This is a genomic window from Bradyrhizobium sp. CCBAU 25360, assembly GCF_028128695.1.
Classification (GTDB): Bacteria; Pseudomonadota; Alphaproteobacteria; order Rhizobiales; family Xanthobacteraceae; genus Bradyrhizobium; species Bradyrhizobium ottawaense.
Window position 1 is genome coordinate 425,882 of the sequence record NZ_LBJA01000041.1, and the last position, 55,367, is coordinate 481,248.

The 55,367-nt window shown below is 65.1% G+C and carries 54 protein-coding genes (1 of these 54 cut by a window edge); 33 read left to right on the forward strand and 21 right to left on the reverse strand.

Going from position 1 to position 55,367, the window contains the following annotated elements; genetic code table 11:
* Positions 1–64, reverse strand: partial view of a cytochrome c-550 CycA gene (gene cycA, locus XH81_RS23620; RefSeq protein WP_028140083.1) — the 5' end (the start) only. The gene continues 332 nt to the left of window position 1, outside the view; the window shows 64 of its 396 coding nt (coding positions 1–64); its start codon is at positions 62–64; its stop codon lies off the left edge, out of view.
* Positions 65–344: 280 nt separating this feature from the next.
* Here cycA and XH81_RS23625 point away from each other — a divergent pair, with 280 nt between their 5' ends.
* The 5 genes from XH81_RS23625 (at position 345) to XH81_RS23645 (ending at position 6,349) form a co-directional block, all read left to right on the forward strand.
* Positions 345–1,838, forward strand: a complete 1,494-nt coding sequence (locus XH81_RS23625; RefSeq protein WP_152103588.1) for an FAD-linked oxidase C-terminal domain-containing protein — start codon at positions 345–347, stop codon at positions 1,836–1,838.
* Positions 1,839–1,909: 71 nt separating this feature from the next.
* Complete coding sequence (locus XH81_RS23630) at positions 1,910–3,148, forward strand: FAD-binding protein (RefSeq protein WP_028140085.1); 1,239 nt, start codon at positions 1,910–1,912, stop codon at positions 3,146–3,148.
* Positions 3,145–4,467, forward strand: coding sequence for a glycolate oxidase subunit GlcF (gene glcF / locus XH81_RS23635; protein ID WP_028140086.1), 1,323 nt, complete (start codon positions 3,145–3,147; stop codon positions 4,465–4,467). Before XH81_RS23630 ends, glcF begins: the two co-directional genes overlap by 4 nt.
* A gap of 84 nt (positions 4,468–4,551) precedes the next feature.
* The gene (locus tag XH81_RS23640; protein WP_028140087.1) at positions 4,552–4,938 is read left to right on the forward strand and encodes a hypothetical protein; all 387 of its coding nucleotides are present in this window, start codon (positions 4,552–4,554) and stop codon (positions 4,936–4,938) included.
* 394 nt (positions 4,939–5,332) lie between these two features.
* Complete coding sequence (locus XH81_RS23645; RefSeq protein ID WP_028140088.1) at positions 5,333–6,349, forward strand: TorF family putative porin; 1,017 nt, start codon at positions 5,333–5,335, stop codon at positions 6,347–6,349.
* 106 nt (positions 6,350–6,455) lie between these two features.
* Here XH81_RS23645 and XH81_RS23650 read toward each other — a convergent pair whose 3' ends face one another.
* The gene (locus XH81_RS23650) at positions 6,456–8,216 is read right to left on the reverse strand and encodes an ABC transporter ATP-binding protein/permease (RefSeq protein ID WP_097669090.1); all 1,761 of its coding nucleotides are present in this window, start codon (positions 8,214–8,216) and stop codon (positions 6,456–6,458) included.
* A 315-nt stretch (positions 8,217–8,531) separates the two neighbouring features.
* Between XH81_RS23650 and XH81_RS23655 the strand changes: the two genes are divergently transcribed.
* Both XH81_RS23655 and XH81_RS23660 read left to right on the forward strand, forming a co-directional pair.
* Positions 8,532–10,196, forward strand: coding sequence for an L-lactate permease (locus XH81_RS23655; RefSeq protein ID WP_028140090.1), 1,665 nt, complete (start codon positions 8,532–8,534; stop codon positions 10,194–10,196).
* 159 nt (positions 10,197–10,355) lie between these two features.
* Positions 10,356–10,754, forward strand: coding sequence for an META domain-containing protein (locus tag XH81_RS23660; RefSeq protein WP_028140091.1), 399 nt, complete (start codon positions 10,356–10,358; stop codon positions 10,752–10,754).
* 154 nt (positions 10,755–10,908) lie between these two features.
* On the opposite strand, the gene XH81_RS23665 is transcribed toward XH81_RS23660, so the two are convergent.
* The 3 genes from XH81_RS23665 to XH81_RS23675 all read right to left on the reverse strand — a co-directional run bounded on the left by XH81_RS23665 (position 10,909) and on the right by XH81_RS23675 (position 14,392).
* Positions 10,909–12,117, reverse strand: a complete 1,209-nt coding sequence (locus XH81_RS23665; RefSeq protein ID WP_028140092.1) for a hypothetical protein — start codon at positions 12,115–12,117, stop codon at positions 10,909–10,911.
* Positions 12,118–12,316: 199 nt separating this feature from the next.
* Positions 12,317–13,948: a chaperonin GroEL gene (groL, locus tag XH81_RS23670; protein ID WP_038974643.1), complete on the reverse strand. Its 1,632-nt coding sequence runs from the start codon at positions 13,946–13,948 to the stop codon at positions 12,317–12,319.
* A gap of 147 nt (positions 13,949–14,095) precedes the next feature.
* On the reverse strand, positions 14,096–14,392 hold the full coding sequence (locus tag XH81_RS23675; protein ID WP_018321905.1) for a co-chaperone GroES: 297 nt from the start codon (positions 14,390–14,392) through the stop codon (positions 14,096–14,098).
* Between the two features lie 317 nt (positions 14,393–14,709).
* Between XH81_RS23675 and XH81_RS23680 the strand changes: the two genes are divergently transcribed.
* Positions 14,710–15,231 (forward strand): hypothetical protein, encoded by a 522-nt coding sequence (locus XH81_RS23680; RefSeq protein ID WP_028140096.1) that lies wholly within the window; start codon positions 14,710–14,712, stop codon positions 15,229–15,231.
* A gap of 207 nt (positions 15,232–15,438) precedes the next feature.
* On the opposite strand, the gene XH81_RS23685 is transcribed toward XH81_RS23680, so the two are convergent.
* On the reverse strand, positions 15,439–16,224 hold the full coding sequence (locus tag XH81_RS23685; protein WP_028140097.1) for a protein phosphatase CheZ: 786 nt from the start codon (positions 16,222–16,224) through the stop codon (positions 15,439–15,441).
* Between the two features lie 315 nt (positions 16,225–16,539).
* Here XH81_RS23685 and XH81_RS23690 point away from each other — a divergent pair, with 315 nt between their 5' ends.
* Entirely contained in the window at positions 16,540–17,352 is an 813-nt protein-coding gene (locus XH81_RS23690; protein WP_028140098.1) for a L,D-transpeptidase, read from the forward strand.
* A gap of 734 nt (positions 17,353–18,086) precedes the next feature.
* Here the strand turns inward: XH81_RS23690 and XH81_RS23695 are convergent.
* The 6 genes from XH81_RS23695 to XH81_RS23720 form a co-directional block, all read right to left on the reverse strand.
* Positions 18,087–18,905, reverse strand: coding sequence for a DUF2076 domain-containing protein (locus tag XH81_RS23695; protein WP_028140099.1), 819 nt, complete (start codon positions 18,903–18,905; stop codon positions 18,087–18,089).
* Between the two features lie 125 nt (positions 18,906–19,030).
* Positions 19,031–19,876: a ChbG/HpnK family deacetylase gene (locus XH81_RS23700; protein WP_028140100.1), complete on the reverse strand. Its 846-nt coding sequence runs from the start codon at positions 19,874–19,876 to the stop codon at positions 19,031–19,033.
* Positions 19,873–20,925, reverse strand: coding sequence for a glycosyltransferase family 2 protein (locus XH81_RS23705; RefSeq protein ID WP_028140101.1), 1,053 nt, complete (start codon positions 20,923–20,925; stop codon positions 19,873–19,875). Before XH81_RS23705 ends, XH81_RS23700 begins: the two co-directional genes overlap by 4 nt.
* A 98-nt stretch (positions 20,926–21,023) precedes the next feature.
* On the reverse strand, positions 21,024–22,001 hold the full coding sequence (hisG, locus tag XH81_RS23710; protein WP_028140102.1) for an ATP phosphoribosyltransferase: 978 nt from the start codon (positions 21,999–22,001) through the stop codon (positions 21,024–21,026).
* Positions 22,002–22,004: 3 nt separating this feature from the next.
* Positions 22,005–23,156, reverse strand: coding sequence for an ATP phosphoribosyltransferase regulatory subunit (locus tag XH81_RS23715; protein ID WP_028140103.1), 1,152 nt, complete (start codon positions 23,154–23,156; stop codon positions 22,005–22,007).
* A gap of 132 nt (positions 23,157–23,288) precedes the next feature.
* Positions 23,289–24,041 (reverse strand): 16S rRNA (uracil(1498)-N(3))-methyltransferase, encoded by a 753-nt coding sequence (locus XH81_RS23720; RefSeq protein ID WP_271596385.1) that lies wholly within the window; start codon positions 24,039–24,041, stop codon positions 23,289–23,291.
* 210 nt (positions 24,042–24,251) lie between these two features.
* Here XH81_RS23720 and XH81_RS23725 point away from each other — a divergent pair, with 210 nt between their 5' ends.
* Together XH81_RS23725 and ubiA are read left to right on the forward strand one after the other, a co-directional pair.
* The gene (locus XH81_RS23725; RefSeq protein WP_028140105.1) at positions 24,252–24,914 is read left to right on the forward strand and encodes a hypothetical protein; all 663 of its coding nucleotides are present in this window, start codon (positions 24,252–24,254) and stop codon (positions 24,912–24,914) included.
* A 141-nt stretch (positions 24,915–25,055) separates the two neighbouring features.
* Positions 25,056–26,012 (forward strand): 4-hydroxybenzoate octaprenyltransferase, encoded by a 957-nt coding sequence (gene ubiA, locus XH81_RS23730; RefSeq protein ID WP_028140106.1) that lies wholly within the window; start codon positions 25,056–25,058, stop codon positions 26,010–26,012.
* Positions 26,013–26,121: 109 nt separating this feature from the next.
* Here ubiA and XH81_RS23735 read toward each other — a convergent pair whose 3' ends face one another.
* Positions 26,122–26,640 (reverse strand): DUF6101 family protein, encoded by a 519-nt coding sequence (locus XH81_RS23735; protein WP_038947504.1) that lies wholly within the window; start codon positions 26,638–26,640, stop codon positions 26,122–26,124.
* A gap of 265 nt (positions 26,641–26,905) precedes the next feature.
* Between XH81_RS23735 and XH81_RS23740 the strand changes: the two genes are divergently transcribed.
* The 7 genes from XH81_RS23740 (at position 26,906) to XH81_RS23770 (ending at position 33,118) form a co-directional block, all read left to right on the forward strand.
* The gene (locus tag XH81_RS23740; RefSeq protein WP_028140108.1) at positions 26,906–28,324 is read left to right on the forward strand and encodes a TldD/PmbA family protein; all 1,419 of its coding nucleotides are present in this window, start codon (positions 26,906–26,908) and stop codon (positions 28,322–28,324) included.
* Positions 28,311–29,129: a 3'(2'),5'-bisphosphate nucleotidase CysQ gene (locus XH81_RS23745; RefSeq protein WP_028140109.1), complete on the forward strand. Its 819-nt coding sequence runs from the start codon at positions 28,311–28,313 to the stop codon at positions 29,127–29,129. Before XH81_RS23740 ends, XH81_RS23745 begins: the two co-directional genes overlap by 14 nt.
* 63 nt (positions 29,130–29,192) lie before the next feature.
* Positions 29,193–29,435, forward strand: coding sequence for a DUF4170 domain-containing protein (locus XH81_RS23750; protein ID WP_028134338.1), 243 nt, complete (start codon positions 29,193–29,195; stop codon positions 29,433–29,435).
* Positions 29,432–30,151, forward strand: a complete 720-nt coding sequence (locus tag XH81_RS23755) for a lysophospholipid acyltransferase family protein (protein ID WP_028140110.1) — start codon at positions 29,432–29,434, stop codon at positions 30,149–30,151. Before XH81_RS23750 ends, XH81_RS23755 begins: the two co-directional genes overlap by 4 nt.
* The gene (locus XH81_RS23760; protein WP_085967873.1) at positions 30,114–31,460 is read left to right on the forward strand and encodes a 3-deoxy-D-manno-octulosonic acid transferase; all 1,347 of its coding nucleotides are present in this window, start codon (positions 30,114–30,116) and stop codon (positions 31,458–31,460) included. The genes XH81_RS23755 and XH81_RS23760 overlap by 38 nt, the downstream gene beginning before the upstream one ends.
* The gene (gene lpxK, locus XH81_RS23765) at positions 31,453–32,469 is read left to right on the forward strand and encodes a tetraacyldisaccharide 4'-kinase (protein WP_028140112.1); all 1,017 of its coding nucleotides are present in this window, start codon (positions 31,453–31,455) and stop codon (positions 32,467–32,469) included. The genes XH81_RS23760 and lpxK overlap by 8 nt, the downstream gene beginning before the upstream one ends.
* A 313-nt stretch (positions 32,470–32,782) precedes the next feature.
* The gene (locus XH81_RS23770) at positions 32,783–33,118 is read left to right on the forward strand and encodes a GYD domain-containing protein (protein ID WP_018321923.1); all 336 of its coding nucleotides are present in this window, start codon (positions 32,783–32,785) and stop codon (positions 33,116–33,118) included.
* 362 nt (positions 33,119–33,480) lie between these two features.
* On the opposite strand, the gene XH81_RS23775 is transcribed toward XH81_RS23770, so the two are convergent.
* Positions 33,481–33,678, reverse strand: coding sequence for a hypothetical protein (locus XH81_RS23775; RefSeq protein ID WP_162832262.1), 198 nt, complete (start codon positions 33,676–33,678; stop codon positions 33,481–33,483).
* A 506-nt stretch (positions 33,679–34,184) separates the two neighbouring features.
* On the opposite strand from XH81_RS23775, the gene XH81_RS23780 reads away from it, so the two are divergent.
* A complete protein-coding gene (locus tag XH81_RS23780) occupies positions 34,185–34,499 on the forward strand; it encodes a hypothetical protein (protein WP_028140114.1) in 315 nt (104 codons plus the stop codon).
* A gap of 130 nt (positions 34,500–34,629) precedes the next feature.
* Here the strand turns inward: XH81_RS23780 and XH81_RS23785 are convergent, their stop codons facing one another.
* Positions 34,630–34,857 carry a DUF2093 domain-containing protein gene (locus XH81_RS23785; protein ID WP_018321926.1) on the reverse strand — a complete coding sequence of 76 codons (228 nt, stop codon included), beginning with the start codon at positions 34,855–34,857 and terminating at the stop codon, positions 34,630–34,632.
* A gap of 190 nt (positions 34,858–35,047) precedes the next feature.
* On the opposite strand from XH81_RS23785, the gene XH81_RS23790 reads away from it, so the two are divergent.
* Together XH81_RS23790 and XH81_RS23795 are read left to right on the forward strand one after the other, a co-directional pair.
* Positions 35,048–35,872, forward strand: a complete 825-nt coding sequence (locus XH81_RS23790; protein WP_028140115.1) for a dienelactone hydrolase family protein — start codon at positions 35,048–35,050, stop codon at positions 35,870–35,872.
* A 212-nt stretch (positions 35,873–36,084) separates the two neighbouring features.
* Complete coding sequence (locus XH81_RS23795; protein WP_162832261.1) at positions 36,085–36,228, forward strand: hypothetical protein; 144 nt, start codon at positions 36,085–36,087, stop codon at positions 36,226–36,228.
* Positions 36,229–36,474: 246 nt separating this feature from the next.
* Here XH81_RS23795 and xseA read toward each other — a convergent pair whose 3' ends face one another.
* Positions 36,475–38,097: an exodeoxyribonuclease VII large subunit gene (xseA, locus tag XH81_RS23800; RefSeq protein ID WP_028140116.1), complete on the reverse strand. Its 1,623-nt coding sequence runs from the start codon at positions 38,095–38,097 to the stop codon at positions 36,475–36,477.
* A 137-nt stretch (positions 38,098–38,234) separates the two neighbouring features.
* Here xseA and XH81_RS23805 point away from each other — a divergent pair, with 137 nt between their 5' ends.
* The 7 genes from XH81_RS23805 to XH81_RS23835 all read left to right on the forward strand — a co-directional run bounded on the left by XH81_RS23805 (position 38,235) and on the right by XH81_RS23835 (position 43,901).
* The gene (locus XH81_RS23805) at positions 38,235–39,341 is read left to right on the forward strand and encodes an alpha/beta hydrolase (protein WP_028140117.1); all 1,107 of its coding nucleotides are present in this window, start codon (positions 38,235–38,237) and stop codon (positions 39,339–39,341) included.
* Positions 39,338–39,892, forward strand: a complete 555-nt coding sequence (locus tag XH81_RS23810) for a hypothetical protein (protein ID WP_028140118.1) — start codon at positions 39,338–39,340, stop codon at positions 39,890–39,892. The genes XH81_RS23805 and XH81_RS23810 overlap by 4 nt, the downstream gene beginning before the upstream one ends.
* 65 nt (positions 39,893–39,957) lie before the next feature.
* Positions 39,958–40,548, forward strand: a complete 591-nt coding sequence (locus XH81_RS23815) for a hypothetical protein (RefSeq protein ID WP_028140119.1) — start codon at positions 39,958–39,960, stop codon at positions 40,546–40,548.
* A 2-nt stretch (positions 40,549–40,550) separates the two neighbouring features.
* Positions 40,551–40,850, forward strand: a complete 300-nt coding sequence (locus tag XH81_RS23820; RefSeq protein ID WP_028140120.1) for a winged helix-turn-helix domain-containing protein — start codon at positions 40,551–40,553, stop codon at positions 40,848–40,850.
* 163 nt (positions 40,851–41,013) lie between these two features.
* Entirely contained in the window at positions 41,014–41,820 is an 807-nt protein-coding gene (locus XH81_RS23825; protein ID WP_197742267.1) for an acetoacetate decarboxylase family protein, read from the forward strand.
* A 150-nt stretch (positions 41,821–41,970) separates the two neighbouring features.
* Positions 41,971–43,146, forward strand: coding sequence for an ABC transporter substrate-binding protein (locus tag XH81_RS23830; RefSeq protein ID WP_085967869.1), 1,176 nt, complete (start codon positions 41,971–41,973; stop codon positions 43,144–43,146).
* Positions 43,143–43,901, forward strand: a complete 759-nt coding sequence (locus XH81_RS23835; RefSeq protein ID WP_028140123.1) for an SDR family NAD(P)-dependent oxidoreductase — start codon at positions 43,143–43,145, stop codon at positions 43,899–43,901. The genes XH81_RS23830 and XH81_RS23835 overlap by 4 nt, the downstream gene beginning before the upstream one ends.
* Here the strand turns inward: XH81_RS23835 and XH81_RS23840 are convergent.
* Positions 43,898–44,665 carry an IclR family transcriptional regulator gene (locus tag XH81_RS23840; protein ID WP_049801865.1) on the reverse strand — a complete coding sequence of 256 codons (768 nt, stop codon included), beginning with the start codon at positions 44,663–44,665 and terminating at the stop codon, positions 43,898–43,900. The two genes, XH81_RS23835 and XH81_RS23840, sit on opposite strands and share 4 nt — an antisense overlap.
* Before the next feature lie 212 nt (positions 44,666–44,877).
* Between XH81_RS23840 and purD the strand changes: the two genes are divergently transcribed.
* Positions 44,878–46,161 (forward strand): phosphoribosylamine--glycine ligase, encoded by a 1,284-nt coding sequence (purD, locus tag XH81_RS23845; protein ID WP_152103575.1) that lies wholly within the window; start codon positions 44,878–44,880, stop codon positions 46,159–46,161.
* A 189-nt stretch (positions 46,162–46,350) separates the two neighbouring features.
* Entirely contained in the window at positions 46,351–47,256 is a 906-nt protein-coding gene (locus tag XH81_RS23850) for an alpha/beta fold hydrolase (RefSeq protein ID WP_097669100.1), read from the forward strand.
* Here the strand turns inward: XH81_RS23850 and XH81_RS23855 are convergent.
* A complete protein-coding gene (locus tag XH81_RS23855; protein WP_038947486.1) occupies positions 47,253–47,711 on the reverse strand; it encodes a nucleoside deaminase in 459 nt (152 codons plus the stop codon). The genes XH81_RS23850 and XH81_RS23855 overlap by 4 nt on opposite strands.
* 120 nt (positions 47,712–47,831) lie before the next feature.
* Between XH81_RS23855 and XH81_RS23860 the strand changes: the two genes are divergently transcribed.
* Positions 47,832–49,916, forward strand: a complete 2,085-nt coding sequence (locus tag XH81_RS23860) for a pseudouridine synthase (protein ID WP_173015921.1) — start codon at positions 47,832–47,834, stop codon at positions 49,914–49,916.
* A 1-nt stretch (position 49,917) separates the two neighbouring features.
* Positions 49,918–50,472 (forward strand): 16S rRNA (guanine(966)-N(2))-methyltransferase RsmD, encoded by a 555-nt coding sequence (gene rsmD / locus XH81_RS23865; RefSeq protein ID WP_097669102.1) that lies wholly within the window; start codon positions 49,918–49,920, stop codon positions 50,470–50,472.
* 120 nt (positions 50,473–50,592) lie between these two features.
* Here the strand turns inward: rsmD and mutL are convergent, their stop codons facing one another.
* Positions 50,593–52,407: a DNA mismatch repair endonuclease MutL gene (gene mutL, locus XH81_RS23870; protein WP_097669103.1), complete on the reverse strand. Its 1,815-nt coding sequence runs from the start codon at positions 52,405–52,407 to the stop codon at positions 50,593–50,595.
* A 254-nt stretch (positions 52,408–52,661) separates the two neighbouring features.
* Between mutL and XH81_RS23875 the strand changes: the two genes are divergently transcribed.
* On the forward strand, positions 52,662–52,979 hold the full coding sequence (locus XH81_RS23875; protein ID WP_097669104.1) for a ribbon-helix-helix domain-containing protein: 318 nt from the start codon (positions 52,662–52,664) through the stop codon (positions 52,977–52,979).
* Positions 52,980–53,199: 220 nt separating this feature from the next.
* Here the strand turns inward: XH81_RS23875 and XH81_RS23880 are convergent, their stop codons facing one another.
* Entirely contained in the window at positions 53,200–54,768 is a 1,569-nt protein-coding gene (locus XH81_RS23880; RefSeq protein WP_038971149.1) for a GMC family oxidoreductase, read from the reverse strand.
* Between the two features lie 30 nt (positions 54,769–54,798).
* Complete coding sequence (locus tag XH81_RS23885) at positions 54,799–55,347, reverse strand: Twin-arginine translocation pathway signal (RefSeq protein ID WP_097669105.1); 549 nt, start codon at positions 55,345–55,347, stop codon at positions 54,799–54,801.
* Positions 55,348–55,367: the final 20 nt, after the last annotated feature.

Here is a 55,367-nt window from a genome sequence, read left to right on the forward strand (position 1 = left end):
TCGCGGCGGGTGCGGTGGCAATCATGGTGAGGATCGTCAGTGCGCCAAAAGTCAGTTTTGTCATCGGATGCTCTTCGTCTCTTCCCTGGTGGGTCTGGCCTGGTCAGTCTCTCGCCGGATCGGCAATCGCCCGACCTGCCGGTTTTGGCAGGCCTGCTCGGCTTGGACAAGCCACCAAACCATGACAGGTTTCATGATTTCCGACTTGTCCCAGAGCGAACTGGCGAAAGATGGCCGATCCGACTTTCGGATGGCCTACCCAAACACCCGCGGACGTGATTGATTTGCCGAGACAAATTGATCGTGCGGCGTGAGCCGGAAAGATATGCCATGAAGGATTTGATATGGCCATCATGATGCCTGCGAGCGACCAGGCGGTGCTCGCGCGCCGCGCCGAGATCGTTGCTGCATTGCGCGCGATCGTGCCCGGCGAGGGCGTGATCGATACGCCTGCCGAGATGCGGGCCTATGAATCCGACGGGCTGACGGCCTATCGGCAGCCGCCGATGGTCGTGGTGCTGCCCGATACGACCGAGCAGGTCTCGGTGATCCTGAAATATTGTGCAGGGCAAGGTATCAAGGTGGTGCCGCGCGGCTCCGGCACATCGCTATCAGGCGGGGCGCTGCCGCTCGAAGACGGCGTGCTGCTGGGGCTCGGCAAGTTCAAGCGCATCCGCGAGATCGATTTCGACAATCGCGTCGTCGTCACCGAGCCCGGCGTCACCAACCTCGCCATCAGCCAGGCGGTCGCCCATGCCGGCTTCTATTACGCGCCCGACCCGTCCTCGCAGATCGCCTGCTCGATCGGCGGCAATGTCGCGGAGAATTCCGGCGGCGTGCACTGCCTCAAATACGGCATGACCACCAACAACGTGCTCGGTTGCGAGATCGTGCTGATGAGCGGCGAGATCCTGCGCATCGGCGGCAAGGGGTGCGAGAACCCGGGCTACGATTTGATGGGCGTCATCACCGGCTCGGAAGGGCTGCTCGGCGTCATCACCGAGGTCACGGTGCGCATCCTGCAGAAGCCGGAGACGGCGCGCGCCTTGATGGTCGGCTTCGCCGAGGTCGAGGCCGCCGGCGAATGCGTGGCGCGGATCATCGGCGCCGGCATCATCCCCGGCGGCATGGAGATGATGGACAAGCCGGCGATCCACGCCGCCGAGGCCTTCGTCCATGCCGGCTATCCGCTCGATGTCGAAGCGCTGCTCATCATCGAGCTCGACGGCCCCAAGATCGAGGTCGACGAGCTGATCACGCGGGTCGAGACCATTGCACGAGGCTGCGGCTCGGTAACGCTGCAGATCTCCAATTCGGAAGCCGAGCGCAATCTGTTCTGGGCCGGCCGCAAGGCCGCGTTCCCGGCGGTGGGGCGCATCTCGCCCGACTATCTCTGCATGGACGGCACCATCCCGCGCGGGGCGCTGCCGAAGGCGCTCGCGCGCATCCGCGAGCTCGGCGAAAAATACCAGCTCGGCTGCGCCAACGTGTTTCACGCCGGCGACGGCAATCTGCACCCCTTGATCCTCTACGATGCCAACAAGCCCGGCGAGATCGAGCGCGCCGAAGCCTTCGGCGCCGATATCCTGCGCGCCTGCGTCGAGTTCGGCGGCGTGCTCACCGGCGAGCACGGCGTCGGCATCGAGAAGCGCGACCTGATGCCCGACATGTTCAGCGAGATCGACCTCAACCAGCAGCAACGGCTGAAATGCGCCTTCGATTCGCAAGGCCTGCTCAATCCCGGAAAGGTATTTCCGACCCTGCACCGCTGCGCCGAGCTCGGCCGCATGCATGTGCATGCCGGCAAGCTGGCGTTTCCTGATTTGCCGCGGTTCTAGCGTCGGTCGCTGCGCCTCGCTGCAACGCGCCAAATTTGCTTTCCGTTCTAAACTTGGATACCGGCTGAGTCGTGGATACGCTTAAGGTCAGAGACGCCAAAGACGTCGAAGAAGTGGTGCGCGCGGCGATTGCCAATGAGCAGCCGCTCGAGATCATCGGTCATGGCTCTAAGCGCGGCATCGGCCATGCCATGGCGACCAACGCCGTGCTCGACCTCTCCGCGCTGAACGCCGTCACTTCCTACGAGCCGAACGAGCTTATCATCACGCTCCAGGCCGGTGCGCCGCTGGGCGACGTGCTGTCGCTGATCGACGCCAAGAACCAGCAATTCGCGTTCGAGCCGATGAATACCGCGCCGCTGCTCGGCACGCCCGTATCGGGGACCATCGGCGGCATGATCGCGGCCGGGCTCGCCGGTCCGCGGCGGATCAGGGCGGGCGGGGCGCGCGACCATTTGCTCGGGGCGCACGCCGTCTCGGGCTTCGGGGACAGCTTCAAGACCGGCGGCAAAGTGGTGAAGAACGTCACCGGCTACGACCTCTGCAAGTTGCTCGCGGGGTCATGGGGCACGCTGTCTGTCATGACTGAGGTTACGCTGAAGGTGATGCCCAAGCCCGAGGCCGAGCGGACGCTGCTGCTAAGCGGCCTCGACGATGCCGCCGCCAACAAGGCAATGACCGCGGCGCTCGGCTCGCCCTTCGACGTCTCCGGTGCGGCGCACCTGCCGAAATCGGCGTTCCGGGCCAAGACCGACGGGCTTGGCGATCTCGCAGGCCAAGGCGAGGCCCTGACCGTGCTGCGGCTCGAGGGTATCACGGCCTCGGCCGCCCATCGCGCTGGCTCGTTGCGCGAATTGCTGGCGCCGTTCGGAACCGCGACTCTGGTCGAGGACGCGGCGTCGGCCGCGCTGTGGGCCACCATCCGCGACGTGCTGCCGTTCGCGGCCAGCGGCGCGCTCGGCGCCTGGCCGGTCTGGCGGATCGTCTGCCCGCCGGCCTCAGGCGCTGCGCTCGGCACGCAATTGGCGCGGGAGACGGGCGGCGACGTGATCTATGATTGGGGCGGCGGGCTGATCTGGGCGGCATTGCCGCCGAAGGGCGACGCGCATGCTCCGGCGGTGCGGATGCGTGCCAACGCCGTCGGCGGTCACGCAACGCTGATCCGGGCGGCCGAGGATGTCAGGCGCGATGTCGACGTCTTTCATCCGCAGGCGCCGGGCATTACCGCCCTGAGCGAGCGGGTGCGCGCCAGTTTCGATCCAAAGGCCGTTCTCAACCGGGGCCGCTTGAGCCGAGGCGCTGTGGCATGAAGACCGAATTCTCACTCGCCCAGCTTGCCGATCCCGACATCGCGGAAGCCGACAAGATCCTGCGTGCCTGCGTCCATTGCGGCTTCTGCACCGCAACCTGTCCGACCTATGTGCTGCTCGGCGACGAGCTCGATAGCCCGCGTGGCCGCATCTATCTGATCAAGGAGATGCTGGAGAAGGACCAGGCGCCGACGGCGGAAGTGGTCAAGCATGTCGACCGCTGCCTGTCGTGCCTGGCCTGCATGACGACCTGCCCCTCGGGGGTGAACTACATGCATCTCGTCGACCAGGCCCGGGTCAGGATCGAGCAGCGTTATGAGCGGCCTCTGGCTGAGCGGCTGCTGCGCCAGGTGCTGGCCTTCGTCCTGCCGGACCCGCAGCGCTTTCGCATGAGCATGGTGCTGGCGCGGGTGGCCCGTCCGCTTGCCGTTTTCCTGCCGACGCCGCGGCCCTCGGCGACGCCCGGCCTGATCCAGCGCATCAAGGCGATGCTGGCGCTGGCCCCGCACCGGCTGCCGCCGCCGGGCCCCGCCGCCGGCAGTGTGTTCGCGGCGCTCGGCAAGAAGCGCGGCCGGGTCGGGCTGCTCCAGGGCTGCGCCCAGCAGGTCCTGGCGCCGCGCATCAACCAGGCGGCCATCAGTCTTCTCACCCGCCATGGCGTCGAGGTTGTCCTGGTCCGGGACGAACAGTGCTGCGGCGCGCTGACCCATCACCTCGGCAACGATCAGGATGCATTGGCGCGGGCGCGAGCCAACGTCGCGGCGTGGCGGAAGGAAGCGGCCGGTGAGGGGCTCGACGCCATCCTGGTGACGGCGTCCGGCTGCGGCACAGTGATCAAGGACTACGGCTATCTGCTGCGCGAGGATGCTGCGTTCGCCGCCGATGCGGCGAAGGTGTCCGCGCTCGCCAAGGACATCACCGAATACATCGCCGGCCTCGCACTCGAGCCGACTGCGCGACAGGACAACATCGTCGTCGCCTATCACTCGGCGTGTTCGTTGCAGCATGGGCAGAAAATCACGGGCCTTCCGAAAGAATTGCTTTCCAAGAATGGATTCGTGGTGAAAGATGTACCGGAGAGCCATTTGTGTTGCGGTTCGGCGGGGACCTACAACATTCTCCAGCCCGAGCTTGCGGGCCGGTTGCGCGATCGCAAGGTCGCCAACATCGCGAGCGTCAAGCCGGACATGATTGCCGCGGGCAATATCGGCTGCATGGTGCAGATTGCCAGTGGCACGTCAGTTCCGGTCGTACACACGATTGAGCTTCTCGATTGGGCTACGGGCGGGTCGCGGCCGGCATTGAACGCGCAAGTTTGAGCTTTCAAGCCTGAGCTTTCCTCCGGAGGCGACGGTAGAACGACGCCCGATCGACCATTGTTCGTCGACAACAGGAGGACCACGATGGCGAAAGCGAAGAAGAAAAAAAGCAAGAAGGCCAAAAAGGCGAAGAAGGCTGTAGCGGCGAAGAAATCCGCGAAGAAGGCAGCCAAGAAGTCCGCGAAGAAATCTGCCAAAAAATCCACGAAGAAAGCTGGCAAGAAAGCTTCGAAGAAGGCCGCTCCAAAGAAGGCCGCCAAGAAGGCTGTGAAGAAGGCAGCCAGGAAAGCAGCCAAGCCGGCTGCACCGAAGAAGGCCGCGAAGAAAGCGGCACCGAAGAAGGCGAAGGCAGCTCCCGCGCCGAAGCCGTCAGCGCCGTCGCCAGCTCCGGCTCCCGAGCCGGCCGCCGAGACGAGCTGGGCGATGCCTTCGTCTTCTGCGGAAGCGGCACCGGCCGAGGGACAAGGCTAGGTCCCATCCAGCGACCGCGATCGCCAACAACAGGGAAGGCCGCTGCGGTGACGCTGCGGCCTTTTTGCATCGCCGCAGGGCCTCCGGAAGTCTTCCGTTCACGGCGCCTGTTTGATTCGTCGCCCGGATGCCACGCTAGCCGCCTTCCCCGTACTTGCACGGGTCCTGCCGTGCCCTTTGGAATGCAAATAATGTGATCGAGAAGACACACAGGCTGACAACCTTTCGCGGAATCGTCAAAACGCCCAAAAAGTCGGCAGATGCCCGTGATTTTTGCTTCACGGTCCCCATCCCTCAATCCAGATTGTCGCAGTAACGCAATTTTGCAGACAGGTCGTTTGCCCCGGGGGGCCTCCGGGATCCGACTGGGTAAGAACTGGCGATGGGGATCGAAATGAAAAAAGTGGCTTTGTTGGCAACGGCGCTGGCAATGGTGACGACGGGTTCGGCTTTCGCGGCAGACTTGCGCGTGAAGGCATTGAAGGCCCCGCCGCCGCCCGCCTTCGATCCCTGGGATATCGCCTTCGGCGGTGCGGTCATGAGCGACTACATCTTCCGCGGTATCACCCAGTCGAACCACAAGCCGTCGGTCTCGGCCTATTTCGAGCCGCGCTACAACGTCACCAAGGACCTCCAGCTCTATGTCGGCGTGGCCGGTGAGAGCATCTCCTTCCCGAACCGCGCCGCAGCCGAGATCGACGTCTACGGTGGTATCCGCCCGACCTTCGGTGCGTTCGCCTTCGACATCGGCGTCTGGGGTTACCTATATCCGGGTGGGACCTGCTATTACGGCGCGCCGGTCGACACCGCCGGCAACGCGCTCAGCGCGCAGTGCGCCGCGAACGCCCTGCTCAACGGCAACGTGATGAAGAAGGACGTCAGCTTCTTCGAAGTCTACGGCAAGGTGAACTACACCATCAACGACAACTGGAGCGTCGGCCTGAACGAGTACTACACGCCGAGCTTCCTGAACTCCGGTGCGTGGGGCGACTACGTGTCGATCACCGCCAAGTACACCGCTCCGAGCACCATTTTCGGCTCCAGTGGCGTCGGCATGTATGTGTCGGGTGAGTTCGGCCGCCAGTTCCTCGGCACGTCCGACTCGTTCTACGGCACGGGCTTCGCCGCGCCGGGCTTCGCCGGTCCGTTCCCGAACGGCATCAAGTACGCCGACTACAACACCTGGAATATCGGCGTCGGCTTCACCTACAAGGTCTTCACGCTCGACCTGCGTTACTCCGACACCGACCTGTCGAAGGCGAACTGCAACGCGTTCACCAGCGACTATACGGCGACCGCCAACGGCAGCTTCAGCAACATCAATCCCACCGGCGTCGGCTCCAACTGGTGCGGCGCGGCCGGCATCGCCAAGCTCTCGTTCGACCTGACGGCGATGACCAACCTGAAGTAAGTTTCTTCCCGAGACCATTTGCGAGGGCGGCAGAGCAATCTGCCGCCCTTTTGCTTTATGGGGTGCGGGTGCCCAGCCTTGGTCGTCCGAGACGCCGGCCGGCCTCTCAGCGCGCCGCGGTCGGCTCCGCCCGGGCCGGCTCGACGGCTTTACCGAGGACGTGGATCTCGCCGTCCTCCACCAATGCCACCTTCCGGGTGTGGAAGGCGTCGAGCGTCGAGCGATGGCCGATCGAGACGATGGTGGCCTGCGGCAGCTTCTCCGTCAGCAGCCGATAGAGCCGGTCCTCGGACGGCTCGTCCAGCGAGGCGGTCGCTTCGTCGAGGAAGAGATAGTCCGGCATGTGCAGCAGCGCACGAGCAAGCCCAAGGCGTTGCTGTTCGCCGAGCGACAATGTCCGGTTCCAGTGGCCGTGCTCGTCGAGCCGGTCCGCCAGTCGCGGCAGGCCGACGGCTATCAAGGCATCGCGGATCTTCTCGGGCGGGACCGAGCCGTGCTCGGTCGGGTAGATGACGGCGTCGCCAAGCGCGCCGATCGGGAAATACGGCCGCTGCGGCAGCATCATCAGCTTCGCCGTCTCGGGAATGGCGATCGTGCCGGTGCCGAACGGCCAGACGCCGGCAATGGCCCGGAACAGTGTCGACTTGCCGGAGCCCGACGGGCCGGTCACCAGCACCCGCTCCGAGGGCTGGATCGTGAAGGCATCAGCTGCGACCAGAGGCGCGCCGTTCGGCAGTTTGACGAGCAATTGCTCGAGCGCGATTGCCTTGCCGTTCGATGGTGCGATGTCGATGGTCGGTTCGAGCGCCGCGCCGCGGGCGGCGGAGCTGACCGACATCTCGAAGCCATCGAGGCGGGCGATCACCGCGCGCCACTCTGCGAGCGAGCGATAGGCGGTGACGAAGAACGACAGCGCATCCTGCACGCTGCCGAACGCCGAGCCGGTCTGCATCATGTCGCCGAGCTGGATGCGCTTGGCGAAGTAGGCAGGCGCCACCACCACATAGGGAAAGAGCGTCGCCGCCTGACCGTAGCTTGCCGTGAAGGCGGTCAGGCGCTTGGTCCGTCCCATGATCTCGTACCAATTGCCGATGACGAAGCCGAAGCGCCGCAGGAGATGCCCTCGCTCCGCGTTCTCGCCTTTCAGAAGGGCGATCTGCTCGGAATTTTCGCGCACGCGGATCAGGTTGAAGCGGAAGTCGGCCTCAAAGCGCTGCTGCTCGAAATTGAGATTGATGAGCGGGGCGCCGATCCAGTGGGTCAGCGCGGTACCGACGATCGCGTAGGCCAGTGCGCACCAGACCAGAAAACCGGGCACGAGGATATCAGTGCCGTAAATGTACAAGGGTGCCTTGTAGGACAGGCCCCAGAGGATGACGACGAACGAGGCGAGCGTCACGATCGACGACAAAAGGCCTAGGCCGATGGTCAGCGTTTGCTCGACGAAATTCTTGACGTCCTCAGTGATACGCTGGTCCGGATTGTCGGCGGCATCGCCCCTGAGCTGCATGCGGTAATGGGTGGCGCCCTCGAGCCATTCGCCGAGATAGTGTTGCGTCAGCCATTGCCGCCAGCGGATCTGGAGCCACTGGTTCAGGTAGAGCTTGTAGACGGCCAAAGCGACGAAGGTGAAGGCAAGCCCAAGGAAGATCCAGACCTCCTTGACGAATTCGGGCAGATCGTAGGCCTGCAGGGCGCTGTAGAACCGGTTCTGCCACTGATTGAGCAGCACGTTGATCGCGACCAGCACCAGCTCCATCGCGACGACGACGGCGAGCAGGCCGCGGCCGGCCCACTTGTCCTCCGACCGGAAATAGGGGACGGCGATTCGCCAGACGATCGCGAGCGTGGCGCTGAGGTTCTTCACAGAGCAGAATCTCCTAGGGGGATGTGCACAACGGCCCGGAGCCAGAGGCTTGAGGTAATGGCGGAAATGGGCGCGCTTAGACTAAAGTCGCAAGTGCTGCAATTTGCGTTGGCTTGTCGCAGCTTGCAACCCTAGCATGGGGCTCGACGGCGCGGGGTGGGGTGCTCTGGGATTTCGCGAGCTTGTGAGCGGGACGGGAACCGCCGCATTCGCGAGGAATTCGCGTCCAGCTCGGGGGTTATCGCTTCCAGCGTCAAGCAGGATCGGCTCTCCACGCGGGCCGTCTGCCGCAAACATGCGTGGGGGAGGAAGACCATGTGGAATCAAGTCTATGATCCGCTGCACAGTCCGGTGCTGTCGACGATTGCGGCGGCGGTGCCCGTCGTCACGCTGCTGGTCCTGATCGCGAGCGGTCGCGTCCAGGCGCATATCGCGGCGGTCATCGCCGTGATCGTGGCCAATTTGATCACGATCTTCGTCTTCACCATGCCGGCGAACATGTCGATCCGTGCCTCGGTGCTGGGCATCGTGACCGGCTTTTTCCCGATCGGCTGGATCGTGCTCAATGTCATCTTCCTCTACCAGGTGACGGTGAGTACGGGACGCTTCGAATTGCTCAAGCGCGCCATCGGCGGCGTCACCGAGGACCGGCGGCTGCAATTGCTGCTGATCGCCTTCTCCTTCGGCGCGTTCTTCGAGGGCGCCTCGGGCTTCGGCACGCCGGTCGCCATCACCGGCGCCGTGCTGATCGGCCTCGGCTTCTCGCCACTCGCGGCGTCCGGCCTGTCGCTGATCGCCAACACCGCGCCGGTCGCCTATGGCGCGCTGGGCACGCCGATCCAGGGCCTTGCCTCGGTCACCGGGCTCGATCCCTACATCCTCGGCGCGATGGTCGGCCGGCAATTGCCGGTCTTCTCGCTGATCGTGCCGTTCTGGGTGGTGTGGGCGTTCGCGGGCTGGAAGGGCATGAAGGATGTCTGGCCGGCAATCCTGGTCACCGGCGTGTCGTTCGCGATTCCGCAATTCGTGATCTCGAACTTCATCAACCCCTGGATCGTCGACATCGGCGCGTCGCTGATCTCGATGGGCGCGCTGATCCTGTTCCTCAAAGTCTGGCAGCCCAGGCAGCTCTGGCTGTCGCCGGCGCTGCGCGGCCGCGATGAATCGGCAGCCACCATGGCGGCGGCCAAACCGCTCGACAAGACGCCGCTGACGCAGAGCGAACTGTTCGGCGCGCTGCTGCCGTGGATCATCGTCTGCATCGTGATGCTGATCTGGGGTAACGGGGCGTTCAAGGCCTGGGCGAATTCGATCTTCGTCTGGAACTATCCCGTGCCCGAGCTGCACCAGATGATCAACAAGATGCCGCCGGTCGCGCCAGGGCCGACGAAAGAGAGCGCCGTGTTCGGCTTCACCTACCTGTCCTTCACCGGCACGGGCATGCTGATCGCGGCGATCATCTCCGGTGTCCTGATGGGCGTCGGTCCCGGCAAGCTCGTGACCGAGTACGGCCGTACCATCCGGCTCTGTGCGATCTCGCTGATTACGATCTCGGCGATGCTGGCGATCGGCACCTTGACGCGGCTCTCCGGCGTCGACGCGACGCTCGGCCTCGCCTTCGCCGCAACCGGCGTGCTCTATCCCTTCTTCGGCACGCTGCTCGGCTGGTTGGGCGTGGCGCTGACGGGATCGGACACCGCCTCCAACGTGCTGTTCGGAAACCTGCAGAAGATCACCTCCGAGCAGCTCGGCCTGTCGCCGGTCCTGATGGCTGCGGCGAACTCGTCCGGCGGCGTGATGGGCAAGATGATCGACGCGCAGTCGATCGTGGTCGCCTCCACTGCCACCAACTGGTACGGGCACGAGGGCACGATCCTGCGCTTCGTGTTCTGGCACTCGATCGTGCTGGCCTGTCTCGTCGGCGTGCTCGTGACGTTGCAGGCCTATGTCTGGCCGTTCACGGCAATGGTCCTGAAGTAGCAGGCCAACTCCGGCTCGAACGCAAATCCCCGCGAGGTTCCGCCCCGCGGGGATTTTTGCGCCCAATCAAATCTCATCGCGCTCCAGGTTGAGCGAACCTTCTCATTGGCGCCGCCGTCTTATAGAAGGTGCGGCAAATCAGGTCGGACGAGAGGTCTCATGGTTTCGCTCAGGCGATTGGTGTGTGCTGCGGTTGCAATGCTAGCGATGTCCATTGTCGCGCGTGCCGAGGACGGTTTCCCGTTCGGCACCGAGATGACGCTGGAAGCGCTGCCGCAAGCAGGCTCGAAGCGAATTCCGAACATCGAAATCGGCGACCATGGCGAGGTCGTGCTCGAGCTCTGGTGCAAGGGCGGCAAGGGCCAGTTCTCGGTCGCCGGCAACACCGTGATCTTCGTCCCCGGTCAGATCCAGGATCGCTCCTGCCCGCCGGCAAGGGCGCAGGCCGACGACGATCTGGTCGCGGCACTGAGCAGCGTCGAGACCTGGAAGCGTCAGGGCGACGTGCTGACGCTGATCGGCCCCAAGCCACTGCGCTTCAGGACGACGGGGAATTAGCTCCGCTCTCGTGTCCCGGACAAGGCGCGTCGCGCAAGCGATGCGCCGCAGAGCCGGGACCCAGATTTTCTATCGGCAAATTCGTGTGTGGCCTCTGGGCCCCGGCTCTGCTGCGCATCACTGACGTGCTGCGCAGCGTCCGGGGCACGAAAGCCTACTTCCACACCGACTTGTCGGCATCCCAGCGCTGGCCCTTGAGCTCCTTGGCAAGCGCCTCGATCGAACCGTTGTCGTCGGGCTGCTCGCCTTCCTCGTCGACCGACGTGTCGTCGGAGAGATTGAGCTTGGCGCCGCTGCTCTCGTCGGCGGTCGTCGTCGCGGGGCTGCCGATCCACAGCATGAGCTTGTCGGTCGCGCCCGGTTTGTCGGGCGAGACGAGCCCTGCGACCTCGATCGTGTCGGTGAGATCGAGCGCGGGGAAATCCGGGTTCGGCCGCTTGAAGACCAGCTTGAGCTTGCCCGTGGCGGGGTTGAAGCTTTGCGAGACCGGCTTTGCCGCGAGCGTCCGGCTCAAAACGTTCGAGACGGCGGCCGCGAGCTTGTCCTTGCTGATCTTGTCGCCCTCGCGCCAGTCGGCTGCGGCGAAGCGGATGGTGCGGTCCATCTCGGTCATGCCCGCGGTCCAGCCCGCGGAGGTGACGCCCGGCGTCGCCTTGAATTTCGCCAGCAGCGCGCCGGCGCGCTCGGGATCGACCGACATGTTGATGGTCTGCTCGCCTGCGCGCAGCGCATCGCAGCCGACCGTGAGGCTCGCCAGCGTCACCTCGACCGCCTGGCCCTTCAGGCTCTTCAGGAAGTCGGTTGCAGCGTCGAGCTTGACCTTGACCGCGATCGCCTCCGGCGAGACGTCGGTGAAATCCTTCGGCTGCGGCGTGATGCCGTCGTCGGAGGTCTGGTTGTCCTGAAATTCCTTCTCGCTGAGATCGGAATTGTCGGGCGAGGTCACCTCGGTCACGACCTGGCCAATGCTGATCTGGCCGCGGAATTCGAAGGTGTCGCCGCTCTGCTTGCGCAGCAGCTTGACGCTGACGGGCGACTTCTCGCTGATGCTCTGCGTGGTGCCGGTCAGGGTCTGGCCCGCGACCTGGAGATTGACGACGAAGCGGTCCTTGCGGTCGGAATTCTTTGCGACGGGATAGCAGACGTCGAGCACGGCCGCCGTCACCGTCTTGCCCTGGCGCGTCTCCTTCAGGATCACGTCGGCATTGCCGTCCATCAGCCCGTCGATCGAGGTGAAATAGCGTGTCTCCGGCCCACCGGGCGTCGTGGCCTTCGGCGACAGCTTCATCTGGGCGGATGCGGAATGCGGAGAAGCTGCAAGCAGAGCCAAAAGGGCTGTCGAACAAACCAGAAGCGCACGCATCGATGAAATCCTCGCGCAACGGGCATGATCCGGAAAGTGTGAAGCGGTTTTCCGAGAGGATCATGCCCAAACAATTCGAATCGGCGCGTCACCGTAGTGGGTTTTGGCCGTCGGTTGAATCGGAAAGCGGAGGGGCAGGGTCGGCAAAAAAGAAGGCCGCCCGGAGGCGGCCTTCGCAACATTGTAACGGAACGGAGGCTTAGAAGCCGCCCATGCCGCCGCCGCCGGGCATCGCGGGCGAGGCTTCCTTCTTCGGCGTTTCGGCGACCATGGCCTCGGTGGTGACCAGCAGGCCGGCCACGGAGGAGGCGTCCTGGAGCGCGGTGCGCACCACCTTGGCGGGATCGATGATGCCCTTCTCGATCATGTCGACATAGTCCTCGGTCTGGGCGTCGAAGCCGAAGGTCTCGGACTTGTTCTCCAGGATCTTGCCGACCACGATCGAGCCTTCCACGCCGGCGTTTTCCGAGATCTGGCGGATCGGAGCCTCGAGCGCCTTCAGCACGATGTTGATGCCGGCCTGGACGTCGGCATTGGCGTTGGTGAGACGGCCGACCGCCTTCTTGGCGCGCAGCAGCGTGACGCCGCCGCCGGGGACGATGCCTTCCTGCACCGCGGCGCGGGTGGCGTTGAGAGCGTCCTCGACGCGGTCCTTCTTCTCCTTGACCTCGATCTCGGTGGCGCCGCCGACGCGGATCACCGCGACGCCGCCGGCCAGCTTGGCGAGACGCTCCTGGAGCTTCTCACGGTCGTAGTCCGAGGTGGTCTCCTCGATCTGCGCCTTGATCTGGCCGACACGGGCCTCGATGTCCGGCTTCTTGCCGGCACCCTTGACGATCGTGGTGTTCTCCTTGTCGATCACGACCTTGCCGGCGCGGCCGAGCATCTTCACAGTGACGTTCTCGAGCTTCATGCCGAGGTCTTCGGAAATGAGCTGGCCACCGGTGAGGATGGCGAGGTCCTCGAGCATGGCCTTGCGGCGATCGCCGAAGCCCGGCGCCTTGACGGCGGCGACCTTGAGGCCGCCGCGGAGGCGGTTGACGACCAGGGTGGCCAGCGCCTCGCCCTCGACGTCTTCGGCGATGATGACGAGCGGCTTGCCCGACTGCACCACGGCTTCCAGCACCGGAAGCATGGCCTGGAGGCCCGAAAGCTTCTTCTCGTGCAGGAGGATGTAGGCATCCTCGAGCTCGGCGGTCATCTTCTCGGGGTTGGTGACGAAGTAGGGGCTGAGATAGCCGCGGTCGAACTTCATGCCCTCGACGATGTCGACTTCGGTGTCGAGCGACTTGTTCTCTTCGACGGTGATGACGCCTTCGTTGCCGACCTTCTGCATCGCCTGGGCGATCATCTTGCCGATGGCGGCATCGCCGTTGGCCGAGATGGTGCCGACCTGGGCGACCTCGGAGGAGGCGGCGACGGGCTTGGCCCGCTTCTCGATGTCCTTGATGACGGAAGCGACCGCGATGTCGATGCCGCGCTTGAGGTCCATGGGGTTCATGCCGGCGGCAACCGCCTTGGCGCCTTCGCGCACGATGGCCTGGGCCAGCACGGTGGCGGTGGTGGTGCCGTCGCCGGCGAGGTCGTTGGTCTTGGAGGCGACCTCACGCACCATCTGGGCGCCCATGTTCTCGAACTTGTCCTCGAGCTCGATCTCCTTGGCGACGGTGACGCCGTCCTTGGTGATGCGGGGTGCGCCGAAGCTCTTCTCGATGACGACGTTGCGGCCCTTCGGGCCGAGCGTCACCTTGACGGCGTTGGCGAGAACGTCGACGCCGCGCAACATGCGATCGCGCGCGTCTCCGGAAAACTTGACGTCTTTGGCAGCCATTTTAGCAATCCCTCGTGTTTGGTGATGTGTCTGCCGCACGCCCGTCGCATCAATTCCGGGATTCGTGGACCGAACCCGGCGGAATGATGGATGCCCGGACCGCCTGGATCCGGGCATGACATTCAGCGGCTGTTCAGGCGGATGGCCTTAGGCCAGTACGCCCATGATGTCCGACTCCTTCATGATCAGGAGCTCTTCGTTGTCGATCTTGACCTCGGTGCCCGACCATTTGCCGAACAGCACGCGGTCGCCGACCTTGAGGTCGATCGGGGTCAGCTTGCCGGTCTCGTCACGGCCGCCGGGGCCGACGGCGACGACCTCTCCCTGGGAGGGCTTTTCCTTGGCGCTGTCCGGAATGATGATGCCGCCCTTGGTCTTTTCCTCGGCGTCGATACGTTTGACCACGACACGGTCATGCAGCGGACGAAATTTGGATTTAGCCATGACGTTTCCCTTTGGAGGCTCGCTTCGGAAGTAGTGGAAGTGGGTGGGGCGGCGCTTCCGTCCATCCCCCTATCCCGAGGATCGAACGGCGTGCTTAGCAATCGGGCTTTCCGAGTGCTAATAGTGGGCCCGGAAATATGGCTTGGCCGCGATCCTGTCAAGCAAAGGTGGTTAAGCGATTGGTGAGGCGGATATAGGATGGTGGCACTGGAAACTTGTTCGGGGCGCCGACGTATTAAAGGACGTCATTGCTCCGGCAGCGGTTTTGCGCTTGGCTGCAGGAGGGGTGCGGCCATGGTCTTGTTCGGGGGAATGCCATGATCAGTTCAGCTCACGCGCGCACGGTTGCCAATCTGGCCGCCGCCTCTTGTCTGGCGCTGCTGCTGGGCGCCTGCGGCGGCGGCATGAGCCTGCCGTCCTTCTCGTCGTCCTCGCCGCCGCCCGAAGCCGAGCCGGGCGTCGCGCCCGAAATGCCTGCGACCATTCGCGGCGACGAGATCGTCGGTCGCTGGGGCCTCGCCTCGTTCCAGAACCCCGCCGACCGCGCCCGCACCGAGGCCGCCGCCCGGGCCCAGTGCAAAAATCCCTACGTGATCACCGCCGGCTCCTCCGGCGGCGTGATCATGCATCTGGCCGACCAGGCAACGCCCCAGGAGCTGCGGCTGAAGGGCTCGCCGAGCGGCAAGAACTACATCGGACCGGCGGGTCCGACCCCCGGCGAGCAGGACCGCGAAATCATCTCCTTCGACGGCCGCGTCCTGATCACCCGCTTCATCGACAAGGACGCCGCCACCCGCTACGGCAACATGGTCTACGTCCGCTGCGCGCCGCGGGCGTGATGTTCGTCTTCCGTCATTCCGGGGCGCGCGAAGCGCGAACTATGGTGCGCACTCGCGCACCTGAGAATCTCGATGTGGTGAGCTTCCTGCCTTAAATCTCCGGATTCCGGGTCCGGCTCTGTCGAGCCGCCCCGGAATGACGGGCTGGGCCAAAAACAAAAACGCCGGCTCTCGCCGGCGTTTTGTTTTTCGCTATGTCGCGTCCGCTCAGTCGAACAGCGCGTCGATGTCGTCCTGCGAGGCGTGGCCGACGTCGCCGGCGAGCTTGGGGCCGTTGAGAAGCTTGTCGTCCTCGCTGCGATTGTCGACCTGCGGCACGACGTGGGACTTGATCGCGTCGACGCCGCCCCAGATCTCCATCATCGCATTGATGTGCTGCTCGATGAACTTCATCGTGCCCATCACCTTGCTGATGCGCTGGCCGGTCAGGTCCTGGAAGTTGCAGGCCTCGAAGATCGAGATGACGCGTTCCTGGATGTCGTCGGCGAGCCGCTTCTGCTGGTCGATCGAGTCCACCTTGGACATTGCGCTGGCGGCCTGGTCGATCGACTCCGCGGCCTCGAGGATCTGCTGGGTCGCCTGCTCGGTGCCGCCGACCACCGCGCCGAGCTCGCCATTGACCTTGGCCATTTCGCCGCCGTCAAAGCTCTTGCCGTGCAGTGTCGCGATTTCGCGCTTGGTGCGGTCGATGGCGTCATGGATGAGGTCGAGCTCGACCTTCAGCTTTTCGCACTGCTCGATCTGGGCCCGGTAGGTCTCGAGCATGGTACGAGCCTCGGAGAGCTCGTGGGCGGTGGAGGCGTCGATCGCCGCCATGGCTGCGCTGCCGGACAAGGGCAAGGGCGCGGTGCCTTTCGCCATCTGTGCACGGATCGCACGTAGCTCGGCCATGATCTCGCTGTGCATCGGGATTGCCTCTTCAGTTACGTCCAAAATCGGCATCTCGCCACCAGCGATATCCTCGACGCGAAAACGTTTGCGGTGAACAGCCATCTGGATACTCCCCCCACCTCACTCACGCGTCTTTGTAGGCAGAAGCGATTTAACACGAAGTTCACGGCAGGAACTGTTGTGCGGCTGCGCGCGACGGCGCGCAAAGAAGCGATTAACCATGGGCGCGCGGCGTTCATCGAAAATAAACGCTGATCGCCAAATTGCCCCGCTGCTGACGACGTGGTGAATCCAAACGCCGCTTCTGTTTACCAAACAAAACGGCTTTTGCTTTTTATTGACCACGTCGGGGGCGCGGACCAGCCATCAGCTCTCCACGGCGCATGTGATCTAGACGAAACAGTACAGAGTACGTCGATGTTCAAGAAAATGTCTGTCGCGCTGCTTGGCAGCGCTTGCACCTTCATTGCCGGCGCAAACAGTGCCAGCGCCTTCGACAATTCGGTGCCGAACGATCCGCCCGCGGTGCTCTACCAGCCGCAGGTGCCGCCGGCGCCGGTGCGCGTCGCCTCCAATGCGAACATGGGCGGCGGCTTCATCGAGTTCCTGTTCGGCGACGGTCCCGGCCGCGGTCCGGCCTACGCGCCGCAGCAGCCGGTCTATCAACAGCAGCCCGGCTATTACGACCAGCGCCGCCTGCCGCCGATGGGCGAGCCGCAGATGCAGGGTGGATATCAGCAAGGCGCGGTTCAGCAGGAGACGGCCGACCCGCGGCAGCGTCAGTTCGATCCAAGGTTCGAGAAGCAATCTGTTGACTATAGCGGCAAGGAAAGTCCCGGCACCATCGTGGTCGATACCCCGAACAAATTCCTCTATCTCGTCGAGGGCAATGGCAGGGCGATGCGCTACGGCATTGGGGTCGGGCGTCCCGGCTTCACCTGGTCCGGCGTGAAGGCGATCACAGCCAAGCGCGAATGGCCGGACTGGACGCCGCCGGCCGAAATGATCGCGCGCCGTCCCGATTTGCCCCGGCACATGGAAGGCGGTCCGGAGAACCCGCTCGGCGCCCGCGCGATGTATCTGGGCTCGACGCTGTACCGCATCCACGGCTCCAACGAGCCCTGGACCATCGGCACCAACGTCTCCTCCGGCTGCATCCGCATGCGCAACGAAGACGTCATCGACCTCTACGGCCGCGTCAATGTCGGCACCAAGGTCGTGGTGATGTAGCCCAGCGCTCGCTGCGAGCCGTCAACTCCGCGTGTCGCGCCGGCTCGCGACGCGCGGCATCGAAGGCGTTGCGCGCCGCCGGCGTACGTCCTCCGGCCAAGGTCCAAAGCGCGATGCGATCAGGATGAATCGTCATCGCGCTTAAAGCATGATCTTTTCGGAAAACCGCTGCGCACTTTTCCGGATCATGCTTTAGGCTGGCCGACGATGCCGCCTCGAACCGAGACGAGGGGCAACAGAGCAGCGACGACGAGTTGATGAATGGGAAAGCGATGCGCGAACGGAGCGTTTCAACCGCCGCGCCGACAGCTCTGCCTTCTTGAGGCGCTCGTGCAGTCCCTCCAACTCCGACAACTCGGTGATGAGATGAGTTGTCACGTTGGTCAGGGTTGCGATGCGCTGCTGAAGTGGACTCATTTTTAAAACCCCGACTATAACCAAGAGAGGCAACCACATTGGTGTGTGGCATGAGCAACGTGTTCTTCCAGTTGAACACCCATGTCCGAATTTGGAAATCCGGGAGTCTACGGTCGCACGCGTCAGACGGCGATTTGATTTGTCATGGTGAATTCAGGCGCGTCGGGTAACCTTCAGCTCAGTCCAATGGAGCTGCGCATTAGTCATATTATATCGAGCGTCCTCTCTCCTTGCCGTGGCACAAAAGACGCTCGAGCCCATGCTCTAAAGAAAACGGCCGCCGAGAGGCGGCCGTCCGCATCTTTCGGACGAATTGCTCACGCGTAATCGCTGCCGCCATCGTCGTCGCCGCCGAAATCGCTGTCGTCGGCTACGTCCATATTGCCGTCGTCGTTGTTGTCGCCGTAGTTCTGGTCGTTGTCGTTACGATCGTTGTTCGCCTGGTCGGAGAAGCTCTGGCGGGACTCCCGGTTCGAGCCGATGTCGTTGAGGCCGGCATCGCGCGCGAGCGAGCCGCCGGACTGGTCGCTGCCGCCCCAAGGACTTCCACCAGCGCTGCGGTCGCCGAGGGCGTTGGTGTCGCCAAAGGCCTGCTGATGCGATCCGCCCATCATGCCGCGGATGCTCGAGAGCAGCAGAGAGCCGCCGACGACGCCGGCCGCAGCTGCCGCCGCGGTGCCGAGGAACGAGCCGCCGCCACCGCCCATCGGCGGTGCGCCATAACCCTGGCCCGGGCCCTGACCTTGGCCGTAAGGCGGCTGACCGTAGCCCGGCTGCGTCTGCTGCATCGCTCCGCCGCTGTTCCAGACCGGCCGCGTGTCACGCGGCGGCACGTTCGGAACCGAGCCGCGCGAGGGGCCTCCGCCGAACAAGGTATCGCGCATGGTGTCGAGGAAGCCGCCGGACTGCGCCTGCTCGGGCGCATGGGCCGCTTCCAGCTCCTGGATGCGGTTATGGGCACGCTTCAGCGCTTCGTCCTGCAGCAGCGTGGTCTGCACCAGCGCATAGATCGCGCCGGGTGCCTTGCGCAGTCCGTCCGAGATCGCGGCGATCGCGTCGGGATCGCGCGGTGCGTTTTCCAGTTTCGAAAGCCGGTCGAAAAGGTCGTCGACGAGCTGGCGTTCCTGCGGCGTCATGATCAGTCTCCCTCGCGCAAAACAAGCGCGAAGCAGATGTAGGGTTCCATTGTGGCCCCAACAGTGCCGGCCGGATTAAATTTCGGTATGCGACAAGCTGCCCCGCGGCTTGCTGTCCGCCGGTGTCATCCCAGCGTGGCGCCGCTGTCCGCCAGCAGACGCGCGAAGGCGTCGCCCGCCAGATAGGCGTGCTCGCGTTCGCGGACATCCGTCATCGGATCGAGGCCGGCGAGGACATCGTCGACGAAGCCGGGGTGGCACATCACGAGGCCGCCATCTGGCAAGCCTTCCAGGAATTGCCGCATCAGCTCGCCAAAATCGGCCGCCCGCGTGAAGTCATAGGCGCCGGCAAAGCCCGGGTTGAAGCTGAGCCCCGCGCTGCCGGCACGGCGGCGGAATTGCGCGCTGAGGACGTCGAGCACGATGGCCTTGGGTGAGGCCAGCCGCTGCTTGAGCGGCAGGTCGCGGCCGCCCTGGCGCACCCAGGCGTTCGGCGCGCCTTCGCGGACCGCATCGACAAAGCCGTCGCGCACCTGCGGATAGAGCTGCACATGCTGATGGCCGTCGACGAAGTCAGGCGCGCGCCCGAACGCTTCGGCGAAGGCGGCGAGCTGCGCCTTCACCTCGTTGCGGAAGAATTCGCGGTCGAGCCGCCGCAAAATGCCCGCGCGCAGCAGCTTCGGAAACGGCATGAACATGTCGCCGTCGAGCGGGCGGAAATGCATGGTGAGGGGACGGAACGGCGCCGACAGCGTCACGTGCAATCCGATCGCGCAGCGCGGGCTCGTCTTCGCCGAGGCCTGAAGCGCCTCGACCTCGCTGCGCGCGATTGCGGGCCCCACCATCATCACCGAGGTGGCGTTGAGGCGGCCGCGTTCGATCAGGTCGCGGATGGCGCGGTTGACGCCCGGGCTGATGCCGTAATCGTCGGCACAGAGCCAGATCCGCCGCAGACCCGCGGCCGCGCTCATTCGGCCGCCGTCCTCTTCGCGGCGTCGCTCGAAGCGTCCTGCGCCGCTTCGAAGTGCTTTTCACTATGCTCGGCGACGAAGTAGATCGGGCGCGCCTTCAGCTCGGAGAGGATCTTGCCGATATATTCGCCGACGATGCCGATCATGATGAGCTGCACGCCGCCGATCGTCATCAGGCCGATCACGAGCGAGGGATAGCCGGGCACCTGCTTGCCGGTCGTGAACACCTCCCAGAGGATCGAAAGGCCGAACAAGAAGGCGCCCCCGGCGAGAATGACGCCGAGCAGGCTGGCGAAGCGCAGGGGGGCCACCGAAAACGAGGTCAGGCCCTCGATCGACAGGCCGAGCAGGCTCGCGGCGTTGAAGGTGGTGACGCCATGGGCGCGCGCGGACGGCTCGTAGTCGACGCGGATCTGGCGGAAGCCGATCCAGCTGGCGAGGCCCTTGAAGAACCGGTTGCGCTCGGGCAGCTGCCTGAGCGCCGTGACCGCGCGCGGCGACAGCAGGCGGAAGTCGCCGGCGTCCTCGGGAATCTTCTGCCGTGCCCCCCAATTGATCAGCGCGTAGAAACCGTGCACGGCGACCCGGCGCAGGAAGGTCTCGTTGTCGCGATGCGCCTTGGCGGTGTAGACGACGTCATAGCCGTCATCGATCCAGTGCCGCACCAGCTGTTCGATCAGGGCCGGCGGATGCTGGCCGTCGCCGTCCATGAACATGACGGCGCCGAGCCGGGCATGGTCGAGGCCGGCCATCAGCGCCGCTTCCTTGCCGAAATTGCGCGACAGCGACACCACCTGGACGTCGATCGCGTCGGCCGGCAGCGCGCGGGCGATCGCCAGCGTCGCATCCTTGCTGCCGTCATCGACATAGACGACCTCGCAAGCCAGCCGATAGCGCTCCCGCAAGGTTTTTGCCAGATCGCAGATGCGCTGGTGCAGGGCGGCGAGGCCCGCCGCCTCGTTGTAGACGGGGACGACGATCGACAGTCCCTTCGCCGCGGCGGTGCCTGCGGTCGTCGTCATGCCGGAAACGTCGGAGCCCAGCGTCATCGATCAAGTTCCAGAAGCGTTCAAAGTCATCTTAACAGCATATGGTAGCTGCCGTTTGCTGTCGCAAAGCTGAACGGAAAAGCCGAACGGCCTGAGGCTCACTGCCGCAGGAACGCCTCCAGCTTGGCGAACAGCGGGTTCTCCCGGTCGAACACGTAGTCGAGCGAAACCACCGAGACGGTCTCGGCGCCATGCTCGCGCAGGAAGCTTGCCAGCGCATAGAGCTGTCCCGGCGGGCAGTGCAACGTCAACATGCCCGACGAGGTCGGCCCGCCGAACGGGGCTTCGACGCCGAACCGGCCATGGGCTTCGCCGAGCAGCGCCGCGTCGCATTGCCGGAAGCGGGTGCGGACCTCGCGATACTTGTTGGCTCGCGCCCTTGCTGCGATGTGATCGAGGATGACGCGCGCGGTCTCCCGCGCCTGCGGCGTCCAGTCGGCCTCTTTCGAGGCGACCAGATTGGCCTGGCTGCGCAGGATCACGCCGTCGTCGAGCACCCGCAAGCCGTTGGCGGCGAGCGTCGCGCCCGTCGTGGTGATGTCGACGATCAGCTCGGCGCTGCCGGCCGCCGGCGCGCCTTCGGTCGCGCCGCTACTTTCAACGATGCGGTAATCGGTGATGCCGTGGCTCTGGAAGAAGGTGCGGGTGAGGTTGATGAACTTGGTCGCGACCCGCATCCGCATGTGATGCTGCTCGCGGAAGCCGGTGGTGACGTCGTCGAGGTCGGCCATGGTGCGAACGTCGATCCAGGCCTGCGGCACCGCGACGACGACGTCGGCGTAGCCGAAGCCGAGCCCGTCGATCAGCGACACGCGCTTGTCGGCGTCCGCGATGTTCTCGCGCACCAGGTCTTCCCCGGTGACGCCGAGATGCGCGAGGCCGCGCGACAGTTGCGAGGCGATCTCGCTCGCCGAGAGATAGGCGACCTCGACATTGTCGAGGCCTGCAAGCGTGCCGCGATAGTCGCGGGCGCCGCCGGCCTTCGACAGCTTGAGCCCGGCACGGGCGAAGAAGGCCTCGGTGTTTTCCTGCAGGCGGCCCTTGGAGGGAACGGCCAGAACGAATGGCGCGCTCATGACTTAAGCTCCCACCTTGCGGCCGATCTTCGTCAGCGCATCCACCCAGACCGAGAAGCCGACCGCAGGGATCGGTTCAGTCGATCCAAGCTGGGTCATCAGCCCGTCATAGCGGCCGCCGGCGACCAGCGGCTCGGCGCCGTTGCCCCGGTGATGCAGTTCGAATTCGAAGCCGGTGTAATAGTCGAGCCCGCGCCCGAACGCGGTCGAGAAGCGCGTCTGCTTCACGTCGATGCCCCGCGCCGCCATGAAGCCGACCCGGCTCTCGAACTGGTCGATCGCAGCCGTGAGGTCGAGCCTGGCGTCGGCAGTGAGCGCGCGCAGCTCGGCGATGGCATCGTCGGGATTGCCTGCAATCGTCAGGAAGCGCTTGAGCACGGCAATCGCCTCGCGCGGCAGCGCACCGCCCTTCAGCGTCGATTGCTCGAGGAAGCGGTCGGCGATCTCGGCCGTGGTGCGTCCCCCGACATTGGTGGTGCCGGCGATCGACATCAGATCGGTGACGAAGGCGAGCGCCGCCTTGCGGTCGGAGCCGGCGAGGGCGGCGAGCACGCCCTCATATTCGCTGCGGGTGGCGGTGGTCGCGGCCGCCAGCCGTTCCAGATCCTTTTCCAGGCTGATCTTGCGGTTGAAATCCTTGACCAGGCGGCGGCGCCAGACCGGATAGAGGTCGAGCGCGTCGAGCAGCGCGTTGAACAGCGCCACGTCGCCGGTGCGGATCTCGACGTCGCGGACACCGAAGGCCGCGGTCGCTTCGAGCCCGAGCGCCAACGTCTCGGCGTCGGCCGCGGCGCGGTCCTGGCGGCCGAACGATTCGATGCCGGCCTGCAGGAATTCGCTGGCTTGACCGCTGCGGTAGCGAAACACCGGGCCGAGATAGCTGAACCCGGCCGGCTGGCCGGCACGACCGGAGGTCAGGTAATCGCGCGCCACCGGAATGGTCAGGTCCGGGCGCAGGCACAGTTCCTCGCCGGAGAGGTCACTCGTCAGGTACAGGCTCTTGCGGATGTCCTCGCCGGAGAGGTCCAGGAACGGCTCGGCCGGCTGCAGGATGGCAGGCTCGGCCCTGACGTAACCGGCCTGCGCGAACGACAACAGCAGCGTATCCGCCCAGGCGGCGGAGCCGGCAGCATTTGAGGTGGCAGTCGCGGTCATAACTGGGTCCATCGTCCCGGTGGAACCGGGCAGGGCAAGGGGAGGCAAGCGAATTGCGCTGCCCTTAGCATGGCCCGAAAGCGGTTTCGACCTCCAAAGGATCAATCGCTTAACAGGCGGGCAACGCCGGGATCAGCTGGCATTGCCCCAATCGCCCAGCACCGCCTGTACCAGCGCCAGGGCGGCCACGGCGGCGGTATCGGCCCGCATGATCCGCGGGCCGAGCGCCAGCCGGAGGATCCTGGGCTGCCGCAGCAGCAGGGCCCGCTCTTCCTCGGCAAAGCCGCCTTCGGGGCCGATCAGCACGTCAATCCCCTGTCCGGCCTCGCGGGTGTCTTGCAGGCTTTGCACCGGGTTTTGCACCTCCGCCGCCTCGTCGCAGAAGATCAGCAGGCGGCCCGCAGGGCGCTGACTGAGATACCGCTCCAGCGGCACCGGCTCGGCGACCATGGCGATGCTCAAAATGCCGCATTGCTCGGCCGCCTCGACGACATTGGCGCGCATCCGCTCGGTGTTGACCCGGGAGGTCTGGGTGAACCGGGTCAGGACCGGCTGCAGCGCGGCGGCGCCCATCTCGATGGCCTTCTGGACCATGTAATCCAGCCGGGCATGCTTGAGCGGGGCGAAAACGTAGGCGACGTCGGGCAGTCCGTCCTGGAGCCGGGTCTGCTGCAGGATCACGAGACCGTCCGGCCGCTTGCGACCTTCGATGGCGGCCTGCCACTCGCCGTCCCGGCCGTTGAAGGCCAGAACCTCGGCTCCGGCGGCAAGTCGCAGCACATTGCCGAGATAATTGCTCTGGTCGCGGTCGAGCGGGATCCTGGCGTCCTGGGCAAGAGGAGCGTCGACGAACAGGCGGGGAGCGCGAAAATCGTGGGAGGGCATCGTTCAGGGGTCCGATTTGGGGCCGTTCTTAACCGAAAGCAGCCATTCCGGGGGTAAATATTGCCGAAATGGTGCGTCCCCGCGCCGCGCTCTTGCCCTATTCAACGGGTTGTTAAGCGCCGGCGGGAATCGTAAAAACGCGAACACGCTGGTTGCGCTTCAATTGGGAAGACGCTGAACCCCGTAGCTCCTGCCGGAGAGACTATCCTGATGATCCGTCATTTGATGGTTCCGATCACTGCCGCCATGGTCACCCTGAGCACCGCGGGCGCCTATGCGCAAAGCGCCTTCCCGGCGCCGCTGCCGAACCAGGCCGCCACCAGTTCCGCGTTTCCCCCGGTGAACGGCTCGGCGCCGACCGCTTCGGTCGGCACGGCACCGCAATCGTCCTTTCCCGTGAATGGCGCCGCGCCCGTCGGCGGCGCTGGCGCGTTCAGCGCGGCCCCGCCGACCCAGGGCGGCCCCGGCGAGGACTGCATGAAGGCTTTCATTCCTCTGCGCGAGGAAGCCGAGAAGCGCGGCAAGCTGATCAAGGCCGCGAGCGACCGTCATGCGCCGCCGGACGAAGCCTGCAAGCTGATCCGCAATTTCAGCCAGGCTGAGACCAAGATGATCAAGTACATCGAGTCCCACGCCGCCAAATGCGGAATCCCGGCGCAGATCGGCGCGCAGATGAAGGACGGTCACAAGAATACCGAGGCCATGGCGACGAAGGTCTGCAACGTCGCGCAGCAGATGCAGAACCAGCCGCGCGGTCCGGCCGGCCCGTCGCTGAGCGAGGTGCTCGGTTCAGGCTCGGCGCCTGAGGCCAATGCCGGCAAGAAGGGCGGCAGCACCTTCGACACGCTCAACGGCAACGTCCTGACCCGATGATACACGTGCCGCCGATTTGAAGTTCCTACGGTGCTTGCCGCGAGATCCTCATAGGAACTTCAAATCGACAAGCGGCACGTGAATTATAATTTCTTGCTAGTGCCCTTGTAGTTTTCGAAGTTCGTACCGGAATACGCCGCGATGGAATACGAACTTCGAAAACTGGGCACTAGCACATCCGCCCGCGTTGCCGATTCCACCGGCAACTGGGTCGATACGCTCGCGCCGCCATGGGCGCGGCCTTATTTGCGATTGTCCCGCTTCGATCGTCCGATCGGCTCATGGCTGCTGTTGATGCCGTGCTGGTGGTCGGCGGCGCTCGCGAGCGGCATGGCGCATGACGTCCGCGGACTGCCGCTCACCATCGTGCTGTTCTTCATCGGCGCCTTCGTGATGCGCGGGGCGGGCTGCACCTGGAACGACATCACCGACCGCGACCTCGACGCCAAGGTCGAGCGCACTCGCTCGCGGCCGCTGCCCTCGGGGCAGGTGAGCACGAAGCAGGCGCTGGCCTTCATGATCGCGCAGGCCGTGATCGGTCTCGTCGTGTTGCTGCAATTCAACCGCTTCGCGGTCCTGACCGGCATCGCCTCGCTCCTGATCGTCGCGATCTACCCCTTCATGAAGCGCATCACCTGGTGGCCGCAGATCGTGCTCGGGCTTGCCTTCTCCTGGGGCGCCCTGATGGGATTTGCCGTCACCTTCGGCCGCATCGACGTCACCGCGATGGTCCTCTATGCCGGCGCGATTTCATGGGTGATCGGCTATGACACGATCTACGCGCATCAGGACGCCGACGACGACGCGCTGATCGGCATCAAGTCCACCGCGCGCCTGTTCGGCGCGCACACGCACCAGGCGCTGATCCTGTTCTACGGGCTCGCTGTGATGTTGATCGGCGTCGCGCTGGCCTCAGGCGATGCTCGCTGGCCGGCCTGGCTCGGGCTGATCGCCTTCGCCGTGCATCTGGCGTGGCAGATCATGCGGCTTAGGATCGACGATCCCGAGCTGTGCCTGCGCCTGTTCAAGTCGAACAAATATGCGGGAGCGCTGCTGTTTGCGGGGTTGCTGGTGGACGCGGTGATGCGGGCGGCGTAGCTGCCGTAGGGTGGGCAAAGGCGCCCTTGCGCCGTGCCCACGATCTCTCAATGATTGAAAAAGGTGGCACGCTTCGCTTTGCCCACCCTACGGCACCTGTGAATGCCGTCTAATTCCTCGCGATGATCTCGCGTTCTTCGCGATGAACCGACAGCTCGCGCGCCATCGCAACGCGGCGGCGCATCAGGAATTTCGGACGGCGGGCGCGGATCGCATTGGCGCGGCGGCGGCGGGCTGCGGGCTTGCGCGCACCTTCGTCGAGCTGCGGAAGCGCGAACAGCTCGCTCCAGATCGCCAAGGCCTCGACGAGCTCGTCGCCTTCCGCGCCGACGAGCAGCGGAACGGAGAGCGAGGGATCGCGATGCACCAGGACGATGGCCTGCGCTTCGTCATTGCCGCGCAGTGCGACGCCTGTGAAGTCGCTGACGCGGACGTTGATCGCCATCTGCATGCCGCGAACGGCACGGCGAAGCACGACGCGTTCGCGATGAAGCTCGATCTGCCTGACATGTCCGTCGGCGCGCGGATCGTGCGCATCGAAGCGGACCGGAAGGGAAAGGGGGTCGAGCCGCAGAGAGCGGCTCGACCCGGCGGGAGCGACCCCGCATGTTGCTGTTTGACGCCTCACGGCTTTAGTTCTCCCCGCCGGGATTATGTTCCCGGTCGATGCGAGGACCTTAGCGCGCGGCTTTCCGAAACCGCTTAAAAAGGCTGGTTAACCCACCGTCACTGCTGCTCATGATTGACAAGACCTTGGCGCGCATGATTGACGAGACGTTGCGCCAAAGGTGCGAATCTGAGCTTTTGGCGGGCTGAAAATGCTTGAAGTCCGCGCGATCAGGGCACATCTGTGGGTTCCGGTCCCGAACCCCCGCCCCAACAGGATTTCGTTCGTGAACTCTTCACCATCCGCAAGCTCGACGCTTTCGTCCAAGGATTCCGTCAAGGGGTCAAAGGCCAGCCGCGACCTGTTCGACCAGTCCGCCTTGTCGGATCTGGCGCAGCGGCTGGTGGAGGCGGCCAAGCGCGCCGGCGCGGATGCGGCCGACGCGGTCGCGGTGCGCGGCGTCTCGCAAGGCGTCGAGGTGCGCGACGGACGCGTCGAGGAATCCGAGCGCTCCGAGGGTGACGACGTCGGCTTGCGCGTGCTGGTCGGCCAGCGCCAGGCCGTGGTCTCGACCAACGACGTCAGCGGCGATGCCGTGACCAAGCTTGCCGAACGCGCGGTCGCGATGGCGCGCGTTGCGCCCGACGACAAATATGTCGGGCTCGCCGATCCCGCGCTGCTCGCACGCGACTTCCCCGATCTCGATCTGCTCGATCCCGATGTGCCTGCCACCAGCGAGCTCGAGCGCCGCGCACTCGCAGCCGAGGCTGCGGCCCTCGCCGTGAAGGGCGTCACCAAATCCGGCGGCGCCTCGGCGTCCGCGGGCATGGGCGGCATGGTGCTGGTCACCTCGACCGGCTTCCACGGCTCCTATTTGCGCTCCAGCCAGGGCATCTCGGCCACCGCCATCTCGGGCGAAGGCACCGGCATGGAGCGCGATTACGACTTCACCTCGGCGCCGCATGGCGCAGACCTGTTGTCGCCGGAGATCGTCGGCCGTTCCGCCGGCGAGCGCACGGTGGCGCGCTCCAATCCGCGCAAGGTCGAGACCTGCAAGGTGCCCGTCGTGTTCGATCCGCGCGTCGCCGGCTCCCTGGTCGGTCATGTCGTCGGCGCCATCAACGGCGCCTCGATCGCGCGCAAGACCAGCTTCCTCAAGGACAAGCTCGGCCAGCAGCTGTTTGCGAAGAACATCCGCATCATCGACGATCCCCTGCGCAAGCGCGGCCTGCGCTCGCAGACGTTCGACGCCGAAGGCGTTGCCGTGAAGAAGATCGCGCTGATCGACGAGGGCGTGCTGACGACCTGGCTGCTCGACTGCGCCACTGCGCGCGAGCTCGGCCTTGCCACCACCGGCCATGCTCACCGCGGCGTTTCTTCCTCGCCGTCGCCCGGGCCGTACAATCTGCATCTCGAGCCCGGCACGCCGACGCCGGCCGAGCTGATCTCCGATATCAAGCAGGGCTTCTACGTCACCGATCTGATCGGCTCCGGCGTGAACGGCGTCACCGGCGATTACAGCCGCGGCGCTTCCGGCTTCTGGATCGAGAACGGCGAGATCACCTATCCCGTCAGCGAGGTGACGATCGCCGGCCATCTGTTCGAGATCTTCAAGTCGATGCAGCCCGCGAACAATCTCGAGTTCCGCTACGGCATCAATGCGCCGACGGTGCGCATCGAGGGATTGACGCTTGGCGGACGTTGAGGCGAACGCCCCGGGCGAAACCATCCTGACGCGCGATGCGGCGCTGCTGCAGGACACGGTGCGGGAAGCGGGCGCGCTGGCGCACTCGATGTTCCGCACCGAGCTGAAGAAGTGGACCAAGGGTGCGTCCTCGCCGGTCTCGGAAGCCGACATCGCCGTCAACGACCTGCTCGAAACGCGCTTGCGCAGTGCGACGCCGGATTATGGCTGGCTCTCGGAGGAGAGCGCCGACGATGCGGCCCGGCTGTCGCGGCGGCTGACCTGGATCGTCGATCCCATCGATGGCACGCGCAACTACCTCAACGGCCACGACGATTGGTGCGTCAGCGTCGCGCTGGTCGAGGATGCCGCGCCCGTGCTGGCCGCGGTGTTCGCGCCGACGACCGATGAGTTCTTCTTCGCCGCACGCGGCCAGGGCACCACGCTCAACGGCGCAGCCGTGCAGGCTTCGCCCGGATCGGTGCTCGACTTCTCCCGTGTCGCCGGCCCGAAACCCATGGTCGAACGGCTCAACAGCTCCGGCCGCGAGATCAAGCTGCATCCGCGAATCGGCTCGCTCGCGCTACGCCTGTGCCGGGTCGCCCACGGCGCGCTGGATGCGGCTTTTGCGGGGGGCAACAGCCATGATTGGGACCTTGCGGCGGCCGATTTGATCGTGCAGGAAGCCGATGGTAGGATGAGCGACCTCTCCGGAGAACCCATCCTCTATAACCGCCGGGAAGTGGCGCACGGGGTGCTGGTGGCAGCGGGACGCGATCGTCATGCGGGCATTGTCGCGCATTTTCGAAACCGTCCCTTGGCCTAAAGCGCTTTTCGTCGTGCTCGTCGAACACTGCTTTTGCCGGGCAGCCCGCTAGGAACAGAACTCATGCCAGATAGTGCCCCGCAACAACTGCTTCACCTCGTCATCGGCGGGGAGCTCGTCGATCTCGAGCAGAACGTCTTCAAGAATCTCGACGACGTCGAGATCGTCGGCCTCTATCCGAATTATGCGACCGCGCATGCCGCCTGGCGGGCCAAGGCGCAGAGCACGGTCGACAACGCGCAGATGCGCTATTTCATCGTCCATCTCCACCGGTTGCTCGACCCGAATCAAGAACCGGCGCGTTGAAAAAACTGCTTCGCAATACGCTGCGAAGCAGCTTCGTTCAGCGTGCCGTCGGGGTCCTGGCGGCCGAATATCTGCGTCTGGTCTGGCGGACCAACAAATTCACGTTGGATCCGCCCGACGTCTATGCGCAGGTTGAGCCGCAGCTCCCTGCGATCTTCGCGTTCTGGCACGGCCAGCATTTCCTCACGCCCTTCATCAAGAACCAGAACAAGGCTTCCTATCGCGCCAAGGTCCTGATCTCCCGCCACCGCGACGGCGAGTTCAATGCGATCGCCGCCGAGCGGCTCGGCATCGGCACCATCCGCGGTTCCGGCGATCATGGCGGCGCCTTCCACCGCAAGGGCGGGGTCGGCGCCTTCAAGGAAATGGTGCGCACGCTCCAGACCGGTTGTAATGTCGCGCTGACCGCCGATGTCCCCAAGCGCTCGCGCGTGGCCGGGCTCGGCATCATCATGCTGGCACGGGAATCGGGGCGGCCGATCATGCCTTTCGCGATGGCGACCAGCCGCTTCGTCCGGCTCAAGAACTGGGACCGCACCACCATCAATTTGCCATTCGGGCGGGGCGCATTGGTCGGCATCAAGGAAATCCACGTTCCGCCGGACGCCGACGCCGCCATGATGGAAGCGCTGCGGCAGGAGCTGGAAGACACGTTGAACGAGGCGACCCGCCGCGCCTATGCGCAACTCGGCCGCCCGGGACCGGAAGATGCCTAAATCGCTGCCCATTGCGCTGCCGATCACGCTGCGGATGTACCGGCGCCTGGCCTCCGGCCTGGTGCCGCTTGCGCCGGCGCTGATCAAGCGGCGGCTGAAGCAGGGCAAGGAGGATCCCGCGCGCGTCGGCGAGCGGCGCGGCCTGTCCCGGGACGTGCGGCCGCATGGTCCGCTGGTCTGGATCCACGGCGCCAGTGTCGGCGAGGTGCTGGCCGCGGCGGGGCTGATCGAGCGCCTGCGCGATCTCAACTTACGCATCCTGCTCACCTCGGGCACCGTCACGTCGGCCGCAGTGGTCGCAAAGCGCTTTCCGCCCGACGTCATCCATCAATACGTGCCGTATGATTCGCCGCGCTATGTCGCGCGCTTCCTCGATCATTGGAAGCCGTCGCTGGCGCTGTTCATCGAATCCGATCTGTGGCCGAACCTGATCCTGGCGGGCGCGACGCGCCGGGTGCCGATGGTGCTGATCAACGGGCGGATGTCGCCGCGCTCCTTCCCGCGCTGGCGCCGCATGCAGGGCACCATCTCGGCGCTGCTGTCGCGTTTCGACATCTGCCTTGCGCAGTCGAAGACCGATGCCGAGCGCTTCTCCACGCTCGGCGGCCGCGACGTCGTCACCACGGGCAACCTCAAGCTCGACGTGTCGGCGCCGCCGGCCGATCCCGCCAAGCTCGAACGGCTGATGGCGATGACGCGCGGGCGCCCCATCATCGTCGCGGCCTCGACCCACCCGGGCGAGGACGAGATGCTGGTCGCCGCGCATCGCAGCCTCTCCGGCTTCTTCCCGCAGCTCCTCACCGTGATCGTGCCGCGGCATCCCGATCGCGGCTCCTCGATCGCCGGCCTGATCACGGCCTCAGGCCTGAAGCCGGCATTGCGCTCGCGCGAGGAGCTTCCGACCGCGACCACCGATATCTATGTCGCCGACACCATGGGCGAGCTCGGCCTGTTCTACCGGCTGTCGCCGATCGTGTTCATGGGCGGATCGCTGATCCGTCATGGCGGGCAGAACCCGATCGAGGCGATCAAGCTCGGGGCCGCGATCGTACATGGCCCACACGTTTTCAACTTCGCCGATGTCTATGAGGCGCTCGACGGCAGCGGCGGTGCGCGCCAGGCCGACACGCAGGAGGCGCTGGTCAAGCAGCTCGGCCAGCTGCTGGCCGATCCCACCTTGCGCGACAAGATGCAGCGCGCAGGCAGCGGCGTGGTCGAGGAGCTCGGCGGCGCGCTCGATCGCACCATGATCGCACTCGAGCCGTATCTGCTGCAGCTGCGGATCGAGATGGGAGCCGCCAATGCGTGAGCCGGCCTTCTGGTACCGGCCACGTTCCCTCCAGTCGTACGCGTTATGGCCGCTCGGAGCGCTCTACGGCGCGATCACCGAACGGCGCATGCTGCGCAAAGGCGTGGATACCGGCATCCCCGTGATCTGCGTCGGCAATTATCACGTCGGCGGCGCCGGCAAGACGCCGACCGTGCTGGCGCTGACGAAGCTTTTGCGCGAGCTCGGCGAGACGCCGGTGGTGCTCAGTCGCGGCTATGGCGGACGGCTGAAGGGCCCGGTCATGGTCGACCGCGCGCGCCACACCGCTTCCGACGTCGGCGACGAGCCCTTGATGATGGCGCGCGACGTCCCGGTCGCTGTCGCGCGGGACCGCCTCGAGGGTGTCGCGCTCGCCAAATCGCAAGGCGCCACCGTCATCCTGATGGACGATGGCTTTCAGAACCCGCGCCTGGTCAAGGACACCTCGCTGATCGTGATCGATAGCGAACGTGGCCTCGGCAACGGCAAGGTATTTCCCGCCGGCCCGCTGCGCGCGCCGCTGAAGGCGCAGCTTGCGCGCACCGACGCGCTGGTGTTGATCGGCGACGGCCGCGCCGCCAACGATGTCGCGACCGAGCTTGCCAAGCGCGACAAGCCGGAGCTGCGTGCGCGCCTGAAGCCGGACGCCGGGTCGGTCGCAAGACTTTTGGGCAAGCCGGTGTTCGCATTCGCGGGCATTGGCGATCCCGAACGATTTTTCCGCAGCTTGCGCGCCTGCGGCATCGAGGTCGCGCGCACGCGCGCCTTCGCCGATCACCACATGTTTTCAAACGACGAGATCGCAGCTCTCGCAGCGGAGGCGCAGCGCGAGCAGCACACACTGGTGACGACGGAAAAGGATCTCGCGCGCCTCCGCGGCCGTGAAGGCGTGCCTGACAGCATCGTGCCGTTCGCCGTGCAGCTCGAATTCGATGATCCGGCAGCGCTCCGGCAATTGATCAGCGATCATCTCTACAAGGCGCGCGAGCGGCGGTTCAGCAGGCGATGATCTCGTTGGGTGGGCAAGCTAGTCCGCCGTAGCCAAAGAGCAAAGGATGGAAAAACAATTCATCCATCGCCATGCGGTATTCGACAACTGATCGGGCGACATGTCGCGGCTGATGAATTCTCTTCCGCACGTTCGGGAGTTGATGTAGCCTTCCATCAGAGCCGTCACCGGGACGTGCCGACCTCCCGGAAATCATCGGCGGCGTTTATGCCCACGGCGGGCAGTACCTTCATCACTTCAGATGCAGCGGCCGTAACGATCAGTTCGGAACGGCAGGGAGAATCATTGCCAAAAAACCAGAGGAGAACATGCCATGCATTTTTGCCTCACCGGACAGTACACCCCACGCGCTCTCAATGCCATTTTGGAGAATCCCACGACCGATCGCCAGGAGGCGGCACGAAAGCTCATCGAAGCCGCCGGCGGAAAGCTGCTTTCGATGTACAGCGTTGCGGCCGACGGCCCAGGCGTTTTGGTGATTTTCGATGTGCCTGATCCGGGTGCGGCGCCGGCCATTTCCGGCCTGACCGTCACCGCCGGCACCCTGCAGAATGTGAAACTGACCAGGTTGTTCACGCAGGACGAGATCAAGCAGGTTCGCCAGAACGCGGCGAAGCTGCGTTCTTCGTATACCCCGCCCGGAAGCTGACATCCGGACCTGGAGCATAATCCGGAAAAGTGCGCAGCGGTTTTCCGAAAAGATCATGCTTGAACCAACCCAAAGCGCGATGACGATTCATCCTAATCGCATCGCGCTTTGGAGCTTCGGTTCTGATGAGCAGAACCGGAGCTCTGAATTCCCGTTCTTGACGCGCCTTCTTCACGCGAATCGCGGCTCGGCAATCAGTCATGCTCACCACGCCCCAACGGCCATTAATCCAATAATGGTCAGGCACGAGACGCAGGCCACCACGACGGTATAGCATTCGGGCGTATTCATTGTTCACTCCCAAACTGTTGCCAATTGCTTGGTCACTGCTACGCGGGAGAGATCGCCGGTTGCGGGCCACTTCAATGCGGCAGGCCGAGACCGGTCTTGCGATGTGCGTCCGTCCTCTCATCGTCAACCTGATCCGCAGGATGATGATGCGCTTCGAGAGCTTCGGCGCGTTCAGCCGCGATCAGAAGCTGTTTGCGCATTTCAGCGAGACGGGCGCGACAATATTCACGATAGAGCAGGTCCAATATGGTGGGCATGATCACCCCCATCGTTTGACTCTCGATTTACAGATATTCCACCGCAAATTTTCGAGGTGATCGTAGCCCGTCAGATGGCTCTTTCGATATGAGCCCGTTCACAGACTGCGCCAATTCCAAAGCTCGAGGGCCGTTTTGGTTGACCTGATTGTCTGTGCGATAAAAGGAACAGGGCCAATTACCTAACGAACACTGTAGCAGCTCTCTGTTTCAACAAGACTTCGTCAAACAACTTAAGGGCGCCGGATCGCGACAAAGAATCCAACCACAACGCGAAATGACTAACTACGGAGTGCAAGTATTCTTCGATGCAACGCGGATCGACACGATGGAGATCTTTTCCTCTGTGAGCTCGCTGTTCAGGTGCATGCGAACATCACCTCATCCCGATGATGTGCAAAAGCTGCACCGCTCGTGCCATGCCGCACTGCTGCGCTTTGCCCAACCTGCAGCAGCCTGCCATTCAGGCGACATTCATCGCAAAACGCCTATCGGTTCCCGACGATCAGGAGAATTCGATGAAACTGCCGTCTGCGACCGTTGCCGCCAGCCTTGTGTGTCTGATCGTTGCGCCCGTGTTCGCACAAACGCCGCCTGCGGCTTCTCCCGCTGCGCCAACCAGCACGGTGCCGGTTCCCGCGACCAAGCGCGTGACGTGCCTTGCCACAACGGCGAGCCTGAAGGGGCAGGACAAGCGCGACCAGCTGCAGCTCTGCATGGCGCAGGCGCGGCTCGATTGCCTGAAGCAGGCGATTGATCAGAAGGTCGTCGGCGAAGCCAGGAAGAGCGCGATCAAGACTTGTGTGGGTGCGGATGGTCACGAGCAGCAATAGCAGAACGACGCCACGAACTCGCTCTCGTAGGGTGGGCAAAGCGACGCGTGCCCACCTTGTCCATCGCGGTCATCGAGAGATGGTAGGCACGGCGCTTTGCGCCTTTGTCCACCCTAGGAGGGCGGAAAGCTCATTGCTGCGGTTTCGGCGCGCCGGGGAAATGCCGCTGCAGCACGGCGGCGGGTGTGGCGTAGGCCTCCTGCAAATCCACGCTCCAGTACTTCAGCTCGTCGAGCGGAATCCGCGTGTCGGTGATGGCGCAGCGCACGAAGGTCCCCGGCGAGATCACGCGGAAGTCGCCGTCGAGATATTGCACTTGCGCTTCGCCATGGCCCGAGGGGCCGAACTTGTTCAGCACGGTCGAAAGTCTCCGTGGAAGGCCGCTCCGTGGAAACTGGAGGGCACGATGTGTTGGACGGGATGTAGCATAGATAGGGTGGCTTGTCCGCCCGGTAAACCCACCGGTTTGTGATGTTTTGCCGCCGTTTCCGCGTGATAGTGCTTGGGCGAAGGATCGCTGGTTCCGGCATCTCCTTTGGCAGAGTCCGATGCGCCTTCGACTGACCACCCTGTTCCTGATGCTGCTGATGTCGGCCGCGCGTGCCGCGCCGGCGCCGCAGCCGGTCGACATTCCGCTGGCGTCCGGCGTGCTGCACGCTCAGCTCTACAAGCCAGAAGGTGCGGGGCCGTTTCCGGCCGTGATCGCGCTGCACGGCTGCGGCGGCCTCGGCAGCCATTCCGATCCCGTGCTGCCGCGCTATCGCGATTGGGCCGAGCGCCTGCTCAGGGCGGGCAATGCCGTGCTGCTGCCCGACAGCTACGGCTCGCGCGAGCTCGGGCCGCAATGCCGCGTCAAGGAGATGCACGTCAAGGCGAGGCGTGAGCGCGTCACCGACGTCGCAGCATCGCGCGCCTGGCTGATGAAGCAGTCCTGGGTGGCGCGCGATCGCGTCAGCCTGATGGGCTGGGCCAACGGCGCGAGCGCGCTGCTGTGGGCCGTGCGGCCGCAGGGCGCGGCGCGTGACCTGGAGCCGGATTTCCGCGCCGCGATCGCGTTCTATCCGGACTGCCGGATCTCCGCCGGTCTCGGCTGGAGCACGCGGGTGCCGACCCTGGTGCTGATCGGCGCCAATGACGATGTCTCCTCGCCGCCGGCCTGCCGCCAGATGGTCGAGGGCGCGCATGGCCGCAGCGCGCTCGCACGCATCGTGGTCTATCCCGGCGCCTATCACGATTTCGACCGCGCCAACACGCCGCTGCACGCAGCCGGCGGCAGCAACGATGCCGCCGTGCCCGAGCGCGGCCATCTCGGCACGGATGCCGAGGCGCGCGCGGAGTCGCAGAAGGACGTCGCGCAATGGCTGGCGCGCTAGTTCGGATGAGCGGACTTGTCGAGCCGTAGCTCGGTCGAAGCGAAGGCGGAAGCGGGGCCGCCCGAGGAACAAATTCAGGCGGACAGCCCCGCATCGACCACCGCCCTGCACGGACTTGATGGCCGACCGGGAATCTACGGATCGCATGCGCACCGGTTTCAGCACGTGACGGCGCCTTAGTTCGACCACGATGTCGATTAAACGCAGTCCTCATGCGCATCGTCCTCTTCGCCTCCGCACTGGCCGTCTTCACCGTCGCGATCTTCCTGTACGAGGCCCACGCCGGCGCGCCACAGCGCGCGCCGGAACATTGCGGCTTCTGGACCACGATCGATGCGGGATTGTCGTGTAAGTAGGGGCATGCTGTCCCGACATGCTCCGTCATTGCTTGGTCGCTTCAGCGCAAAATTGCTACGCTATCTTGTCGCGAGCTCCTCGCAATGACGCTTGGGAATACACGCGCGTCCCACACAATCGATCGCCCGGCTTGACCGGGCGATCCAGTACGCCGAGGCGGCTGTGAGTCATCGAGAAGCTGAGGCGTACTGGATTCCCGGCTTTCGCGGGGAATGACACCGAGAGTGGAGCGCCGTTCTCACACCTCAGAACAGGCTGCCCTGATCCACCGGCTTGGCCACGCGCTTCGGCGCGGGCTTTGCGTCCGCCGCAGCCGACTTTGGCTGCGCTGGCGCGCGCTTTGCCGTTGGCGCCGGCCGATCCGCGTCCGCCGTTGCTCCGACACGGCCATCGGCAAACTCGATCTCGAGCCGCGCATTCGGCCCGATGCTGTCCGCCGCATGCAGCGGATGTCCCGCCTCGTCCCGCACCAGCGCAAAGCCGCGCGCGAGCACGCTGCGATACGACAAAGCCGACAGCAACTTGCCGCTGTTCTCGACGCGGGCCTCCAGCCGCTGCAGCAACGTGACGAGTGCGCGGCCGGCGCGCTCGCTGAGGCGATGCGTGCGCTCGCGCTGCCGGGCGATGGCGTTGCGCTGCGCCTGCGCATTGGAGAGCTTCGACGCGCGCAAGCGAACCTCGAGTCCGGCAAAGCGGTCGCGCCGCCGCCGCAGCAGCGAGCGCGCGGACAGACCCAGCCGTTCGCCGCACACGGTGAGGCGGTGGTCGGCCTGCGTGATCTGGCCGTGCAGCACCCGCAGCGTCAGCTTTGAACTTGCGGCGGTAAACCGGCGGAAATGCGCGTGCGTGTTGGCCTTGAGACAGCGCGGCAGGGCGCTTCCTGCCGAATCCAGCCGCTGCCGCGGAATCGCCAGCAGATCGCCCGCCGCTGGCAGCGCGCGTGCGGCGGCGCGCAGCTCGCTGCGGCGGCTCTCCTGGCTGCGTTGCCAATAGGCGCGGGTGCGGCGTCCGAGATCGGCGACCTCGACGAACAATTCGCTGCGCACGGGAACCGCCATCTCGGCCGCCGCCGTCGGCGTCGGCGCGCGCTTGTCGGCGACGAAGTCGATCAGCGTGATGTCGGTCTCGTGCCCCACCGCCGAGATCAGCGGGATCATGCTCTCGGCTGCCGCCCGCACCACGATCTCCTCGTTGAACGACCAGAGGTCTTCCAGCGAGCCGCCGCCGCGCGCGACGATCAGCACATCGGGCCGCGGAATCTTGCCGCCCGGGGCAATCGCGTTGAAGCCGCGGATCGCGGCCGCGACCTGCTCGGCCGAGCCGTCGCCCTGAACTTTCACCGGCCACACCAGCACGCGGCGGGGGAAGCGGTCCTCCAGCCGGTGCAGGATGTCGCGGATCACGGCGCCGGTCGGCGAGGTCACGACGCCGATCACCTCCGGCAGCCACGGCAGCAGCTGCTTGCGCGCTTCGTCGAACAACCCTTCCGCGGCGAGCTTCTTCTTGCGCTCCTCCATCAGCGCCATTAGCGCGCCGATGCCGGCCGGCTCCAGCGCCTCGATCACGATCTGGTACTTCGAGGAGCCCGGATAGGTCGTCAGCTTGCCGGTGGCGATGACCTCGAGCCCTTCCTGGGGCTTGAAGCGCATCCGGCCGTGCACGCCCTTCCAGATCACCGCCTCGATCTTGGCGCTCTCGTCCTTGAGCGCGAAATAGCAATGGCCGGAGGAGTGGGCGCCGCGGAACCCCGAGATCTCACCGCGGACCCGGACATGGCCGTAGGTATCCTCCACCGTCCGCTTCAGGGATTGGGAGAGCTCGGAGACGGTGAATTCAAACGCGTTGTTCAGTTGTTCCGCAGGCGGCATCGGCAAACGATTCGGCATTTTGGGGTCAGACCCGACGTTAAGGATTTTCGCCGCGCGGCGCCAATCCAGGGATTGTTTTGAAGAGTACTCGGTATTATAGAGTTCTCTATTGATTGGTGCATTTGAGGGAGTAGGCCATGGCGATCCGGTTGCTGCGCGGCGTTTTGAGCGGTCTGAAATGGGCCCTGTGTGCGGTCGGCGGCGTGGCGCTGATGCTGACTGTGATGATCGCAACGCCGCTGGCGCGGCCGCCCGAGATGCGGTCGGTCTCCGACTCCACCAAGGGGATCGACTGGTCCACCCTGCCTGCGTTGGAGCGCTTCCAGGCCCGCGACGGCACCTGGATCGGCTATCGCCACTACGCGCCCAAAGCGTTTTCAAGCGAAGTGGAAGCCGGTTCGCGTGAAGAAAACGCGTCAAAACAGGAATTCGGAGCCCGATCCCATCGGAACGGAAATGGCTCCGGGGGCCCGGCGGCGGGCCGGGGCGCGATCTTCATCCATGGCTCGTCCGGCTCCAGCGGCACCGTCAACCATGCGCTGACCCACGCGATCGCCGCGCGCGGCGTGGAGACCTGGGCGCTCGACATCCGCGGCCATGGCGGCTCCGGCACCCGCGGCGATATCGGCTATGTCGGCCAGCTCGAGGACGACCTCGTCGATTTCGTCGCCCATTTGCGCAAGACCGCGCCGGATCTGCCGCTCACTCTGATCGGCCATTCTGCCGGCGCCGGCTTCTCATTGCGCGTCGCCGCGACGCCGATCATGCAGGACATGTTCGTGCGCACCGTGCTGCTCGCGCCCTATCTCGGCTATGACGCACCGACCAACCGGCCGAGCAACGGTGGCTGGGTCAGTGCCGACATTCCACGTTTCCTGGGACTGACGGCCCTGCGCAAGCTCGGCATCGACTGCTGTGCGCAGCTTCCGGTGCTCGCCTTCGCGGTGCCGGCAAGTTCGGCGAAGTATCTCACCTCGACCTATTCCGACCGCCTGATGCGCAATTTCGCGACGCGCGGCTATCGCGTCGATCTTCCGGCAACCACGCGTCCGATCACGATCTTCGGCGGTGCCGAGGACGAGATGATGATCTCGGACAAATATGCCGAGACCGTGCAGGCGGTGAAGCCGTCGGTCGACGTCAAGGTCATTGACGGCATCAATCATATGGGCATCGTCACCCATCCGAAGGCGATCTTGGTGATCGCCGAGGACGTGGCAACGCGCGGGGCAGGGCAGTCATGATCGACAGCAGGGAGGCGTCCGCAGCGCTGGCCGATATCGACGATATCGTCCAGCGCGTGAAGCAATCGCAGCTCTATGAGCTGGCGAGCCTCGCAGCGGTCTGGTGGGGCGTGCTGGTGTTCGCGGCCAATCTCGTGACCTGGCTTTGGCCGATCTACGCGGCCTACGCCTGGGTTGCTGTAGACGTTCTGGGCGTCGGCGGCCTGATTGCACTTCGCGTGTTCGATCCGAAAAGCCACCCCTTTGGCGCCGGCGTTGGCATCAGGCTGTTCCTGGTATTCGCACTGTTCTTCGCGTTCGGCTATCTCGTCACCAGCGTCGTCGGTCATTTTGGTCCGCGCCAGTTGGGAACGTTCTGGCCGATCTATTTCATGCTGTTCTACACACTCGCCGGGCTCTGGTTCGGCTACGTGTTCGTTGCGATCGGCCTCGGCATCACGGCGCTGACGCTGTTCGGCTTCTTCTACATCGGCGAGGCGTTCCCGCTCTGGATGGCCTTCGTCAACGGCGGTGGCCTCGTCCTCGGCGGCCTCTGGATGCGGCGGATCTAGCGCATGCCCGGGCTCGACGACATCATCCACCGGCCTGCAGCCAAGACCCAGGAAGGAGCGCTCCCGTGACCGACAGCAAGCGGGCTTCCGATGCGCTGAACGAGCGCGAGAATACCATTCGTCCTGTGCGGCGGTCGCAGATCTACCTGGTCTCTGGCCTCGTCCTGCTGCTGTGGGCCGTGCTGCCGTTTGCCGACGATGCCCTGATCTGGTTCTGGCCGCGCTACGGGGCCCATTATTGGAACAGCTGGTTCGTGGTGAATGACGGGCTGTATTTCTGGTTTGCACTCTACGTCGTCTCGGCCCTCGGCCTCGTTGCTCTCGGCGCCTATCATCTTTCGCGAAACGGAATTCGTCTGTTCGACAGGCGCAGTCTGCTGGCGCTTGTGCTGATCGCCGCCTTCGGCCTCGTCTGCTGCTACTTCGGCAGGTTCTCGCCGCGGCAGCAAACGGTGTTTTGGCAGGTCTACATCACGCTGGTCTACCTGACGGCGGGGCTTCGGTTCGGCTACGCCTTTGCACCGCTCGGCGCGACCATCATCGCGCTGACGCTGATCGGATATTTCACTATCCCGGGTGTACCGCTGTTGCCGTGGATGGCGGCCGTCAATGGCGGCGCGCTGATTGCGGGTACCCTCTGGATGCGGCGGGGCTAGCCGTGGCGGAGCTCGACGACATCATCCACCAGCCGCTGCGGCTGAAGATCATGGCAGCGCTGAACGCGCTGCCTGCGACAGCGGGGCTGGAGTTCTCGCGGCTGAAGAAGCTGACCGGCGCCACCGACGGCAATCTCGGCGCGCACATCGAGACCCTGGCGAAGGCGGGATACGTCCAGGTGGACAAGGCGTTCGTGGGCAAGAAGCCGCAGACCACGGTCACCGCCACCGCTGCGGGCCGTGGGGCGTTCGCAAGGCACGTGGCGACGCTGCAGGAGATTATTGCGGGGAGGCAGGTTTAGGCCGTCAGCCGATAGAGGCTGCCAGCCGAAGCCTTGCCGGAGACCGCCATGCTCGCGCGACCGTGCGCGCCTCGCATGCGGTCGGAAAGCCGCGGCTTGACTCAGCCTTAATTTCATATATGCAATTATAAAATCATATATAAAAACAGAGCGAGCCGAGCCGATGAGCGATGTGATCACCGATCCCGACGATCCGCGTCGGCGCGTGTTTGGCGAATACCGGCTCAAGCCGAACAGCGGGGTCAATCCGCCCTATTCGCCGGCCTATCCGGTGGAGTGGGGCTGCACCTTGCGCACCGTCGAGATCATGACCCGCGTCGCCCCGGGCAAGGTCTCAACACTGCTTGCCGACACGCCGTTCGAGATCGCGAGCGATCGCGTCGCTTTCCGCTTCATGCGCTCGCCCGGCCATTCCCTGGCCGTGCACGCCGGAGAGATGTTCGATCTGATGATCTCGGTGCCGGTGCGCTACAACGGGCTGTTCACCGAGACGCATATCTTCATGTATTGCAGCGATCCCATGGGGATCTGCGCGGGGCGCGAGGTGTTCGGCTACACCAAGAAGGATACCCACTACGCCTTCGATGAGCATCCGGACGGATCAATCACCGGGTGGGTCCGTCGTCGCGGCATTTCACTTGCCGATTTCTCCTTCACGCCTGACGCGTCCGCACCGGTCGTCAGGATCGTCGACGGCGATGAGCTGCCGGCCGGTGAAATCCACGTGCGCCGCTTGCCGCATCCCGAGCGGCTCGGCACGGCCTATGCCGACATCGTCTATCGCCGCACGCCATTGAAATACTCCAAGCCGGTGCCGGGCCGCGCCTCCATGACCCTGCACGCCAGCGCGTACGATCCCATCGCCGAACTGAATCCGGAAATCCTCGGCGCGCATTTCATGGTGTCGGACGTCTATGGCGGCGGGTTCGAGGTCGAGGACCGGCGGCTCATCGAGCGGCTTACCCCGTAAACAAAAGATCAGCCTGCGCGCGATGTACGTGCGGGCGGCTAATAGCGCGCGGAAAGCGCGGGCAAAGCAAGGGAGGGTTCGGACATGGCAGGACAATATCGTGTAAGCCGCCGCCGACTGTTGGCCGGCGCCGGCGGCCTTGCGTTGGGCATGACGGGCCTCGGTGCGCAGACGCAGGAGGCAAAGCCGCTTCGGATCGGCGTGTTGACGGACATGTCCAGCCTCTATGCCGATGTCACCGGCCCGGGCTCGCTGCTGGCAGCCAAAATGGCGGTCGAGGATTTTCAGGCCTCGGCTCACAAGATGACCCGACCGATCGAAGTCATCAGCGGCGACCACATGAACAAGGCCGATCTCGGCGCCAACATCGCGCGCGAGTGGATCGATCGCCAGAGTGTCGACGTCTTTGTCGATGCGCCGAATTCAGCCGTCGCACTCGCGGTGCGCAGCGTCGTGCAGCAGAACAACAAGACGCTGCTGGTATCGGGCGCCTCCTCGTCCGATCTGACCGGCAAGTCCTGCTCGCCCAATCTCGTGCACTGGACGTACGATACCTATGCGCTCTCGTCGGGCGTTGCGCGCGCGGTGGTCGAGAGTGGCGGCAAGAGCTGGTTCCTGCTGACTGCGGACTACGCGTTCGGCCACGCCATGGAAGGCGACATCAAGAATGTCGTGCAGAAATTCGGCGGAAAGATCCTCGGCGGGGTGCGTACGCCGATCAATACACAGGACTTCTCCTCCTTCCTGCTGCAGGCCCAGGCTTCGAAGGCGGAAATCATCGCGTTGGTCAATGCCGGCGGCGACACCATCAATTCCATCAAGCAGGCGGTGGAGTTCGGTATTCCGCAGGGCGGCCAGCGCGTGGTTGCGACGGTGCTCTATCTGAGCGATGTGCATTCGCTCGGCCTCAAGATCGCGCAGGGGCTGCAGTTCACCGAATCCTTCTACTGGGACCTGAACGAGGATACCCGCGCCTGGACCAAACGGTTTGCACCGCGCAACAACGGCCGCTACCCGACCGCTTTGCATGCCGGTGCCTACGCGACGACCCTGCATTACCTGAAGGCGGTCGATGCGCTCGGCGCTTCCAGCGACGGCAAGGCCGTCGTCGAACAAATGAAGAAGCTGCCGACCGATGATCCCCTGTTCGGCAAGGGCAGCGTGCGGGCTGACGGTCGCAAGCTGCACAACATGTATCTGTTCGAGGTGAAGACGCCCGCGGAATCCAAGCAGCCCTGGGATTACTACAAGCTGGTCAAGACCATTGCACCGTCCGAGGCCTGGCGGCCTCTGGAGGAGGGCGGCTGCGAGTTCCTGAAATCATGACCGCAAATGACCGGCGGCCGGTGGCGCTCGTCACCGGCGGCGGGGGCGATATTGGTCGGGCCATTGCGCTGAGGTTGACACAGATGAGCGCTGCGGTCGCGATCGTCGACCGCGATGAAGTGGCGGCAAACGCCAGTGCGCGCCTTGTCGAGGACGCCGGCGTGAGGGCGCTTGCCATCCGCGCCGATGTCTCCAGTGCCCTCGATACGGCGGCCTTCGTCGAAACGGTCGAAGCAGAGTTGGGGCCGATCGGCATATTCGCCAACAATGCAGGCATCGAGGGCGTTGTCGCTCCTCTCCACGAATATCCCGACGAGACATTTGATCGGCTGCTGCAGGTCAACGTGAAGGGGGTCTTTCTCGGCCTCAAGCATGTGCTTGCACGAATGACGCAACGTGGCGCGGGCGCGATCATTAATACGGCGTCGACGTCGGCGATCCGCGGGCGTGCGGGGCTCGCCGGCTATGTCGCGTCCAAGCACGCGGTGCTTGGACTGACGCGGACGGCGGCGCTCGAGGTGAGCGGGACCGGCATTAGGGTCAATGCCGTTCTCCCCGGACCGATCGAGTCGCGCATGATCCGGGAATTGGAGGGACAGGCGCGCGATAACGCCGTTTCGTTGCGCCGAAACGGCGCGGTTGTTCATGGCCGGCCGCGGGATGTCGCCAATATCGTGGCGTTTCTGGCCTCCGACGAGGCCGCGCATGTCAACGGTGCGGCCTGGGTCGTCGACGGCGGTACCACGGTCGCTTAAGCGACGCCGCCGATCTTCTCGGAAACGATCCTGGCGGCGCTGCGCAGCTCGGCCGCAATGGTGTCGGCTTCGTTCGCGGGAATCCGATCCTGCCTCACCAGTGGAACGGTCAATGCGGCGGCCGCGCGGCCGGAGGCTTCGATGATCGGGCAGCTATAGGCCAGGATGCGCGTGTAGCCGTCGTCATTGGAGAAGTTTCCTCCCTCCGAGGAAATGCGGTCTAGCGCTGCCAGCGCCTTCTTGGCGCTGATGCGATCGTGTTCAGCGATGACATGGGCAAGCTCCTGGCGCCGGCCTTCGAGCTGAAATGCGGCCAGGACCTTCGCAGAAGCGTATTGCTGGGTGAGGGGAAATACTGCTCCCACCTTGACCGACCAGCCCATCAACCATTCCGGCTCGATGCGGGCAATCACCATGAACTGCTCGCCGTGCAACACCGTGAGGTGGCAAGACAACTGCACGCGGGAAGCGAGCTGCTCCATCACCGGCAGCGCCGCCTTCAGCAGCCGCTCGGTCGGCGGGAATTGCGAGGCGATCCGGAACAGTTTCAGCGTCAACGTGTATTCGCCGGTCGCCGGGTCCCGCGCGACATAGCCGCGGCGCTCCAGCGCCACCAGCATCCGGAAAATCTCGCTGACGGAGCGGCCGACGCACTCGGCGAGCTGCTTCTGGCTGAGCCCGCGCGACGCGCCCGCCAGCGCTTCCAACAGGTCCAGTCCCTTCTCCAGGGCCGGAGCGCCCGGCTGCAGCTTCTCAGGGTTCATCCATCAGCCCTTGTACGATCCGCCCCGGCAAGCGCGCTGTGGGACGGCAGACCGTGTACCTGATCGTGCGCACGGCGAAAAGTCGTGGTCCGAGCGGGCGTACCCTGAATGACGGGCAGATTGAATGGCGGGGAGTTCGGGACAAGCCCCTTGAGACGCGAGCCGATTCGTGCGACCTCCGCCCCCAGCAAATCCTTCATTCTGAGCCTTCGATGCACATTCTCCTGCTCGGTTCCGGCGGCCGCGAACATGCCCTGGCGTGGAAGATCGCGGCTTCCCCCCTGGTGACCAGGTTCTGGTGCGCGCCCGGCAATGCCGGCATCGCGCGGGAGGCGGAATGCGTGGCGCTCGATATCGCCGACCATGCCGCGGTGATCGACTTCTGCAAGACGAACAAGGTCGAGCTCGTGGTGGTCGGGCCGGAGACGCCGCTGGCGGCCGGCATCGTCGACGATCTCGCCGCTGCCGGCATCAAGGCGTTCGGCCCGAGCAAGATCCCCGCCCAGCTCGAAAGCTCCAAGGGTTTTACCAAGGCGCTCTGCACCGAGTTCGGTATTCCCACAGGCGCCTACAAGCGCTTCACCAACGCCGATGACGCGCGTGCCTACGTGCAGAGCACGGGCGCGCCGATCGTCGTGAAGGCCGACGGGCTCGCCGCCGGCAAGGGCGTCGTCGTCGCCAAGACCGTGCGCGAGGCCGAGGACGCCATCGCCATGATGTTCGAGGGCGCTTTCGGCGAGGCCGGCACTGAAGTCGTGATCGAGGAGTTCTTGCCGGGCCGCGAGATCAGCTTCTTTGCGCTGTGCGACGGCGAGACGGCGATTCCGCTGGCCTCCGCCCAGGACCACAAGCGCGTGTTCGACCACGACGTCGGGCCGAACACCGGCGGCATGGGCGCCTATTCGCCGACGCCTTTGGTCACGCCCGGGATCCACGACGCGATCATGGCCAAGATCATCCTGCCGACGGTATCAGGCATGAAGCAGCGCGGCACGCCGTTCCGCGGCATCCTCTATGCCGGGATCATGCTGACGACGCAGGGGCCAAAACTGTTCGAGTTCAACGTCCGCTTCGGCGATCCCGAGTGCCAGGTGCTGATGCTGCGCATGATGTCGGACATCGTGCCGGCCTTCCTCGCCGCCTGCGACGGCCAGCTGAAGAATTTCGATCTGCGCTGGCATCCGGACTCCGCGCTCACGGTGGTGATGGCGGCGAAGGGTTATCCCGGCGACTACCAGAAGGGTACGCGGATCGACGGACTCGATGACGCGGCGAAGGTGAACACCGTCGAGATCTTCCACGCCGGCACGGTCGAGAAGGACGGCGCGATCCTCGCCAATGGCGGCCGTGTGCTCAATGTCTGCGCGCTCGGCAAGACCGTGACGGAGGCCCAGGCCCGCGCCTATCAGGCCGTCGACCGCATCAGCTGGCCCGAGGGCTTCTGCCGCCGCGACATCGGCTGGCAGGCGGTGGAGGCGGAGAAGGCCAAGGGCTGAGCGAGGGCTCGTCCAGAGCTAGCTTGGCGCGGTCGTCGTCACCGGATGGCCACATGTGCACCCCAGAATGTGTAATCAGTCGTGGGGCTTACTGACCCCGATGATGATACCGGTACTGTGCATGGGGTTGTTTTCGCAATTTTAGGTGTCGGGGGCAGGCCCCGACTGACCTCTCAAGGATGCAACAAGATGTCCGATCTCGCCGACCTTTATCCGGATTTTGCCTCCGAATGGATCAACACCTCCTTCGGCCGGATCTTCGCCCGCGTCGGCGGCAGCGGGCCGCCGCTGCTGCTCCTGCACGGCTTCTCCGAGACCCATGTGATGTGGCACCAGGTCGCGCCTGAGCTGGCCAAGCACTTCACGCTGATCATCGCCGATCTGCCGGGCTATGGCTGGTCCGACATGCCCGAGAGCGATGCGCTGCACATCCCCTACAGCAAGCGCGCGATGGCCAAGGCGATGGTGGAGGTGATGGAGCGGCTCGGTCACGTGCACTTCGCGCTGGCCGGCCACGACCGCGGCGGCCGCGTCTCCTATCGCCTCGCGCTCGACCATCCCGGCCGGCTGTCGAAGCTCGCGGTGCTCGATATCCTGCCGACCTATAATTACTGGGAGCGGATGAACCGCGCCTACGCGCTGAAGATCTATCACTGGACCTTCCTGGCGCAGCCCTATCCGCTGCCGGAGACGCTGATCTCGAGCAATGGCGAGTTCTTCCTGCGCTTCAAGATGGCGAGCCAGACCAGGTCGAGGACGCTGGATGCCATCGACCCGCGCGCGCTCGAGCACTACATCGCCCCGTTCCGCGATCCCGCCCGCGTGCATGCGATGTGCGAGGACTATCGCGCCGGCGCCTATTTCGACTACGACCTCGACAAGGCCGATTTCGAAGCCGGCAAGAAGATCACCATTCCCATGCTGGCGCTGTGGGGCAACGCCGGCGTGGCACAGGCCGCGGCGACGCCGCTCGACACCTGGCAGCAATGGGCGACGAACGTCGTGGGGATGCCGGTGGATTCCGGCCACTTCCTCACGGAGGAGAACCCGGATGTGACAGCCCAAGCGCTGCGCGAGTTTTTCGCAGGCAGCTAGCGCCGCTCGCGAAAGAACTCCTTGAGCAGCCGCGCCGCCTCGCTCTCGCCGACTCCGGAATAGACGTCCGGCGCGTGGTGGCAGGTCGGGGAGGCGAAGAACCGCACGCCGGATTCGACCGCGCCCCCCTTGGGATCGGCGGCGCCGTAATAGAGGCGCCTCACCCTTGCAAACGAGATCGCGCCCGCACACATGGTGCAGGGCTCCAGCGTCACGTAGAGGTCGCAGTCGACGAGGCGCTCGCTGCCGATCTTTTTCGCGGCCTCGCGCAGCGCGACGATCTCGGCATGGGCGGTGGGGTCATAATCGGTCAGCGTCCGGTTCGCCGCGGTGGCGATCACCTCGTAATTGCGGACCACCACGCACCCGATCGGAACTTCGCCCGCTTTTCCGGCATTTTCGGCCGTTCTGAGCGCCAAATCCATGAAGGAGGGGGCTTTCAAGCCTCGTATCATCGCCAGAAACCTGCTAGTAGCTGCGCCTTCAGCAGAAGTGCTTACCGGTTTTGCCTGGGCATGCGGCTCCGAACGAGCGCGCACAATGCCTAACGGCCACCCCCTTGAGTGAGATTATTCATGCCTCGCGACAGCGACAAAGACAACGATTCCCGCGGCCGGCGAGGCCCGGCCAAAGGCGGCCGTTCCGGCAAGGCGCGCGGCCCCGAGAAGAAGTTCGCCAAGCGCGGTTTTGAGGGCAAGAGCGAAGGGAGGGGCGATCGCGACAGCCGCCCGCCCCGTGGCGACCGCGACAGCCGCGCGCCCCGCGAGGGTCAACCCTTCCGCCGCCGCGAGGAGGGCGATGCCCCGCGCCGCGATTTTTCCGACCGTCCCCGCTTCAAGCGCGATGACCGCGGCAGCGAGGGTCGCGGCGAGCGCAGCTTCAAGCCGCGTGGCGACCGTCCGTTTTCCGATCGCTCCTCGCGTGATGGCGAGAAGCGTCCCTTCAAGCCGCGCGGTGATCGCCCCTCCTATGGCCGCGACGACCGTCCGCCGCGCAGGGATCGCGACGATTCCCGCCCCGCCGGCCGGACCGGTGACAGAAAGTTTGGCGACAAGAAGCCCTATGCGCCGCGTGGCGATCGCCCGGAACGCAAGTTCGACGGCGAGCGGAAGTTCTCGCGGGGCGGTCCTGATCGCGACCGCGGCGAGCGCTCCGATTCCAAGCCGTGGCAGAAGCGCGACGACCGTCCGCGTGGCGATCGTCCGCCGCGCAAGGATTTTGGCAAAGGCCCGCGCAAGGATTTCGGCGGCCGTGATCGCGGCGAGGACAAGCCCTGGCAGAAGCGCGACGACCGTCAAGGTAGCGGCGAGGACCGTCCGCGGTTCTCGCGCTCGCGCGACGATCGCACATCGGGCGATCGTCCGTTCCGCGAGCGGCCCAAATTCGATCGGCCGCGCGAGGACCGTCCGAAATTCGATCGGCCCCGTCGCGATGGCGATGGCGACCGCGGCGGGCGTGGCGGTGACCGGCCGAAATTCAATCGTCCGCGCGAGCGGTCGGAAGGCCGTTCCGATTGGCACGAGCATCCGCGCAGCGAAGGCCGTTTCGGTGATCGCCCGCGCCGTGAAAACGAAGACGATAGCAGGATTTTCGAGAAACGCCCCGCCTTCGGCGGCCGCGGCGCCTATCGCGAGCGCGACCGTGATTTCGACCGGCGGCCGCGCCGGGAAGAAGAGCCAAAGCCGAAGAAGGCCGGCGAGCGCATCGCCAAGGCGCTGGCCCGCGCGGGGCTTGCCTCGCGCCGCGATGCCGAGGAGATGGTCACGCAGGGCCGCGTCACCGTCAACGGCCGCGTCATCAACTCGCCGGCGCTCGACATTACAAAGAACGACGTCGTTCTGGTCGACGGAAAGCCGTTGCCGGAGCGCGAGCGCACGCGGCTGTTCCTCTATCACAAGCCGCGCGGGCTGATGACCACGCATGACGATCCCGAGGGTCGTCCGACCGTGTTCGACAATCTGCCCGAAGGCCTGCCGCGGCTGATCTCGATCGGCCGGCTCGATTTCAATACCGAGGGCCTGCTGCTGCTCACCAATGACGGCGGCCTCGCGCGGACGCTCGAGCTGCCGGACACCGGCTGGCTGCGCCGCTACCGCGTCCGCGCCCATGGCGACGTCACCCAGGCGCAGCTCGACGAGCTCAAGAACGGCATCGAGGTCGAGGGCGTCAAATACGGTCCGATCGAAGCGACGCTGGAGCGCGACCAGGGCGCCAACGTCTGGCTGGTGTTCGCGATCCGCGAAGGCAAGAATCGCGAGGTGCGCAATGTCTGCGCCCATCTCGGGCTCGAGGTGAACCGGCTGATCCGGGTTTCCTACGGTCCGTTCCAGCTCGGCGAGGTGCCCGAAGGTCAGGTCGAGGAGATCAAGTCGCGCGTGCTGCGCGACCAGCTCGGCGACAAGGTGATCGAGAAGTCGGGGGCGCAGTTCGACGTGCCCTCGAAATCCTCGTCGCGCGTCGACGATGCGCCGCGCGAGGCGAAGCCCGCCAGCAAGCGCGCGGTGATCAACGACCGCAAGGGCCGCCGCGTGCTGGTGCAGCGCACCGGCAGCGAGGAGGCGCGCGAGCGCAACGAGGAGGAAGCCAACGGCTACGGCCCGCCGCGCCGTCCGAAACGCGGGTATCACGGCAAGCGCGACCTGACGCCGAAGGAGGACTAGCTTGCGCGTCGTCGGCGGTCGTTTGAAGGGGCGCAATCTCGCCTCACCGTCCTCGCGCGACATCCGCCCCACGGCGGACCGCCTGCGCGAGTCCGTGTTCAACATCCTCGTGCATGCCTATGACGATCCGATTGAAGACGCGCGCGTGCTCGATCTCTTCGCCGGCACCGGCGCGCTCGGCATCGAGGCGTCGTCGCGCGGGGCGAAGTTCACGCTGTTCGTCGATAATGGCGCGGAAGCGCGGGCGCTGCTGCGCAATAACGTCGAGTCGCTCGGCCTCGGCGGCGTGACGAAAGTCTATCGCCGCGATGCGACCGATCTCGGCCCCGCGCATCCCGTCGAGCCGTTCTCGCTCGCGTTCCTCGATCCGCCCTATGGCAAGGGCTTTGCGGAGAAGGCGCTGGCAAGCTTGCGCGATGGCGGCTGGCTCACGCCCGGCGCGCTGCTGGTGGTGGAGGAGGCGAAGGCCGCGCAGTTCGCGACGCCGGAAGGTTACGAGGAATTGGAGCGGCGGGCGTATGACGACACGGAGTTCGTGTTTTTGAGGAAGCCGTAGTCTCGCTCTCGTAGGGTGGGCAAAGGCGCAACGCGCCGTGCCCACGATCTCCGCATGATCGAGAGAGGTGGTGGGCACGCTACGCTTTGCCCACCCTACGGCACCGTCACCACGGCACCGTCACCTTCGCCCGAACAGTTTCTCCACATCGCTCAGCTTCAGCTCGACATAGGTCGGCCGGCCGTGGTTGCACTGCCCGGAGTTCGGGGTGTCCTCCATCTCGCGGAGCAGGGCGTTCATCTCTTCCGGCCGCAGCCTGCGGCCGGCGCGCACCGAGCCGTGGCAGGCCATGGTCGCCGCGACGTGCATCAGGCGGCGCTCCAGCGGCAGCGCCTGGTCCCATTCGGCCATGTGCTCGGAGAGATCGCGCAAGAGGCCGCCCGCATTGGTCTTGCCGAGCAGCGAGGGTGTCTCGCGCACCGCGACCGCGCCGGGGCCGAAGGATTCGATGGCGAGGCCGAACGATGCGAGCTCCTCGCTGCGCTCCAGGAGGCGCTCGACCGTCGCCTCGTCCATCTCGACGATCTCGGGGATCAAGAGGATCTGCCGCTGCACGCCGTTCGCAGCCAGCGAGGCCTTCAACCGCTCATAGACGATGCGCTCATGCGCGGCGTGCTGGTCGACGATGATCAATCCGTCGCGGGTCTGCGAGACGATGTAGGTCTCGTGGATCTGCGTGCGGGCCGCGCCGAGCGGGCGGTCGACGAGGTCGCTGACGGGCTGCGACTCGATCCTCACGTCCGCACTGGGCGTGCCGACGTCGAAGGCGGCCTGCGTGCGCTCTGCGAAAGCGGGTGCGGCGGCACCTTCAAATGACGGCATCGGCGCAACGGGCGCGGACGGCGAAGCCCGCCAGTCCCAGCTTGCGGGGCGCGGCGGCGTGAAGGCCGGCCGGAACGAGGACAACGCGCTCTCACCGCTGTTGGCGGCGGTGCGCCGGCCCTCGCGCGCGAGGCCTTCCTTCAGCCCGTGCACGATCAGCGCGCGGACGAGGCCGGCGTTGCGGAAGCGCACTTCGGTTTTGGCCGGATGGACGTTGGCGTCAACCTCGCGCGGATCCAGCGTGACGAACAGCGCCAGCACGGGATGCCGGTCGCGTGGCAGATAGTCGGCATAGGCGCCGCGCACCGCGCCCAGGATCAGCTTGTCGCGGACCGGGCGGCCGTTGACGAAGAGATATTGCCCGAGCGCATTGGCTTTGGTCAGTGCGGGAGCTGCGGCATAGCCGCTGACCACCACGCCCTCGCGTTCGGCATGGACCTCGAAGGCATGGCTGCGAAACTCAGCGCCCAGAATGTCGCCGAGCCGCGTCAGCCGTCCGGCCGCGCCGGGCAGCGCGGCAGCCCAAGTCACCGGTGCGCGCTCTTCGCCCGCGAGCGTGAAGGCGATATCGGGCCGCGCCATCGCGAGGCGCCTGACCACTTCGCGGATCGCCTCGGCCTCGGTGCGGTCGGTCTTCAAAAATTTCAGCCGGGCCGGCGTCGCATAGAAGAGGTCGCCAACCTCGACACGGGTGCCATGCGCCAGCGCCGCCGGCATGATCTCGGACTTCTCGCCGCCCTCGACCGTGAGCGCCCAGGCGTGCGGCTCACCGGCATGCCGGGTGGTGATGGACAGTCGTGCCACCGAGCCGATCGAGGGCAGCGCCTCGCCGCGGAACCCGAGCGTGCGGATCTGCAGCAGATCCTCGTCGTCGAGCTTGGACGTGGCGTGGCGCTCGACCGCGAGCGCGAGGTCTTTCGCGGTCATGCCGCCGCCGTCATCGGTGATGCCGATCCGCCGCCGCCCGCCGCCGTCGGTGAAGACGTCGATCCGGCTCGCGCCGGCATCGATGGCGTTCTCGACCAGCTCCTTGACCACGCTCGCCGGCCGCTCGACCACCTCACCGGCGGCGATGCGGTTGACGACCTGTTCTGGCAATTGGCGGACGGGCATGAGGTTCTGAGTTTAGGCTTACGAATCTGGATTCGCGGACGGCGCTATTCTAGGCCGTGTTGCGTCAAAAGCATGTGTTGGGCAACAGCGGTGCAGCCGCCTGGGGAAGAGGGCTACCTATCACATTGAAGACATTGAGCGTTCGAGAAAGTTGCGCAACCGGGATCGGCCGACATCCGACGACGGTCCGGATTGTGAGGCGCCGGGCAGCGGTGTAGCATCGTGAAAAAACGGTAACAGGACGGGAGGACGCCATGTGCCATCTCTTTGCGCATCAGCCCCAGGGCGACTACGAATCCCAGACCCGCTCCTTGCGGATCGGCGGCCATTGCACCTCTATCCGGCTGGAAATGGCGTTCTGGGATACGCTGGAGGAGATCGCTGCCAGGGAGCATATGAGCGTCGGCAAGTTCCTGACCACGCTCTACAACGAGGTCCTCGACCATCACGGCGAGGTCAACAATTTCGCCTCGCTGCTGCGCTGCTCGTGTCTGATCTATCGCTCGAAGAGCATGGCGACGGTGCCGGAGTTCAAGGCGACGGTGGCACCGATTCTCGATGCGGCGGAGTAGCAGGTAGGCGCGAGCACGCTTCCACAATGTCGTCCCGGCGAACGCCGGGACCCATACCGCGTGATCTCGGTGTTGCAGAAGGTCGGTGTACCGAACGATCAATCTTCGCCAAATGTCTCCCTGTGGTTATGGGTCCCGGCGTTCGCCGGGACGACACCTTGGGTGTGGATACGCAATCCCTCAACGTCGCCATCGCTGGCGCGGTGACAACACCCCTTCCTCAAATCTCCTTCTTCTGCATCGCCCCCGCAATGTAATCCGCCTGCCGGATCGCCAGCGCGACGATGGTCAGCGTCGGGTTGCAGGCAGCCCCGCTGGTGAACTGGCTGCCGTCCGAGACGAACAGGTTCTTGACGTCGTGGCTCTGTCCGAACTTGTTGACGACGCCGTCGCGCGGCTTCTCGCTCATGCGGTTGGTGCCGAGATTGTGGGTGCTCGGATAGGGCGGCGTCGGATAGGTCACGGTGGCGCCGACGGCGTCGTAGACCGCAGCGCCCTGCTTGTAGGCGTGCGCGCGCATCGCGAGATCGTTGGGATGATCGTCGAAATGTACGCTCGCGACCGGCTGCCCGAACTTGTCCTTCACGCGAGGGTCGAGCGTGATGCGGTTGGTCTCCTGCGGCATGTCCTCGCCGACCAGCCACATGCCGGCCATCCTGGGATAACCGTCGAGCGCTGCGGTGAATGGACGGCCCCAGGCGCCGGGATTGAGGAACGCCGCCATGAACGGCAGCCCGATCGACAGCGTCTCCATCTCGTAGCCGCCGACGAAGCCGCGCTTCGGATTGTTGGCGGCTTCATCGCGGATGATCCCGGCCATGGTGGTGCCGCGATACATGTGCACGGACTTCTCGAATACGGCATAGACGCTGCCGGTCATGTGCCGCATGTAGTTGCGGCCGACCTGGCCCGATGAGTTGCCAAGGCCGTCGGGGAACATGGTCGAGGCGCTGTTGAGCAGCAGCCGCGGGCTCTCGATCGAATTGCCGGCGACCGCGACGATGCGCGCCTTCTGCCGTTGCATCGCGCCGTTCTCGTCGGCGTAGACGACGCCGGTGACCTTGCCCCCAGCGTCATGCTCGATCTTGATCGCCATGCTGCTCGGTCGCACTTCGAGATTGCCGGTCGCCTCGCCCTTGGGGATCTCGGTATAGAGCGTCGACCATTTCGCGCCGGATTTGCAGCCCTGGAAGCAGAAGCCGATCTGCTGGCAGGCGCCGCGGCCGTCGCGCGGTTGGCTGTTGATCGCCATGTTGCCGGTGTGCACGGTCTTGTAGCCGAGCTTCCTGGCGCCGGCTTCCAGCACCTTGAAATTATTGTTGCCGGGAAGGCCGGGAATGCCGTTGGTGCGGGTCACGCCCATCTTGTTCTCGGCCTTGGCGTACCACGGCTCCATTTCGGCGAGGGTAACCGGCCAGTCGAGGAGGTTTGCGCCGGGAAGGTTGCCGTAGGTGCTCTTCACCCTGAACTCGTGCTCGTCGAAGCGCAGCGAGGCGCCGGCCCAATGGGTCGTCGAGCCGCCGACCGCCTTGACGATCCAGGCGGGAAGGCCGGAAAAATCCTTGGCGACGCGCCACGTGCCCGACGTGGTGCGTGCATCGGTCCAGGCGAGCTGGGAAAAACTCTCCCATTCGTCGTTGACGAAGTCGTGGTTCTCGATGCGGGGACCCGCTTCGAGAATAACCACCTTGACGCCCTTCTGCGCGAGCTCGTTGCCCAGCGTGCCGCCGCCGGCACCGGAGCCGACGATCACCACAACGCTGGAGTCGTTCAGATCGAATTTTGCCATATGCGTTCTCCTGAACCGTTGGGGTGGGTCTCAAGCCTTCGGCAGCCAGTCGATGTCGGCGAAGCCACGGTTGATGTAGCCGCCGTGCTCGGCCGAGGAGCCCTCGTAGCCGAAGCGTGGCCAGACCTCCTTCTGGTTGTAGAGCGACACGATGAGGTCGCCGCGCACCTTCTGGAAGAAGTCGCTTCCCTCAATCTCCTTCAAGAGCACCACACGGTCGGCTTCCCATGGCACTTCGACATAGGGCAGCTTGTGGCGATCCCGCGCATTCTGATCTAGCCGCGTGATGCCGTCGCTGATCAGCGACTTGACGACGGGATCCTTCGCCGCCTTGCCGTCCCACGGCTTGATCGCGGTGATGTAGTAGTTGTCGCCGAGCACGTCGTGCGGGTAGATGTCGCGCGCGACTTTCAGCAATGTCTTCATCGTTGCGGGCGAGAGCGCGCTGGAATCATCGGCCCACGCATCCTCGATGCTCACAGCGACGCTGGTCGCGACGGCCACGACCGGCACGGCGGTCGCCGCGCCCTTGAGAAAGACGCGGCGGCTGTGCTTGCTTCGACGATCGACTTCTCTCATGGCATTCCTCCGTCAATTTT

What these genes read in the sequence shown, in the direction of transcription:
- XH81_RS23875 (WP_097669104.1), top strand. Translation starts at nt 52,662, where the DNA reads ATGTGCCATCTCTTTGCGCATCAGCCCCAGGGCGACTACGAATCCCAG.
- XH81_RS23660 (WP_028140091.1), top strand. Translation starts at nt 10,356, where the DNA reads ATGGTTTCGCTCAGGCGATTGGTGTGTGCTGCGGTTGCAATGCTAGCG.
- XH81_RS23685 (WP_028140097.1), bottom strand. Translation starts at nt 16,224, where the DNA reads ATGGCTGTTCACCGCAAACGTTTTCGCGTCGAGGATATCGCTGGTGGC.
- XH81_RS23835 (WP_028140123.1), top strand. Translation starts at nt 43,143, where the DNA reads ATGACCGCAAATGACCGGCGGCCGGTGGCGCTCGTCACCGGCGGCGGG.
- XH81_RS23810 (WP_028140118.1), top strand. Translation starts at nt 39,338, where the DNA reads ATGATCGACAGCAGGGAGGCGTCCGCAGCGCTGGCCGATATCGACGAT.
- XH81_RS23695 (WP_028140099.1), bottom strand. Translation starts at nt 18,905, where the DNA reads ATGACGCCGCAGGAACGCCAGCTCGTCGACGACCTTTTCGACCGGCTT.
- XH81_RS23885 (WP_097669105.1), bottom strand. Translation starts at nt 55,347, where the DNA reads ATGAGAGAAGTCGATCGTCGAAGCAAGCACAGCCGCCGCGTCTTTCTC.
- XH81_RS23795 (WP_162832261.1), top strand. Translation starts at nt 36,085, where the DNA reads ATGCGCATCGTCCTCTTCGCCTCCGCACTGGCCGTCTTCACCGTCGCG.
- XH81_RS23860 (WP_173015921.1), top strand. Translation starts at nt 47,832, where the DNA reads ATGCCTCGCGACAGCGACAAAGACAACGATTCCCGCGGCCGGCGAGGC.
- XH81_RS23780 (WP_028140114.1), top strand. Translation starts at nt 34,185, where the DNA reads ATGAAACTGCCGTCTGCGACCGTTGCCGCCAGCCTTGTGTGTCTGATC.
- XH81_RS23830 (WP_085967869.1), top strand. Translation starts at nt 41,971, where the DNA reads ATGACGGGCCTCGGTGCGCAGACGCAGGAGGCAAAGCCGCTTCGGATC.
- mutL (WP_097669103.1), bottom strand. Translation starts at nt 52,407, where the DNA reads ATGCCCGTCCGCCAATTGCCAGAACAGGTCGTCAACCGCATCGCCGCC.
- purD (WP_152103575.1), top strand. Translation starts at nt 44,878, where the DNA reads ATGCACATTCTCCTGCTCGGTTCCGGCGGCCGCGAACATGCCCTGGCG.
- lpxK (WP_028140112.1), top strand. Translation starts at nt 31,453, where the DNA reads ATGCGTGAGCCGGCCTTCTGGTACCGGCCACGTTCCCTCCAGTCGTAC.
- XH81_RS23700 (WP_028140100.1), bottom strand. Translation starts at nt 19,876, where the DNA reads ATGAGCGCGGCCGCGGGTCTGCGGCGGATCTGGCTCTGTGCCGACGAT.
- XH81_RS23805 (WP_028140117.1), top strand. Translation starts at nt 38,235, where the DNA reads ATGGCGATCCGGTTGCTGCGCGGCGTTTTGAGCGGTCTGAAATGGGCC.
- XH81_RS23705 (WP_028140101.1), bottom strand. Translation starts at nt 20,925, where the DNA reads ATGACGCTGGGCTCCGACGTTTCCGGCATGACGACGACCGCAGGCACC.
- glcF (WP_028140086.1), top strand. Translation starts at nt 3,145, where the DNA reads ATGAAGACCGAATTCTCACTCGCCCAGCTTGCCGATCCCGACATCGCG.
- XH81_RS23855 (WP_038947486.1), bottom strand. Translation starts at nt 47,711, where the DNA reads ATGATACGAGGCTTGAAAGCCCCCTCCTTCATGGATTTGGCGCTCAGA.
- XH81_RS23690 (WP_028140098.1), top strand. Translation starts at nt 16,540, where the DNA reads ATGTTCAAGAAAATGTCTGTCGCGCTGCTTGGCAGCGCTTGCACCTTC.
- XH81_RS23760 (WP_085967873.1), top strand. Translation starts at nt 30,114, where the DNA reads ATGCGCAACTCGGCCGCCCGGGACCGGAAGATGCCTAAATCGCTGCCC.
- XH81_RS23825 (WP_197742267.1), top strand. Translation starts at nt 41,014, where the DNA reads ATGAGCGATGTGATCACCGATCCCGACGATCCGCGTCGGCGCGTGTTT.
- xseA (WP_028140116.1), bottom strand. Translation starts at nt 38,097, where the DNA reads ATGCCGCCTGCGGAACAACTGAACAACGCGTTTGAATTCACCGTCTCC.
- XH81_RS23750 (WP_028134338.1), top strand. Translation starts at nt 29,193, where the DNA reads ATGCCAGATAGTGCCCCGCAACAACTGCTTCACCTCGTCATCGGCGGG.
- XH81_RS23715 (WP_028140103.1), bottom strand. Translation starts at nt 23,156, where the DNA reads ATGACCGCGACTGCCACCTCAAATGCTGCCGGCTCCGCCGCCTGGGCG.
- XH81_RS23720 (WP_271596385.1), bottom strand. Translation starts at nt 24,041, where the DNA reads ATGCCCTCCCACGATTTTCGCGCTCCCCGCCTGTTCGTCGACGCTCCT.
- XH81_RS23625 (WP_152103588.1), top strand. Translation starts at nt 345, where the DNA reads ATGGCCATCATGATGCCTGCGAGCGACCAGGCGGTGCTCGCGCGCCGC.
- XH81_RS23790 (WP_028140115.1), top strand. Translation starts at nt 35,048, where the DNA reads ATGCGCCTTCGACTGACCACCCTGTTCCTGATGCTGCTGATGTCGGCC.
- hisG (WP_028140102.1), bottom strand. Translation starts at nt 22,001, where the DNA reads ATGAGCGCGCCATTCGTTCTGGCCGTTCCCTCCAAGGGCCGCCTGCAG.
- XH81_RS23675 (WP_018321905.1), bottom strand. Translation starts at nt 14,392, where the DNA reads ATGGCTAAATCCAAATTTCGTCCGCTGCATGACCGTGTCGTGGTCAAA.
- XH81_RS23880 (WP_038971149.1), bottom strand. Translation starts at nt 54,768, where the DNA reads ATGGCAAAATTCGATCTGAACGACTCCAGCGTTGTGGTGATCGTCGGC.
- XH81_RS23680 (WP_028140096.1), top strand. Translation starts at nt 14,710, where the DNA reads ATGATCAGTTCAGCTCACGCGCGCACGGTTGCCAATCTGGCCGCCGCC.
- XH81_RS23840 (WP_049801865.1), bottom strand. Translation starts at nt 44,665, where the DNA reads ATGAACCCTGAGAAGCTGCAGCCGGGCGCTCCGGCCCTGGAGAAGGGA.
- XH81_RS23640 (WP_028140087.1), top strand. Translation starts at nt 4,552, where the DNA reads ATGGCGAAAGCGAAGAAGAAAAAAAGCAAGAAGGCCAAAAAGGCGAAG.
- ubiA (WP_028140106.1), top strand. Translation starts at nt 25,056, where the DNA reads ATGGAATACGAACTTCGAAAACTGGGCACTAGCACATCCGCCCGCGTT.
- XH81_RS23655 (WP_028140090.1), top strand. Translation starts at nt 8,532, where the DNA reads ATGTGGAATCAAGTCTATGATCCGCTGCACAGTCCGGTGCTGTCGACG.
- groL (WP_038974643.1), bottom strand. Translation starts at nt 13,948, where the DNA reads ATGGCTGCCAAAGACGTCAAGTTTTCCGGAGACGCGCGCGATCGCATG.
- XH81_RS23645 (WP_028140088.1), top strand. Translation starts at nt 5,333, where the DNA reads ATGAAAAAAGTGGCTTTGTTGGCAACGGCGCTGGCAATGGTGACGACG.
- XH81_RS23725 (WP_028140105.1), top strand. Translation starts at nt 24,252, where the DNA reads ATGATCCGTCATTTGATGGTTCCGATCACTGCCGCCATGGTCACCCTG.
- XH81_RS23665 (WP_028140092.1), bottom strand. Translation starts at nt 12,117, where the DNA reads ATGCGTGCGCTTCTGGTTTGTTCGACAGCCCTTTTGGCTCTGCTTGCA.
- XH81_RS23775 (WP_162832262.1), bottom strand. Translation starts at nt 33,678, where the DNA reads ATGGGGGTGATCATGCCCACCATATTGGACCTGCTCTATCGTGAATAT.
- XH81_RS23770 (WP_018321923.1), top strand. Translation starts at nt 32,783, where the DNA reads ATGCATTTTTGCCTCACCGGACAGTACACCCCACGCGCTCTCAATGCC.
- XH81_RS23850 (WP_097669100.1), top strand. Translation starts at nt 46,351, where the DNA reads ATGTCCGATCTCGCCGACCTTTATCCGGATTTTGCCTCCGAATGGATC.